Origin of the sequence: Streptomyces sp. NPDC087787 (assembly GCF_044743035.1) — a bacterium.
Classification (GTDB): Bacteria; Actinomycetota; Actinomycetes; order Streptomycetales; family Streptomycetaceae; genus Streptomyces.
In genome coordinates, this window is sequence record NZ_JBIUVQ010000013.1 from 1 (window position 1) to 55,629 (window position 55,629).

Annotated in this window: 55 protein-coding genes, 1 rRNA gene and 1 riboswitch (1 of these 57 only partly in view); of the genes, 35 read left to right on the plus strand and 21 right to left on the minus strand. The window is 71.8% G+C overall.

Annotated elements, in window-relative coordinates; translation table 11 throughout:
- The 11 genes from rrf to ACIOWN_RS20990 all read left to right on the plus strand — a co-directional run.
- Positions 1-95, plus strand: a 5S ribosomal RNA gene (gene rrf, locus ACIOWN_RS20940); the annotation flags it as partial.
- Positions 96-204: 109 nt separating this feature from the next.
- A complete protein-coding gene (locus ACIOWN_RS20945) occupies positions 205-813 on the plus strand; it encodes a CDP-alcohol phosphatidyltransferase family protein (RefSeq protein ID WP_100567216.1) in 609 nt (202 codons plus the stop codon).
- Between the two features lie 117 nt (positions 814-930).
- Positions 931-3,426: a mannose-1-phosphate guanyltransferase gene (locus ACIOWN_RS20950; RefSeq protein WP_362352451.1), complete on the plus strand. Its 2,496-nt coding sequence runs from the start codon at positions 931-933 to the stop codon at positions 3,424-3,426.
- 152 nt (positions 3,427-3,578) lie between these two features.
- Positions 3,579-4,475, plus strand: coding sequence for a DUF881 domain-containing protein (locus tag ACIOWN_RS20955; RefSeq protein WP_362352453.1), 897 nt, complete (start codon positions 3,579-3,581; stop codon positions 4,473-4,475).
- The gene (locus ACIOWN_RS20960; protein ID WP_003988855.1) at positions 4,472-4,804 is read left to right on the plus strand and encodes a small basic family protein; all 333 of its coding nucleotides are present in this window, start codon (positions 4,472-4,474) and stop codon (positions 4,802-4,804) included. The genes ACIOWN_RS20955 and ACIOWN_RS20960 overlap by 4 nt, the downstream gene beginning before the upstream one ends.
- 5 nt (positions 4,805-4,809) lie before the next feature.
- Positions 4,810-5,679, plus strand: a complete 870-nt coding sequence (locus ACIOWN_RS20965) for a DUF881 domain-containing protein (protein ID WP_401983086.1) — start codon at positions 4,810-4,812, stop codon at positions 5,677-5,679.
- Positions 5,680-5,809: 130 nt separating this feature from the next.
- On the plus strand, positions 5,810-6,670 hold the full coding sequence (locus ACIOWN_RS20970; protein ID WP_362352459.1) for an FHA domain-containing protein: 861 nt from the start codon (positions 5,810-5,812) through the stop codon (positions 6,668-6,670).
- A 17-nt stretch (positions 6,671-6,687) separates the two neighbouring features.
- Positions 6,688-7,425, plus strand: coding sequence for a MerR family transcriptional regulator (locus tag ACIOWN_RS20975; RefSeq protein WP_362352462.1), 738 nt, complete (start codon positions 6,688-6,690; stop codon positions 7,423-7,425).
- Between the two features lie 80 nt (positions 7,426-7,505).
- On the plus strand, positions 7,506-7,979 hold the full coding sequence (locus tag ACIOWN_RS20980) for a bifunctional nuclease family protein (protein WP_037684412.1): 474 nt from the start codon (positions 7,506-7,508) through the stop codon (positions 7,977-7,979).
- A 191-nt stretch (positions 7,980-8,170) separates the two neighbouring features.
- Positions 8,171-8,854, plus strand: a complete 684-nt coding sequence (locus ACIOWN_RS20985; RefSeq protein ID WP_326801598.1) for a MerR family transcriptional regulator — start codon at positions 8,171-8,173, stop codon at positions 8,852-8,854.
- Between the two features lie 101 nt (positions 8,855-8,955).
- A complete protein-coding gene (locus ACIOWN_RS20990; RefSeq protein WP_362352466.1) occupies positions 8,956-10,416 on the plus strand; it encodes a DNA polymerase IV in 1,461 nt (486 codons plus the stop codon).
- Here the strand turns inward: ACIOWN_RS20990 and ACIOWN_RS20995 are convergent.
- Positions 10,326-10,709, minus strand: coding sequence for a PRC-barrel domain-containing protein (locus ACIOWN_RS20995; protein ID WP_362352468.1), 384 nt, complete (start codon positions 10,707-10,709; stop codon positions 10,326-10,328). The two genes, ACIOWN_RS20990 and ACIOWN_RS20995, sit on opposite strands and share 91 nt — an antisense overlap.
- Positions 10,710-10,823: 114 nt before the next feature.
- A riboswitch (glycine riboswitch) is annotated at positions 10,824-10,918 on the plus strand.
- A gap of 175 nt (positions 10,919-11,093) precedes the next feature.
- Here ACIOWN_RS20995 and gcvP point away from each other — a divergent pair.
- On the plus strand, positions 11,094-13,979 hold the full coding sequence (gene gcvP, locus ACIOWN_RS21000; RefSeq protein ID WP_362352471.1) for an aminomethyl-transferring glycine dehydrogenase: 2,886 nt from the start codon (positions 11,094-11,096) through the stop codon (positions 13,977-13,979).
- Positions 13,980-14,033: 54 nt separating this feature from the next.
- Here the strand turns inward: gcvP and ACIOWN_RS21005 are convergent, their stop codons facing one another.
- From ACIOWN_RS21005 to ACIOWN_RS21035, 7 genes are all read right to left on the minus strand, one after another.
- Positions 14,034-14,453 carry a molybdopterin-binding protein gene (locus ACIOWN_RS21005; RefSeq protein ID WP_401983087.1) on the minus strand — a complete coding sequence of 140 codons (420 nt, stop codon included), beginning with the start codon at positions 14,451-14,453 and terminating at the stop codon, positions 14,034-14,036.
- A gap of 58 nt (positions 14,454-14,511) precedes the next feature.
- Positions 14,512-15,603, minus strand: a complete 1,092-nt coding sequence (locus ACIOWN_RS21010; protein WP_362352476.1) for an ABC transporter ATP-binding protein — start codon at positions 15,601-15,603, stop codon at positions 14,512-14,514.
- A 46-nt stretch (positions 15,604-15,649) separates the two neighbouring features.
- Entirely contained in the window at positions 15,650-16,492 is an 843-nt protein-coding gene (gene modB, locus ACIOWN_RS21015) for a molybdate ABC transporter permease subunit (RefSeq protein WP_401983088.1), read from the minus strand.
- The gene (gene modA / locus ACIOWN_RS21020; RefSeq protein WP_362352479.1) at positions 16,489-17,313 is read right to left on the minus strand and encodes a molybdate ABC transporter substrate-binding protein; all 825 of its coding nucleotides are present in this window, start codon (positions 17,311-17,313) and stop codon (positions 16,489-16,491) included. Before modA ends, modB begins: the two co-directional genes overlap by 4 nt.
- A gap of 380 nt (positions 17,314-17,693) precedes the next feature.
- Positions 17,694-18,089 (minus strand): helix-turn-helix transcriptional regulator, encoded by a 396-nt coding sequence (locus tag ACIOWN_RS21025; protein ID WP_362352482.1) that lies wholly within the window; start codon positions 18,087-18,089, stop codon positions 17,694-17,696.
- A 115-nt stretch (positions 18,090-18,204) separates the two neighbouring features.
- Positions 18,205-20,154, minus strand: coding sequence for an amino acid transporter (locus tag ACIOWN_RS21030; RefSeq protein WP_362352485.1), 1,950 nt, complete (start codon positions 20,152-20,154; stop codon positions 18,205-18,207).
- Between the two features lie 255 nt (positions 20,155-20,409).
- Positions 20,410-20,967: a hypothetical protein gene (locus tag ACIOWN_RS21035; RefSeq protein WP_362352488.1), complete on the minus strand. Its 558-nt coding sequence runs from the start codon at positions 20,965-20,967 to the stop codon at positions 20,410-20,412.
- Positions 20,968-21,283: 316 nt separating this feature from the next.
- Between ACIOWN_RS21035 and kdpF the strand changes: the two genes are divergently transcribed.
- Genes kdpF through ACIOWN_RS21060 form a run of 5 tightly spaced genes read left to right on the plus strand, consistent with a single transcriptional unit; the run spans position 21,284 to position 27,408 of the window.
- The gene (gene kdpF, locus ACIOWN_RS21040; RefSeq protein WP_016434100.1) at positions 21,284-21,373 is read left to right on the plus strand and encodes a K(+)-transporting ATPase subunit F; all 90 of its coding nucleotides are present in this window, start codon (positions 21,284-21,286) and stop codon (positions 21,371-21,373) included.
- An 8-nt stretch (positions 21,374-21,381) separates the two neighbouring features.
- On the plus strand, positions 21,382-23,043 hold the full coding sequence (gene kdpA / locus ACIOWN_RS21045; protein WP_362352490.1) for a potassium-transporting ATPase subunit KdpA: 1,662 nt from the start codon (positions 21,382-21,384) through the stop codon (positions 23,041-23,043).
- Positions 23,043-25,166, plus strand: a complete 2,124-nt coding sequence (gene kdpB, locus ACIOWN_RS21050; protein ID WP_362352493.1) for a potassium-transporting ATPase subunit KdpB — start codon at positions 23,043-23,045, stop codon at positions 25,164-25,166. The genes kdpA and kdpB overlap by 1 nt, the downstream gene beginning before the upstream one ends.
- Positions 25,167-25,171: 5 nt before the next feature.
- Complete coding sequence (gene kdpC, locus ACIOWN_RS21055; protein WP_401983089.1) at positions 25,172-25,804, plus strand: potassium-transporting ATPase subunit KdpC; 633 nt, start codon at positions 25,172-25,174, stop codon at positions 25,802-25,804.
- A 59-nt stretch (positions 25,805-25,863) separates the two neighbouring features.
- Positions 25,864-27,408: a glycoside hydrolase family 43 protein gene (locus tag ACIOWN_RS21060; RefSeq protein ID WP_362352859.1), complete on the plus strand. Its 1,545-nt coding sequence runs from the start codon at positions 25,864-25,866 to the stop codon at positions 27,406-27,408.
- Between the two features lie 164 nt (positions 27,409-27,572).
- Here ACIOWN_RS21060 and ACIOWN_RS21065 read toward each other — a convergent pair whose 3' ends face one another.
- Together ACIOWN_RS21065 and ACIOWN_RS21070 are read right to left on the minus strand one after the other, a co-directional pair.
- A complete protein-coding gene (locus ACIOWN_RS21065; RefSeq protein WP_281155090.1) occupies positions 27,573-27,779 on the minus strand; it encodes a DUF5999 family protein in 207 nt (68 codons plus the stop codon).
- Positions 27,780-28,171: 392 nt separating this feature from the next.
- On the minus strand, positions 28,172-28,756 hold the full coding sequence (locus ACIOWN_RS21070; protein ID WP_401983090.1) for a hypothetical protein: 585 nt from the start codon (positions 28,754-28,756) through the stop codon (positions 28,172-28,174).
- Between the two features lie 561 nt (positions 28,757-29,317).
- Between ACIOWN_RS21070 and ACIOWN_RS21075 the strand changes: the two genes are divergently transcribed.
- Positions 29,318-30,835, plus strand: a complete 1,518-nt coding sequence (locus tag ACIOWN_RS21075; RefSeq protein ID WP_401983091.1) for a glutamate--cysteine ligase — start codon at positions 29,318-29,320, stop codon at positions 30,833-30,835.
- A 241-nt stretch (positions 30,836-31,076) separates the two neighbouring features.
- Positions 31,077-31,874, plus strand: coding sequence for a CPBP family intramembrane glutamic endopeptidase (locus tag ACIOWN_RS21080; RefSeq protein ID WP_401983162.1), 798 nt, complete (start codon positions 31,077-31,079; stop codon positions 31,872-31,874).
- 58 nt (positions 31,875-31,932) lie between these two features.
- Here ACIOWN_RS21080 and ACIOWN_RS21085 read toward each other — a convergent pair whose 3' ends face one another.
- Positions 31,933-32,742 carry a PhzF family phenazine biosynthesis protein gene (locus ACIOWN_RS21085; RefSeq protein WP_362352504.1) on the minus strand — a complete coding sequence of 270 codons (810 nt, stop codon included), beginning with the start codon at positions 32,740-32,742 and terminating at the stop codon, positions 31,933-31,935.
- 162 nt (positions 32,743-32,904) lie between these two features.
- Here ACIOWN_RS21085 and ACIOWN_RS21090 point away from each other — a divergent pair, with 162 nt between their 5' ends.
- From ACIOWN_RS21090 to ACIOWN_RS21105, 4 genes are all read left to right on the plus strand, one after another.
- On the plus strand, positions 32,905-33,519 hold the full coding sequence (locus ACIOWN_RS21090) for a PadR family transcriptional regulator (protein ID WP_362352507.1): 615 nt from the start codon (positions 32,905-32,907) through the stop codon (positions 33,517-33,519).
- Positions 33,520-33,709: 190 nt separating this feature from the next.
- Entirely contained in the window at positions 33,710-34,309 is a 600-nt protein-coding gene (locus tag ACIOWN_RS21095; protein ID WP_401983092.1) for a peptidase, read from the plus strand.
- A 106-nt stretch (positions 34,310-34,415) separates the two neighbouring features.
- Positions 34,416-35,420, plus strand: a complete 1,005-nt coding sequence (locus ACIOWN_RS21100; RefSeq protein WP_362352511.1) for an EamA family transporter — start codon at positions 34,416-34,418, stop codon at positions 35,418-35,420.
- 181 nt (positions 35,421-35,601) lie between these two features.
- On the plus strand, positions 35,602-36,552 hold the full coding sequence (locus ACIOWN_RS21105; protein ID WP_401983093.1) for a DMT family transporter: 951 nt from the start codon (positions 35,602-35,604) through the stop codon (positions 36,550-36,552).
- A 117-nt stretch (positions 36,553-36,669) separates the two neighbouring features.
- On the opposite strand, the gene ACIOWN_RS21110 is transcribed toward ACIOWN_RS21105, so the two are convergent.
- Positions 36,670-37,353 carry a pyridoxamine 5'-phosphate oxidase family protein gene (locus tag ACIOWN_RS21110; RefSeq protein ID WP_362352516.1) on the minus strand — a complete coding sequence of 228 codons (684 nt, stop codon included), beginning with the start codon at positions 37,351-37,353 and terminating at the stop codon, positions 36,670-36,672.
- A gap of 36 nt (positions 37,354-37,389) precedes the next feature.
- Between ACIOWN_RS21110 and ACIOWN_RS21115 the strand changes: the two genes are divergently transcribed.
- On the plus strand, positions 37,390-38,721 hold the full coding sequence (locus ACIOWN_RS21115; protein ID WP_401983094.1) for an aminotransferase class I/II-fold pyridoxal phosphate-dependent enzyme: 1,332 nt from the start codon (positions 37,390-37,392) through the stop codon (positions 38,719-38,721).
- A gap of 332 nt (positions 38,722-39,053) precedes the next feature.
- On the opposite strand, the gene ACIOWN_RS21120 is transcribed toward ACIOWN_RS21115, so the two are convergent.
- A complete protein-coding gene (locus tag ACIOWN_RS21120) occupies positions 39,054-40,103 on the minus strand; it encodes a DMT family transporter (protein WP_401983095.1) in 1,050 nt (349 codons plus the stop codon).
- Positions 40,104-40,177: 74 nt separating this feature from the next.
- On the opposite strand from ACIOWN_RS21120, the gene ACIOWN_RS21125 reads away from it, so the two are divergent.
- Positions 40,178-41,080 carry a LysR family transcriptional regulator gene (locus ACIOWN_RS21125; RefSeq protein ID WP_362352525.1) on the plus strand — a complete coding sequence of 301 codons (903 nt, stop codon included), beginning with the start codon at positions 40,178-40,180 and terminating at the stop codon, positions 41,078-41,080.
- Here ACIOWN_RS21125 and ACIOWN_RS21130 read toward each other — a convergent pair.
- Both ACIOWN_RS21130 and ACIOWN_RS21135 read right to left on the minus strand, forming a co-directional pair.
- On the minus strand, positions 41,073-41,561 hold the full coding sequence (locus ACIOWN_RS21130; RefSeq protein WP_362352528.1) for a pyridoxamine 5'-phosphate oxidase family protein: 489 nt from the start codon (positions 41,559-41,561) through the stop codon (positions 41,073-41,075). The two genes, ACIOWN_RS21125 and ACIOWN_RS21130, sit on opposite strands and share 8 nt — an antisense overlap.
- Before the next feature lie 82 nt (positions 41,562-41,643).
- Positions 41,644-42,123 carry a Rieske (2Fe-2S) protein gene (locus ACIOWN_RS21135; protein ID WP_362352531.1) on the minus strand — a complete coding sequence of 160 codons (480 nt, stop codon included), beginning with the start codon at positions 42,121-42,123 and terminating at the stop codon, positions 41,644-41,646.
- A gap of 200 nt (positions 42,124-42,323) precedes the next feature.
- On the opposite strand from ACIOWN_RS21135, the gene ACIOWN_RS21140 reads away from it, so the two are divergent.
- The 7 genes from ACIOWN_RS21140 (at position 42,324) to ACIOWN_RS21170 (ending at position 48,407) form a co-directional block, all read left to right on the plus strand.
- The gene (locus ACIOWN_RS21140) at positions 42,324-43,088 is read left to right on the plus strand and encodes a HipA family kinase (RefSeq protein WP_362352534.1); all 765 of its coding nucleotides are present in this window, start codon (positions 42,324-42,326) and stop codon (positions 43,086-43,088) included.
- A complete protein-coding gene (locus ACIOWN_RS21145; protein ID WP_362352537.1) occupies positions 43,085-43,534 on the plus strand; it encodes a DUF3037 domain-containing protein in 450 nt (149 codons plus the stop codon). Before ACIOWN_RS21140 ends, ACIOWN_RS21145 begins: the two co-directional genes overlap by 4 nt.
- 125 nt (positions 43,535-43,659) lie before the next feature.
- Positions 43,660-44,421 (plus strand): 3-oxoacyl-ACP reductase FabG, encoded by a 762-nt coding sequence (fabG, locus tag ACIOWN_RS21150; protein WP_362352539.1) that lies wholly within the window; start codon positions 43,660-43,662, stop codon positions 44,419-44,421.
- 11 nt (positions 44,422-44,432) lie between these two features.
- The gene (locus ACIOWN_RS21155; RefSeq protein ID WP_362352542.1) at positions 44,433-45,185 is read left to right on the plus strand and encodes an SDR family oxidoreductase; all 753 of its coding nucleotides are present in this window, start codon (positions 44,433-44,435) and stop codon (positions 45,183-45,185) included.
- 261 nt (positions 45,186-45,446) lie between these two features.
- A complete protein-coding gene (locus tag ACIOWN_RS21160) occupies positions 45,447-47,024 on the plus strand; it encodes an ABC transporter substrate-binding protein (RefSeq protein WP_401983096.1) in 1,578 nt (525 codons plus the stop codon).
- 91 nt (positions 47,025-47,115) lie between these two features.
- Complete coding sequence (locus ACIOWN_RS21165; RefSeq protein WP_362352547.1) at positions 47,116-47,799, plus strand: uracil-DNA glycosylase; 684 nt, start codon at positions 47,116-47,118, stop codon at positions 47,797-47,799.
- Positions 47,800-47,888: 89 nt separating this feature from the next.
- Entirely contained in the window at positions 47,889-48,407 is a 519-nt protein-coding gene (locus tag ACIOWN_RS21170; protein WP_362352550.1) for a hypothetical protein, read from the plus strand.
- Positions 48,408-48,452: 45 nt separating this feature from the next.
- Here ACIOWN_RS21170 and ACIOWN_RS21175 read toward each other — a convergent pair whose 3' ends face one another.
- From ACIOWN_RS21175 to ACIOWN_RS21185, 3 genes are all read right to left on the minus strand, one after another.
- The gene (locus tag ACIOWN_RS21175; RefSeq protein ID WP_362352553.1) at positions 48,453-48,935 is read right to left on the minus strand and encodes a hypothetical protein; all 483 of its coding nucleotides are present in this window, start codon (positions 48,933-48,935) and stop codon (positions 48,453-48,455) included.
- 126 nt (positions 48,936-49,061) lie between these two features.
- Complete coding sequence (locus tag ACIOWN_RS21180) at positions 49,062-49,577, minus strand: DinB family protein (RefSeq protein ID WP_362352556.1); 516 nt, start codon at positions 49,575-49,577, stop codon at positions 49,062-49,064.
- 28 nt (positions 49,578-49,605) lie between these two features.
- Positions 49,606-50,214 (minus strand): TetR/AcrR family transcriptional regulator, encoded by a 609-nt coding sequence (locus ACIOWN_RS21185; RefSeq protein ID WP_362352559.1) that lies wholly within the window; start codon positions 50,212-50,214, stop codon positions 49,606-49,608.
- Positions 50,215-50,322: 108 nt separating this feature from the next.
- On the opposite strand from ACIOWN_RS21185, the gene ACIOWN_RS21190 reads away from it, so the two are divergent.
- Together ACIOWN_RS21190 and ACIOWN_RS21195 are read left to right on the plus strand one after the other, a co-directional pair.
- Positions 50,323-51,507: an FAD-dependent monooxygenase gene (locus tag ACIOWN_RS21190; protein WP_401983097.1), complete on the plus strand. Its 1,185-nt coding sequence runs from the start codon at positions 50,323-50,325 to the stop codon at positions 51,505-51,507.
- Between the two features lie 10 nt (positions 51,508-51,517).
- Positions 51,518-52,429, plus strand: a complete 912-nt coding sequence (locus ACIOWN_RS21195; protein ID WP_362352565.1) for a Gfo/Idh/MocA family oxidoreductase — start codon at positions 51,518-51,520, stop codon at positions 52,427-52,429.
- On the opposite strand, the gene lnt is transcribed toward ACIOWN_RS21195, so the two are convergent.
- Positions 52,347-53,936 (minus strand): apolipoprotein N-acyltransferase, encoded by a 1,590-nt coding sequence (gene lnt, locus ACIOWN_RS21200; protein ID WP_362352567.1) that lies wholly within the window; start codon positions 53,934-53,936, stop codon positions 52,347-52,349. The two genes, ACIOWN_RS21195 and lnt, sit on opposite strands and share 83 nt — an antisense overlap.
- A gap of 170 nt (positions 53,937-54,106) precedes the next feature.
- Here lnt and ACIOWN_RS21205 point away from each other — a divergent pair, with 170 nt between their 5' ends.
- Positions 54,107-54,847: a glucose 1-dehydrogenase gene (locus ACIOWN_RS21205; protein ID WP_362352570.1), complete on the plus strand. Its 741-nt coding sequence runs from the start codon at positions 54,107-54,109 to the stop codon at positions 54,845-54,847.
- A 67-nt stretch (positions 54,848-54,914) separates the two neighbouring features.
- On the opposite strand, the gene ACIOWN_RS21210 is transcribed toward ACIOWN_RS21205, so the two are convergent.
- Together ACIOWN_RS21210 and ACIOWN_RS21215 are read right to left on the minus strand one after the other, a co-directional pair.
- Entirely contained in the window at positions 54,915-55,094 is a 180-nt protein-coding gene (locus ACIOWN_RS21210) for a hypothetical protein (RefSeq protein ID WP_362352573.1), read from the minus strand.
- A 132-nt stretch (positions 55,095-55,226) separates the two neighbouring features.
- Positions 55,227-55,629, minus strand: partial view of a VTT domain-containing protein gene (locus tag ACIOWN_RS21215; RefSeq protein ID WP_362352576.1) — the 3' portion only. 401 nt of this gene lie beyond the right edge of the window; only the last 403 of its 804 coding nucleotides appear in the window; its start codon lies beyond the right edge, outside the window — the gene reads right to left on this strand; the stop codon is at positions 55,227-55,229.

Here is a 55,629-nt window from a genome sequence, read left to right on the forward strand (position 1 = left end):
AAACGCCCGGTTACATTCCGAACCCGGAAGCTAAGCCTCACAGCGCCGATGGTACTGCAGGGGGGACCCTGTGGGAGAGTAGGACGCCGCCGAACTCCTTTTAGAGCTCCGGCTCCTGGGCAAACAGCCCGGGAGCCGGAGCTTTTTTGCGTTGGGGTAAAGTCAGGAGGCATCGTCGGTATCTTTCCCACAGGAGGCCCCCGGGTGGAGGTCCAGGAGACCCGTGTCCAGACGGACCGAGTCCTCACCATCCCGAACATCCTCAGCATGGCACGGCTCGTCGGCGTACCCCTCTTCCTGTGGCTGATCCTGCGGCCGGAGTTCGGTGGCCCCAAGAGTGACGGCTGGGCCTTGCTGGTGCTTGCGTTGAGCGGCGTCAGCGACTACCTCGACGGCAAGCTCGCCCGACGGTGGAACCAGGTCAGCAGCCTCGGCCGGCTGCTCGATCCCGCAGCCGACCGGCTCTACGTCCTCTCCACGCTCCTCGGTCTCACCTGGCGCGAGATTCTGCCGCTGTGGCTGACGGCTCTGCTCGTGGCACGCGAATTGATGCTCCTGGTGGCCGTGGGTGTCCTCAGGAGGCACGGCTACCCGCCGCCGCAGGTGAACTTCCTGGGTAAGGCGGCGACGTTCAACCTGATGTATGCGTTCCCCTTGTTGCTGCTCAGTGACGGCAGCGGATGGATCGCGTCACTCGCGGCCATTTTCGGATGGGCGTTCGCCGGATGGGGTACAACGCTCTATTGGTGGGCAGGAGTCCTCTACGTGGTACAAGTCCGCCGACTGGTCCGTGCGGACGCCATGGCCGACTGAGTTCCCTCATCGAGGCAGCCGCGGGGGCTCCGATGGCCCGCCTGAGAAAAGTGCGGGACAATCAGAACGGGTGCAGTCGGCTAGATCGTCGTCTCTTTGGAGGAGGACGCTTCCGACATGAAGGCCGTCGTGATGGCCGGAGGCGAAGGCACGCGCCTTCGTCCGATGACCTCGAGCATGCCCAAGCCGCTCCTGCCGGTGGTCAACCGGCCGATCATGGAGCATGTGCTGAGGCTGCTCAAAAGGCATGGGCTGAATGAGACCGTCGTCACAGTCCAGTTCCTGGCCTCGTTGGTCAAGAACTACTTTGGAGATGGTGAAGAGCTCGGAATGGAGCTCACCTATGCCAATGAGGAGAAGCCACTCGGAACCGCCGGCAGCGTCAAGAACGCCGAGGAGGCGTTGAAAGACGACGCCTTCCTCGTCATCTCCGGCGATGCCCTGACCGACTTCGACCTCACTCGGCTGATCGATTTCCACAAGGAAAAGGGCGCGATGGTGACCGTGTGTCTCACGCGCGTGCCCAATCCGCTGGAATTCGGTATCACCATCGTCGACGAAGAGGGCAAGGTCGAGCGCTTTCTGGAGAAGCCGACCTGGGGCCAGGTCTTCTCCGACACCGTGAACACGGGCATCTACGTGATGGAGCCCGAGGTGTTCAACTACGTCGACCCCGATGTTCCGGTCGACTGGTCCGGCGACGTCTTCCCACAGCTGATGAAGGAAGGCAAGCCGATCTACGGCTATATCGCCGAGGGCTACTGGGAGGACGTCGGCACCCACGAGAGCTATGTGAAGGCGCAGGCGGACGTCCTGGAGGGCAAGGTCGACGTCGCGATCGACGGCTTCGAGATCTCCCCGGGAGTCTGGGTCGCCGAGGGCGCCGAGGTCCACCCGGACGCCGAGCTGCGCGGGCCGCTCTACATCGGCGACTACGCCAAGGTGGAGGCCGGCGCCGAGATCCGCGAGCACACCGTCGTCGGCTCCAACGTCGTCGTGAAGAGCGGCGCCTTCCTGCACAAGGCCGTCGTGCACGACAACGTGTACATCGGCCAGCACAGCAACCTGCGCGGCTGTGTCGTCGGCAAGAACACCGACATCATGCGCGCGGCGCGGATCGAGGACGGCGCGGTCATCGGAGACGAGTGCCTGATCGGTGAAGAATCGATCGTGCAGGGCAATGTCCGGGTGTACCCGTTCAAGACCATCGAGGCCGGCGCCTTCGTCAACACCTCGGTCATCTGGGAGTCGCGGGGCCAGGCGCACCTGTTCGGGGCGCGCGGAGTGTCCGGGATCCTGAACGTGGAGATCACCCCGGAGCTCGCCGTGCGGCTCGCCGGCGCCTACGCGACCACGCTCAAGAAGGGCTCCACGGTCACCACGGCCCGCGACCACTCCCGAGGTGCCCGCGCGCTCAAGCGGGCGGTGATCTCGGCCCTCCAGGCCAGCGCCATCGACGTACGGGACCTGGAGAACGTGCCGCTGCCGGTTGCCCGGCAGCAGACCGCGCGGGGCAGCGCCGGCGGCATCATGATCCGGACCACGCCCGGGGTGCCCGATTCGGTCGACATCATGTTCTTCGACGGACAGGGCGCCGACCTGTCGCAGGGCAGCCAGCGCAAGCTGGACCGGGTCTTCGCGCGCCAGGAGTACCGGCGTGCGTTCCCGGGCGAGATCGGTGACCTGTACTTCCCGTCCAGCGTCTTCGACTCGTACACCGGTTCGCTGCTGCGCAACGTCGACACCACCGGGATCGCCGAGTCGGGCCTCAAGGTCGTCGTGGACGCCTCGAACGGCAGCGCCGGGCTTGTGCTGCCCAGCCTGCTCGGCAAGCTCGGTGTGGACTCGCTCACGATCAACCCGGGGCTGAACGAGGCTCGTCCGACGGAGACCGCCGACATGCGGCGCGCGGGTCTGGTCCGGCTCGGGGAGATAGTGGCCTCCTCCGGCGCCGCGTTCGGTGTGCGGTTCGACCCGGTGGGCGAGCGGCTGTCGCTCGTCGACGAGCGGGGCCGCATCATCGAGGACGACCGGGCGTTGCTGGTGATGCTCGACCTCATCGCCGCCGAGCGGCGCAGCGGCCGGGTGGCGCTGCCCGTCACGACCACGCGGATCGCCGAGCAGGTGGCCGCCTACCACGGTACGCAGGTGGAGTGGACGACGACCTCTCCCGACGACCTCACCCGGGTCGGCGGCGAGGAGGGGACGATCTTCGGCGGCGACGGCAAGGGTGGATTCATCGTCCCGGAGTTCAGCAGTGTCTACGACGGGACGGCGGCGTTCGTACGGCTCATCGGGCTGGTCGCGCGCACCCAGCTCACCCTGAGCCAGATCGACGCCCGGATCCCGCGCGCCCACGTCCTCAAGCGCGATCTGGCGACGCCGTGGGCCGTGAAGGGCCTGGTGATGCGCCGGGTCGTCGAGGCGGCCGGAGACCGCTTCGTGGACACCACGGACGGGGTGCGGGTCGTGGAGACCGACGGCCGCTGGGTGATGGTCCTGCCCGACCCGGCCGAGGCCGTCACCCATCTGTGGGCCGAGGGGCCCGACGACGCCTCCGCCCAGGCGCTGCTGGACGAGTGGGCGGCGGTCGTGGACAGCGCCGGCCGGTAGAACAGCAGGTGGACCGGCCGCTGGAGCAGGGCCGCGGCCGGTAAAACGGACAGCACGCGCGCGTGCCGGACAAGTGACCTCCAAGGGCGCCTGTCCGGCACGCCGGTGGGTCCATTCGGAGGTCACGGCCACGTCGTGCGACGATGTGCGGCATGCCGCAGCATCCCCCCATTCGGAGCAACCCCGTGCGGCCCTCCCGACCGGACGCCTCCATGTCGTTGATCACCAACGTCATGGACCACAGCCTCGACGACGGTTACGCCGAGGCCGCCGCCCGGAAGAAGGCCGCGGGCGAGAGCGGCATGCCGAAAACCGTGCGGGCGAAGTTCGGCCTGGCGGGCGGGCTGGTGCTGGCCGCGCTCGTGGTGACCCTGGGAGCGGCCCAGGCGCGTGTGGCGGCCCCGGTCGTCGCCAAGGAGCGCCAGGAGCTGATCGACCGCATCGACAGGGAGACCGCGGCGGCCGACGCGCTCGAGGTGACCGTCGACAAGTTGCGCGACGACGTGGGCGCCCGGCAGCGCCAGGCGCTCCGCGACACCGGCGGCAACCCGCAGGCCGACCTGGTGAGCATGCTGGCGGGCGCCGGCGAGGTGCACGGCCCCGGTGTGCGGCTCGTGGTGGACGACGCCAAGGAGGCCGGCACGAGCGGCGGCGGTGGTCCGCGGGGGACGTCAGGGTTCTCCGACACGGGCCGGGTGCGTGACCGGGACATGCAGCGGGTGGTGAACGGGCTGTGGCAGTCGGGTGCCGAGGCCGTCTCCATCAACGGGCAGCGGCTGACGGCCCTGTCGGCGATCAGGGCCGCGGGTGCCGCGATACTGGTCGACAACAAGCCATTGGTGCCGCCGTACACGGTGCTCGCCGTGGGGGACGGGAAACGGCTGAGCGACCGGTTCCAGGACAGCCCCGACGGGCTGTACCTCCAGGCCCTGAAGGACAACTACGGCATCCGGGGCGGCATCTCCGTGGAGAGCGACCTCCGGCTGGCGGCCGCACCGAGTGTGATCGTACGTACAGCACAGCCGAGCACTGAGAAGGGCACATCGTGATCGCCGTACTGGGCCTCGTCGTGGGAGTGGTGGCCGGCCTGTTGGTCCGGCCGGAGGTTCCGGCGGTCGTCGAGCCTTATCTGCCGATCGCCGTCGTCGCGGCGCTGGACGCCGTCTTCGGCGGTCTGCGGGCCATGCTGGACGGCATCTTCGACGACAAGGTCTTCGTCGTGTCGTTCCTGTCCAATGTGGTCGTGGCGGCGCTGATCGTCTTCCTGGGCGACAAGCTGGGCGTGGGTGCCCAGCTGTCCACGGGTGTGGTGGTCGTCCTCGGTATCCGCATCTTCTCCAACGCCGCGGCGATCCGACGGCACGTGTTCCGGGCGTGAGAGTGATGAGCAACCAGGACGAACAGCCCGGGAACGGGCAGCACGACACCCTGCCCGAGCAGCAGCGGCTGCGCCAGGAGCTGCCCGAGGAAGTGCCGGCGCGGACGGCCGCCGGTGAGGACCCGGGCGCCGAGGAGAGTTCCGAGCCCGCGCTGACCGGTCGCCAGCGGCTGGCCCAGGGGCTGTGGCCGCCGCGCTTCACCCGGGCCCAACTCGTCGTCGCCCTGCTGCTGTTCGGCCTCGGCTTCGGACTCGCGGTCCAGGTCGCGTCCAACAGCAGCGGCGACAACGCGCTCCGCGGCGCCCGGCAGGAGGATCTCGTCCGCATCCTCGATGAACTGGACGACCGGACTCAGCGTCTTGAGGATGAGAAGCAGGGTCTGGAGAAGCAGCGCCAGGAGCTGGAGAACAGCTCGGACCAGGCCGAGGAGGCCCGCAGGCAGACGGCCGAGAAGGAGAAGCAACTCGGCATCCTCGCGGGCACGGTGGCCGCGCAGGGACCCGGCATCACGATCACGATCGAGGACACGAAGGGAACGGTCAGGCCGCACATGCTGCTCGACGCTATACAGGAGCTGCGCGCGGCCGGTGCGGAGGCGATCGAGGTGAACGGTGTACGGGTGGTCGCGAACACCTATCTGACCGATTCCGGCAAGGGTGTGGACGTCGACGGGAACAAGATCAACACTCCGTATCGTTTCAAGGTCATCGGCAAGCCGCAGGACCTCGAACCGGCGCTCAACATTCCTGGAGGCGTGGTGCAGACCCTGGAGAAGGAGCAGGCCACGGTGACCATCGACCGTTCGGACAAGATCGTCGTGGACGCCTTGCGGGCGGTGAAGGCGCCTGACTACGCTCGGTCGTCCTCGCGGTGAACCGGCGGTGCATGGCGGTCGTCCGGCAGGGGCATGAGGTTGCGGGGGGTCGGCGCACCGATTGGGTGGTGCGTGGTGGAAACTGTCTGGTGGATACGGACGTTGTGAGGATGTCCGGGTCGACCGGTGTATGCAGTCAGGGTTCGTCCTGCCCCACGGGCGGGTCTGTTTCGGTCAAGGGGAATCGCCCGTGAAGTTGTTTGCGAAGTTGTTCGGCAAGAGTGCGCGAGAGGGCGGCGAGAGCGCGACGGCCCGTCATCGCGCACAGCCCGACGCCGAGGGCCAGCGTCCGCTGTTCAGGGACCAGGTGGCCGGTCAGGGCGCGCCGTCGGTTGACCCTGCCCAGTCGGGCGGCATAGGTTTCGGGGAACCGTCAACCTCAGGTACGGCTGGAGGGTTTGCGGCCGGCCCGTACGCGTCCGATGCCCCTGCGGGGCAGCCGCGGCAGGAGGATCCGTCCATGTCCGTCCTGGTGTGCTCGAGGTGCGGTAACCGCAACGCGGAGAACAGCCGCTTCTGTTCGAACTGCGGCGCGCCGCTGCGGCCCGGCGCGACGCCGGAGCGCTCGTCGGAGACGACCTCGACGATCTCCATCTCCGGTCTTGAGGCCTACGACGCCGAGGCCACCGGCCAGACGCCGATGCTGTCTCCGGAGGCACAGGCGGCCGTCGACGCGCTCCCGCTGGGCTCGGCCCTGCTGGTGGTGCGCCGAGGACCGAACTCCGGCAGCCGCTTCCTCCTGGACGGCGAGCTGACCACGGCCGGGCGTCACCCGCAGAGTGACATCTTCCTGGACGACGTGACGGTCTCGCGTCGCCACGTCGAGTTCCGCCGCAGCCCGGACGGTTCGTTCACGGTGGCCGACGTCGGCAGTCTGAACGGCACGTACGTCAACCGGGAGCCGATCGACCAGGTCGCTCTGTCCAACGGCGACGAGGTGCAGATCGGCAAGTACCGGCTGGTCTTCTACTCGAGCCGGCAGGGCGTCTGACCTGTCAGGGAAGGTCCATGCGTCAATCACCGAGCGGCGGTGCCGGGAACGGCACCGCCGCCACGGACAGTGGGCTGAAGAGCATCGGCGCGGTGCTGAACGCGCTGCGCGGCGAGTTTCCCGAGGTCACCGTCTCCAAGATCCGCTTCCTGGAGTCGGAGGGCCTCGTCGAGCCGCGCCGCACCCCCTCGGGGTACCGCAAGTTCAGCACCGGCGACGTCGAGCGGCTGGCCCTGGTCCTGCGGATGCAGCGTGACCACTACCTGCCGTTGAAGGTGATCCGCGAGTACCTGGACGCGATGGAGCGCGGCGAGGCGGTCCATCTGCCGGCGGTCGGCCGGCAGCGGGAGGGCGGATCCGTGCCGCCGCCGGCCGAGGCGCCGGCTGGAGTCCGGATCGGGCGGGCCGAGCTGCTCGCCGCCGTGGGCATCGAGGAGGGGGAGCTCCAGGAGTGGGAGTCGTACGGGCTGCTCACTCCGCCCGCGGACGGTGCCTACGGCGCCGAGGCGGTGACCGTGGCCTCGCTCGTGTCCGAGCTGGGGCGTTTCGGGATCGAGCCCCGGCATCTGCGGGTGATGAAGGCGGCCGCCGACCGGGAGGCCGGGCTCGTCGACCAGGTGGTGGCGCCGCTCAAGCGGCACCGCAACCCGCAGACCAGGGCGCACGCGGAGGCCCGCGCCAAGGAGCTCGCCGAGCTCACGGTGCGGCTGCACGCGGTACTCGTCCAGACGGCGCTCGGGTTGCGGCTCCCGTGAGCGGGCCGGAGAGGGCCGGATCCTCCTCCCATGCCCGGCCCGACTACCCAAACGTCCCGGGCACCGCCTAGGGTTGCTGTGTGAACGAGCTCGATGTCGTAGGTGTCCGGGTCGAGATGCCCTCCAACCAACCGATCGTGCTCCTGCGTGAAGTGGGAGGCGACCGCTACCTCCCCATCTGGATCGGGCCGGGGGAGGCGACGGCGATCGCCTTCGCCCAGCAGGGCATGGCTCCCGCGCGACCGCTGACCCACGACCTGTTCAAGGACGTGCTGGAGGCGGTCGGCCAGGAACTCACGGAAGTGCGCATCACGGACCTGCGTGAAGGCGTCTTCTACGCCGAGCTGGTGTTCGCCAGCGGTGTCGAGGTGAGCGCCCGGCCGTCCGACGCCATAGCGCTGGCCCTGCGCACCGGGACGCCGATCTTCGGCAGTGACACGGTGCTGGACGACGCGGGGATCGCGATCCCGGACGAGCAGGAGGACGAGGTGGAGAAGTTCCGCGAGTTCCTCGACCAGATCTCGCCGGAGGACTTCGGAACCAGCAGCCAGTGAAGCGTCCGAATGAGCCACGGGAGACCGCCCCGCGCCCTCCCTCCGGAGCATTCGGATAGCCTTTCCCGGCGACGGGGTACGCGAAACCACTCTTAGGGTGATTATCACTCGGCGTGCCGAGTGTGGCGATCGTTGACGCACCCCTGGTGACTGCCTACCGTCGAGGAGGCAGGTCAAGGACGGAGGTCGGCGTGAGAAGCAGCGGCGACGGTACGGCTGGGGGTGCCCCCGGACGCAACGCCGGGGGAAGCGGTCCGTACCCTCCCCCGGGCTCTCGGATCCGACCGAGCGGGGGGTATCCCCCTCTCGATGGCGTGGCCGGTCGTGCTCCGCAGCGACCGACGGCGGTGCCGAGCAGCGGAGGGGCGGCGGTCATGGCGACCGAGCAGATCGGCTACCGCGGTCCGACGGCCTGCGCGGCCGCCGGTATCACGTACCGGCAACTGGACTACTGGGCGCGCACCGGGCTGGTCGAGCCCAGCGTGCGGCCCGCTCACGGATCAGGCACCCAGCGCCTCTACAGCTTCCGCGACGTCGTCGTCCTGAAGATCGTCAAGCGGTTCCTCGACACGGGAGTGTCGCTGCAGAACATCCGTACCGCCGTCCAGCACCTGCGCGAGTGCGGGTTCCGTGACCTGGAGCGGATGACGCTGATGAGCGACGGTGCCACGGTCTACGAGTGCACGTCGCCCGACGAGGTGCACGCCCTGCTCCAGGGCGGCCAGGGAATCTTCGGCATCGCCATCGGCGTGGTGTGGCGCGATGTGGAGAGCGCGCTGTCGCAGCTGCACGGTGAGCGGATCGACACCGGGGAGACGCTCGTGGGGCCGAACCCGCGCGACGAGCTGGCACGGCGGCGCAATCGGGCCGTCTGAGCCGTCCCTCGGGCCGACGCGGGCGATCTGGCCACTGAACCGCCGCTGACCCGGCCCGACCCACCGGGGCGTTGTCAGTGGCGTGGTGCAGCATCGTAGATGTGAGAACCGCACCCACGATCCTCCATCTCGACATGGACGCCTTCTTCGCCTCCGCGGAGCAGGCGTCCAAGCCGAGCCTGCGCGGGAAGGCCGTGGTCGTGGGCGGGCTGGGACCGCGCGGGGTGGTGGCCACCGCGTCGTACGAGGCGCGGGTCCTCGGTGTCCACTCCGCGATGCCGATGGCCCAGGCGCGGCGGCTGGCACCGAACGCCGCGTACCTCGTGCCGCGCTTCGCGTTCTACCGCTCCATCAGCGAGCGGGTGATGGGCCTGCTGCGGACGCTGTCGCCGCTGGTGGAGCCGCTGAGCCTGGACGAGGCGTTCGTGGACCTGGAGGCCGGGGGAGCCGCCTGGGACGCGGAATCCGCCCGCCTGGCGGGGACGAGGCTGCGCGCAGACATCCGGGCGGTCACGGGGCTCACGGGATCCGTGGGGCTGGCCGCCTCCAAGATGCTCGCCAAGATCGGCTCCGAGCTGGCCAAGCCCGACGGGCTGGTGCTCATCGAGCCCGGCACCGAGCGGGCCCTGCTCGGTCCGCTGTCCGTGCGGACCCTGCCGGGCGTCGGCCCGGCCACCGGCGACCATCTGCGGCGCGCCGGGATCCACACCGTCGAGGAGATCGCCGAGGCTGGGGAGGACGAGCTCGTACGGCTGCTCGGCAAAGCGCACGGGCACGCGCTGTACGCGATGGCGCTGGCCCACGACGAGCGTCCCGTCGTCGCCGAGCGCGAGGCGAAGTCGGTGTCCGTCGAGGACACCTACGACGTGGACATCCACGACCGCGTCCGGGTCGCCCTGGAGGTGCAGCGGCTCGCCGACCGCTGCGTGGGGCGGCTGCGCGGGGCCGGTCTGTCGGGGCGCACCATCGTGCTGAAGGTACGCCGCTACGACTTCTCCACCCTGACCCGCTCCGAGACCCTGCGCGGGCCCACCGACGACCCCGCGGTGATACGGGAGGCGGCCGCCCGGCTGCTGGACTCCGTGGACACCACCGGCGGCGTGCGGCTGCTCGGCGTGGGTGTGTCCGGACTCGCCGACTACACCCAGGAGGACCTGTTCGCGCAGGCGGCGGGCGCGCAGGCGGCGGGCGCGCAGGCCGAGGGGGCGGCGGGTCGCGGCCCGGCCGAGGAGCGGCCCGAGGAACCCGTCGAGCAGCAGCCGGCGCCCACCGAGCGGCGGTTGCCGGCGGGCCACGACGTGCGGCACGCCGAGTACGGACACGGATGGGTGCAGGGCAGCGGTCTCGGCCGCGTCACCGTCCGCTTCGAGACCCCCGGCTCCGCGCCGGGCCGGGTCCGCACGTTCCCTCTGGACGACCCGGACCTGGAACCGGCCGAACCCCTGCCTCTGGTGCCCGCGGTTCCTCCGGCTCAGCTCTCGTCCGGGCCCGAGCCGGAGCCCGCCAGCTTGCCGAAGTGGTGGTCCGGGACGGCCGGGGGAGGGGCCACGTCGAGGCCGTAGTGGTGGTAGAGCTGCAGTTCCTGCTCGGGGGACAGATGGCGGCCCACGCCGAAGTCGGGTGCCTCCTTGATCAGTGTGCGGTCGAAGGGGACGCGCAGGGTGCCCTCGACCAGTTCGCTGGGTTCCAGGGGGACGAAGGCGTCCCGGGAGAACAGGCCGGTGCGTATCGCCGCCCACTCCGGTACTCCGGTGGCGTCATCGAGGTAGACCTCGTCCACCGTGCCGATCTTGTGGCCGTTGCGGTCGAGCGCCTTGCGGCCGATCAGGTTGCGCGGATCGATCTCCGTCTGCACTGTCCCTCCACGTGGTCGCAACTCATCCGTAAGCACTACAAAAGAGCACATTCGGCGGGGCGGCCACTCGAAGGCCCGTGCGGCTGCCCCGCTGGTACGCTGGGCAACGGCTGCTGACCCCGTGCGGGAGAGCCCTCCGGCACCACCGGGGGCGCCGAAGGAGCAAATCCTCCCCGGAATCTCTCAGGCCCACGTACCGCACGGACGAGGTCACTCTGGAAAGCAGAGCGGATTTCGACGTCTTCCGCTCTCACCGACGGTGAAAACCGGGGCCCTCGGGCGGCCCGGTGAAACTCTCAGGTTGAGATGACAGAGGGGGAGGCCGTCGGGGCACCCGTGCCGTGGTGTCCCTCGAAGGTCGTGTCAGACCAGGAGGCCTCCGCAATGACCGCCCAGCGCATTCCGCTCTCCGAGCTCGAACAGGGCATCCCCTTCGAACAGCGCCACATCGGGCCCGACCCGGAGGCGCGGGCCAAGATGCTCGCGCAGGTCGGCTACGGCTCGCTCGACGAGCTCACCGCCGCCGCGGTGCCCGATGTGATCAAGAACGCCGACGCGCTCGACCTGCCCGGCGCGCGCACCGAGGCCGAGGTGCTGGCCGAGCTGCGCTCCCTCGCCGACCGCAACCAGGTCCTCGGCTCGATGATCGGACTCGGCTACTACGGGACCTTCACCCCGCCGGTCATCCTGCGCAACGTCATGGAGAACCCGGCCTGGTACACGGCCTACACGCCCTACCAGCCGGAGATCTCCCAGGGCCGCCTCGAGGCGCTGCTGAACTTCCAGACCGTGGTCGCCGACCTGACCGGTCTGCCGACCTCCGGCGCGTCCCTGCTCGACGAGGGCACCGCCGCCGCCGAGGCCATGTCGCTCTCCCGGCGCATGGGCAGGAACAAGAAGGGCCTGTTCCTCGTCGACGCGGACGCGCTGCCGCAGACCATCGCGGTCATCCGGACCCGCGCCGAGCCGACCGGTGTCGAGGTCGTCGTCGCCGACCTGGGCGCGGGCATCCCCGCCGAGATCGCCGAGCGCGAGATCAACGGCGTGCTCCTGCAGTACCCGGGCGCCTCCGGCGCCGTGCGCGACCTGAAGCCCGTCATCGACCAGGCGCACGAGCTGGGCGCTCTGGTCACCGTCGCCGCCGACCTGCTCGCGCTCACCCTGCTGAAGTCGCCCGGCGAGCTCGGCGCGGACATCGCCGTCGGCACCACTCAGCGCTTCGGTGTGCCGATGGGCTTCGGCGGCCCGCACGCCGGCTACATGGCGGTGCGCGAGAAGTTCGCGCGCAGCCTGCCCGGCCGCCTGGTCGGCGTCTCCGTCGACGCGGACGGCAACAAGGCCTACCGCCTCGCCCTGCAGACCCGCGAGCAGCACATCCGCCGCGAGAAGGCCACCAGCAACATCTGCACCGCCCAGGTGCTGCTCGCCGTCATGGCCGGCATGTACGCGGTCTACCACGGCCCCGAGGGCCTGCGGGACATCGCGCTGCGCACCCACCGCTACGCCACGGTCCTCGCCGAGGGCCTCAGGGCCGGCGGCTTCGAGGTCGTGCACGGCGCGTACTTCGACACGCTGACCGTCAAGGCCGAGGGGCGTGCCGCCGAGGTCGTCGCCGCGGCCCGCGAGGGCGGCGTGAACCTGCGCCTCGTCGACGCCGACCACGTCTCGGTCGCCTGCGACGAGACCACCGTCCGGGACCGGCTGCGCACCGTGTGGGCCGCCTTCGGAGTCGGAGGCGACATCGAGGCGCTGGACGCGGCCGCCGGGGACGCGCTGCCCGAGGCGCTGCTGCGCACCGACGGCTACCTCACCCACCCCGTCTTCCACCAGTACCGGTCCGAGACCGCGATGCTGCGCTACCTGCGCCGGCTGGCCGACCGCGACTACGCGCTCGACCGCGGCATGATCCCGCTGGGCTCGTGCACCATGAAGCTCAACGCGACGACCGAGATGGAGCCGGTCACCTGGCCGGAGTTCGGGCAGATGCACCCGTTCGTGCCCGCCGAGCAGGCGGACGGCTACCTCACCCTCATCCGTGAGCTGGAGGAGCGTCTCGCCGAGGTCACCGGCTACGACAAGGTCTCCCTCCAGCCGAACGCCGGGTCCCAGGGCGAGCTGGCCGGTCTGCTCGCGGTGCGCGGTTACCACCGGGCCAACGGCGACGATCAGCGCACCATCTGCCTCATCCCGTCCTCCGCGCACGGCACCAACGCCGCCAGCGCCGTGATGGCCGGCATGAAGGTCGTCGTCGTCAAGACCGCCGAGGACGGCGAGATCGACGTCGACGACCTGCGGGCGAAGATCGAGCAGCACCGCGAGCAGCTGGCCGTGCTGATGATCACCTACCCGTCCACGCACGGCGTGTTCGAAGAGCACGTCGCCGACATCTGCGCGCAGGTCCACGAGGCCGGCGGCCAGGTGTACGTCGACGGCGCGAACCTCAACGCACTGGTGGGCCTCGCCAAGCCGGGCCACTTCGGCGGCGACGTCTCCCACCTGAACCTGCACAAGACGTTCTGCATCCCGCACGGCGGCGGCGGTCCCGGCGTTGGCCCGGTCGGTGTGCGCTCCCACCTGGCGCCGTACCTGCCCAACCACCCGCTGCAGCCCGGCGCCGGCCCGGAGACCGGGGTCGGCCCGATCTCGGCCGCGCCGTGGGGCTCGGCCGGCATCCTGCCGATCTCCTGGGCCTACGTCCGCCTGATGGGCGGCGAGGGCCTCAAGCGGGCCACGCAGGTCGCCGTGCTCAGCGCCAACTACGTCGCCAAGCGCCTCGAGCCGCACTACCCGGTGCTCTACACCGGCCCCGGCGGCCTGGTCGCCCACGAGTGCATCATCGACCTGCGCCCGCTGACCAAGGCGACCGGCGTGACCGTGGACGACGTGGCCAAGCGGCTGATCGACTACGGCTTCCACGCGCCGACGATGTCGTTCCCGGTGGCCGGCACGCTGATGATCGAGCCGACCGAGTCGGAGGACCTGGCCGAGCTGGACCGGTTCTGCGATGCGATGATCGCGATCCGCGCCGAGATCGAGAAGGTCGGTGCCGGACAGTGGGCCGAGGACGACAACCCGCTGCGCGGCGCCCCGCACACCGCCGCCGCGCTCGGCGGGGAGTGGGAGCACGGCTACACCCGTGAGGAGGCCGTCTTCCCGGCCGGGGTCTCGGTGGCCGACAAGTACTGGCCGCCGGTGCGCCGCATCGACCAGGCCTTCGGCGACCGCAACCTCGTCTGCTCCTGCCCGCCGCTGGACGCGTACGAGGACTGAGCGAGCGGCTCACAGGGCTCCCGTCCGACCCGGGCGGGAGCCCTCGCCGTGCCGTCACACGGTGGCCAGGGCGACCTCGGTCGACTTGATCAGGGCGGTGACGTGCGTGCCCTGCGCCAGGCCGAGGTCCGCAACGGCGTCCCTGGTGATCGCGGCGGTCAGCTCGCCGCCGGCCACGCCGACCTGGACGGACGCCATGGCCGCGCCGAGGGTGATCCGGCTGACGGTGCCCGGCAGCCGGTTGCGGATGGACAGGCCCTCCACCGGCCCGGTGGCCAGGGACACCTCCGTCGACTTCACCAGGGCGAGCACGGTGGTGCCCTCGCTCAGCCGCAGGTCCTCGACGGCGTCACGGGTGATCGCGGACGTGAGCCGGCCGCCTCCGTCCAGGCGTACGTGTACGAGGGCCATCGCCTCGTCGGGGGTGACCGAGGTGACCGTTCCGGGCAACTGGTTGCGCATGCTCAGGCTCATGGGGGTGCCTCGCGGGGTGGGGGACGTGCTGATCACCCACCGTAGGGCGGCCGGTGCCTCAAGCCGGGTAGGCGTGGGTCTGCGTCGCCTTGACGGTCGCCCAGACCGTCGCGCCCGGGTGCAGATCCAGTTCGGCGGCCGCGACCGTGGTCAGGTCCGCGGTGAGGGCGAGTCCGCCGGTCAGGTCGGCGCGGATCTGGTCGCCGTGGGTCTCCAGGCCGGCGACCTCGCACTGCCACAGGTTGCGCGCGCTGGAGCCCGAGGGGCGGTCCCGGTGGAGAGTGACCGCACTCGGCGGGAAAGCCACGAAGACCGCTCCCGACAGCGTCTCCATGATGGAGACGGCGGGCCCGGACGCCAGACGGACGGTGTGGCCCTCCGCCTCACCGCGGTAGAGGTTCAGGCCCACCAGTTGTGCGACGTAGTCGGTGCGCGGACGGCGGGCGATCTCCGGCGGGGTGCCCTCCTGGACGACACGGCCGTGCTCGACGACGACCAGCCGGTCGGCCAGCACCATCGCGTCCAGCGGGTCATGGGTGACCAGGACGGCGACGGCCTCGAACTCGGCGAGGTGCCGGCGGAGCTGGGCGCGGACCTCCAAGCGGGTGCGGGCGTCGAGCGCGGCGAGCGGTTCGTCGAGCAGCAGCAGCCGGGGCCCGGTGGCCAGGGCGCGGGCCAGGGCCACGCGCTGTGCCTGGCCGCCGGAGAGACGGCGGGGCTTGGCCCCGGCGTGGCCGGCCAGTCCCATCCGGTCCAGCCACCGCGAGGCGTGCGCGCGGGCCTCGGCCTTGGACGCGCCCCGGCAGCGCGGCCCGAAGGCCACGTTGTCCAGGGCCGACAGGTGCGGGAACAGCAGGTAGTCCTGGAAGACCACACCGACCGGGCGTGACTCGGGCGGCGTGCGGTCCAGCCCGGCGCCGTCCAGCCGCAGATGGCCGCCGGTGAGCGGCACCAGGCCCGCCAGGGCGCGCAGCGCCGTCGTCTTCCCGGCGCCGTTCGGGCCGAGCAGCGCCACCACGTCGCCCGGGGCGGCGGTGAGCGCGACGTCGAGGCGGAAGGCGCCGCGCTCGACGACGAGGCGGGCGTCCAGGCCCTCGCCCCTCGCGCCCCCGGCACGCACGCCGGCCGGAGTCCGGTCGATGTCGGTCATGAGATGAACGTCCTGGATACGGGGTGGGCCGGGAGCGGCGGCGTCATCACGAGGCCGTCATCCAACGGTCCCGCAGACCCGCCAGTACGGTGATCGACACCGCGAGCAGCACCAGGCTCAGGGAGATCGCCGCCGCCGGATCGTTCTGCAGGGCCAGGTAGACGGCCAGCGGCATGGTCTGCGTACGGCCGGGAAAGTTGCCGGCGAAGGTGATCGTCGCGCCGAACTCGCCGAGCGCCCGCGCCCAGGCGAGCACGGCACCCGCGGCGATGCCCGGCGCGATCAGCGGCAGGGTGACCCGGCGGAACGCGGTGAAGCGTGAGGCGCCCAGCGTGGTGGCCGCCTCCTCGTAGCGCGGGTCGGCGGCCCGCAGTGTGCCCTCGACGCTGATCACGAGGAACGGCATGGCCACGAACGCCTCCGCGACCACCACCCCGGCCGTGGTGAACGGCAGTGTGATCCCGAACCAGGAGTCCAGCCACTGCCCGACGACGCCGTTGCGCCCCAGGGCCAGCAGCAGGGCCACACCGCCCACGACCGGCGGCAGCACGAGCGGCAGCGTGACCAGGGCCCGGACGAATCCGCGTCCGGGGAAGTCCGTACGGGCCAGCAGCCAGGCCAGCGGAACGCCGAGCACCAGGCTCACGGCGGTGGCGGCGGTGGCGCTGACCAGGGACAACTGGAGCGCCTGCCACACCTCGGCGCTGGTCAGCTGGTCCGGCAGGCTGCGCCAGGGCGCCCGGATCAGCAGCGCGAGCAGCGGCAGCAGCAGGAAGGCCAGGCCGACCAGGGCGGGGACAAGCAGAGGCAGCGGCGCGCCACCGAGCGCGCGGCCGCGCCGCGACCCGCTCTTCCGGGGCGCGACGCGGGCCTCGTCGATCCCGGTCACGGCTTCAGGAACCCGGCCCCGGCCAGGACCTTCTGGCCGTCGGCCGACGTCACCAGCTCGATGAACGCCTTGGCCGCGGCGGCGTTCGGCGCGTTCTTGAGCAGGGCGATCGGGTAGTCGTTGACGGCCTCGGCCGACTCCGGGAACTCCACGCCCCGGACCCGGTCGGCGGCGGCCTTCACATCGGTCTTGTAGACGAGGGCGGCGTCGGCCTCCTTCAGCTCGACCTTCGTCAGGGCGCCCTTGACGTCCTGCTCGTAGGAGACCGGGGTCAGCTTGAGGTTGCTCGCCTCCAGCACCTTCTGGGCGGCGGAGCCGCAGGGCACGGTCCTGTCGCACAGGACGACCTTCAGGCCGGACCTGGTGAGGTCCTTCAGCGAGGAGATCCTGTCCGGGTTGCCCGGGGCGGTCGCGATCTCCAGCTGGTTGCGGACGAAGGTGACCGGTGTTCCGTCCGCGTCGTTCTTGTCGGTCACGATCGCCATGGTCCTGGGACTGGCGGCGGCGAACACGTCGGCGGGGGCACCGGAGGTGATGCTCGCGGCGAGGCTGTCGCTGCCGCCGAAGTTGAAGCTGACCTTGGTGCCCGGATGCTGCTGCTCGAACTGCTTGCCGAGCGCGGTGAAGCTCTCCTTCAGCGAGGCGGCGGCGAAGACGGTCACGGTGCCGGACAGCTTCGGCGCGGCGGACGCCGACGTGTCGGATCCGGCCGCGGACGAACCGTCGGAGGACGAGGAGGAGCAGGCGCCGAGGACGAGCAACGCCGCGGCCCCCGCCACTCCCGACCGCAGCATCCTGGTCCGTCGCGTGGAACGGGTCATCACGGTTCTACTCCTCTGGCTCTGCACGGAAGAAGCCGTCGCGCCCTGCCACGACCGTTCGATGGCCGTGAAGCGATCATACTGCCGCAATTGCCAGGTGTAAGGCCCCTGTCGCATCGCATGAGCCGGTGCTGCGCGCGACATGCCTCGCATGTGCGTTTGTGCGGTGCGGCCGGTCGGGTACGGACGCTCAGGAGGTGGCGCCCGTGACGCTCGCGGAGCTCGACCTGACCGGCGACCTCGCCCGCCCGGCCCCGACGGCGCCGGCCCCCAGTCGGTCCTGACGCGGGACCGTTGCGGCGCGCGGTACGTCAGCGGCGTAGGGGCGATCCGCGTGGACGGCGGCTATCGCGCGCGTGACCGGGTGTGAGCCGGTTCGCTCATGCCCGGTCGATGTGCACGTTCGTCGACTTCACACGGGCGGTGGCCTCCATGCCGACCTCCAGGCCCAGTTCCTCCACGGCCTCCCGGGTCAGCAGGGAGACGAGCCGGTGCGGGCCGGCCTGGATCTCCACCTGGGCGGCGACGTCGCCGAGCTTGATGGCGGTCACGATGCCGGCGAAGGCGTTGCGGACCGACGTGTACGAGGGGCCCTCCTCGCCGCCGCCGCTCCGGGCCAGTTCGACCGAGAACGCGGCGAGGTCGCGGCCGTCGATGAGCCGGCGTCCGCTGTCGTCGCGGTGGGTGGCCATCCGGCCGGCGTCCGCCCAGCGGCGCGCGGTGTCCGGGCTGACGCCGAGCAGCCGGGCCGCCTGCCCGATCGTGTAGGACTGCATGCCGGTCACGATAGAGCCGCAGGTGGTGTGAGGCTGACCTGGGGGTGGGCCGTTCGCGGGCGCGGCTCAGCCGGTGGAGGCCGGCCGGTGTACGCCCGTCTTCGCCCGGCGCGGTTCAGCCGGTGTGCACCCGCGGGCGCTTGGCACGGTCCGGCTCCGCCTCGCGCAGCACCTCGCGCGTGACCGGCGCGACCTCGCCCTGGCCGAAGAGGAAGAAGCGCAGGAAGTTGGCGAACGGGTTGCCCTCGGTCCACTCGAAGTAGATGTGCGGGGTGCGGGCGGTCATCTCCCGGACGTGGAGGAGGAGCGCGGCCAGGGCGTTCGGGACGGACGCGGACTCCATGGCCAGCACCCGGTAGCGGTCGTGCCTGACCTCCCCGCGCACGGTCAGTCCGGCCTCGAACTCCGAGGGGTCGGTGACCGTCACCTCGACGAAGACGAAGTCCTCCGTGGGCGGGATGTCGCTGTCGCTGCGGATCTGCTCGATCTTGTCGCGGTACTCGGCCTTGTCCTGCCGCTCCGGTTCCTTGGCGATGAACCGGATCTTGCGGCTGGCGATGTCCCTGACGAACCGCTCCGCCATGCCGTCCAGCGTCACGCTCGTCACCCGCAGCTCGAACGAACGGGCGAGCCGGGACAGCAGCGAGACCAGGACGATCCCGGTGATGAAGCAGGCGCCGATCTTCACACCGTCGGGACGCTCGATGATGTTGACGACGGTCGTGTAGAGGAACACGGCCGAGATGACCCCGAACGCGATGGTCCACTTGTGCTGGCCGGCCCTGCGGGCGGCGATGGTCACCGCGATGGCCGCGGAGCTGATCAGCACGAGCACGCCCGTGGCGTACGCGCCGCCCTGCTTGTCGACGTTGGCGTCGAAGATCCAGGTGACCAGGAAGCCGATCAGGGTGAACACGAGGACCATCGGGCGGACCGCCCGCGCCCAGTGCGGGGCCATCCCGTAGCGGGGCAGGTACCGCGGCATCAGGTTGAGCAGCCCGGCCATCGCGGAGGCGCCCGCGAACCACAGGATCAGGATGGTCGAGACGTCGTAGACCGTGCCGAAGGTGTTGCCGAGGTACTCGTGCGCCAGATAGGCCAGGGCACGGCCGTTGGCCTGGCCGCCGGCCTTGAACTCCGGCGCCGGGATCAACAGCGTGGTGATGAAGCTGGTGGCGATCAGGAAGCAGCTCATGATCAGCGCGGCCGTGGTGAGCAGCTTCCTGGTGTCCCGGATCCGGCCGGTGGGCCGCTCCTCGGTGTCGTCCGGGTCGCCCCGCACGTGCGGCATGACGGCGACGCCGGTCTCGAAGCCGGACAGGCCGAGCGCGAGTTTGGGGAAGACGAGCAGGGCCACGCCGACCATGAGGAAGACGTTGCCGTGCTGGGCGGTCAGCGCGCTGGTCCAGTCGCTGACCACATGGCCGGCGGTGAGGACGTGCCACAGACCGACGGTCACCACCACGGCGTTCAGCGCGAGATAGACCCCGACCAGGACGAAGGCGACGCCGATCGCCTCCACGAAGCCCTTGAGGAAGACCGCGCCGAGCAGCGCGATGAGCAGGAGCGTGATCAGCATCTGGTGGCTGTGCAGCGCGGACGTCAGATGCGGGTTCTCCACCAGGTGGGTCGAGGCGTCCGCGGCCGACAGCGTCATGGTGATCAGGAAGTCGGTGGCGGCGAAGCCGAGCAGGGCCAGCACGAACAGCTTGCCCTGCCAGAACGACAGCAGCCGCTCCAGCATGGCGATCGAGCCCGCGCCGTGCGGGCTCTCCGACGCCACCCTGCGATACACCGGCAGGGCGCCCGCGAGGGTGACCAGGACCAGCACGAGGGTGGCGATCGGCGACAGGAGCCCGGCCGCGAGCGCCGCGATGCCCGGCTGGTAGCCGAGCGTCGAGAAGTAGTCCACGCCGGTCAGGCACATCACCCTCCACCACCGCTGCCCCTTGTGCGGGGGCTCCGGCAGGGCGTGCGGGGCCTGCTGGATGCCCTTGCCCATGTCGGACAGGCCCTCCAGCATCCAGGCGCGCAGACGACTGGGAGGGTGCTCGGTGGTCGCCATTGCCCCTGCTCCTGAGGTGTGGCTCGCGTGCGGACCGGCCGTAACGGACCGGGCCGTCATGCGGACGGGTCACCAGCGTATGCGGAGAGTAACGCAAGGGCTCACGAGTACCCGGGTGAGCGGGCGTCAACCTTTCGGCAAGGGCGGGCGTGGCGATCCCGATATCACCTCACGACCAGCGGACACGCAGGTTTTACCGCGCATTGGGCCGTCCGGGGGAGTGACGGCAGCCGACCCGGCGGCGAACACCCAGCGTCATGACTCCAGTCCCGAGACCCGGAACACCGCCAGCGCGGTCTCCCGGTCGACCTGCTCGGAGATGTCGCGCAGCTCGTCCGTCCCGCACCGGAGCCTGCCCGCGGCCACACAGTGCCGGGCGTCCTCGTCGAGGCGGTACCAGACGTCGGGGTGGTCCACCAGGACCTCGGGATCCAGCTCCACCCGCCCGCCGAGGGAGTCCCGCAGCACCAGCCGGCGGCAGACACCGTCGACCGCGCGCACCGACACCAGCAGGTCGGTACGGACCAGGCGGCTGCGCAGCAGCGACCGGGAGGCGATCCAGCCCCGGCCGGCGCGGACGCGCGGCGGACACAGCACCACGAAGAGCAGCACCGCGAGCGTGAACCAGAGCACGCCGCGCCACCAGGTGAGGCTGCCCGTGCCCCAGTCGATCAGGAACAGCAGGGCGAGCAGTGCCACGGAGCAGCAGACCGAGGTCCGCAGTTCCCGCGCCCACGGATGGGTCCGGGCCGTGCGGCCGGGTTCCCGCGGCACCGGGTCGGTGCCGGCTCGCTCGTCGTCGCGGAGTCCCATGTGTCCGACGTTAGGCCCCCCGGAGCGCTTCGGCACCCGCCCTTGACACGCCCCTGACGCGGCCGGACCGGTTCCTGACGCCACCCCGCCGCCGCGGCCGGGTGGCGCGTCGTCAGGGGGCCGTCAAGGGTGGGTGTGCCGCCGTATGGGAGCCGTCAACAGCGCTCGGAATCGGGCAGAGGAGGTCGTTTCCTCGAATCGTCGATGTCCGTTCGTCCTCACTCCAGGAGTTCGCGATGGCCGATGTGGCCTTCGTCGTCGTCACGGTCGCGGTGTTCGCGCTCGTGGCCCTCGCCGTCAAGGGGGTGACGAAGCTGTGACCGCCGAGAACATCGTCGGCCTGGTCGTGGCCGTCGCCCTGCTGGGCTATCTCGTCCTCGCCCTGATCTTCCCGGAGAGGTTCTGAGCCGCGCCATGAGTCCCGTACTCGCCGGAGTGCTCCAGCTGCTCGCTCTCATGGCCGCACTGGCACTCGCCTACGTTCCGCTCGGCACCTGCATGGCCGGCGTCTACCGCGGGCAGCGCCACCTGCGGCTCGAGAGATGGATCTACCGGGCCACCGGCGCCGATCCGGACGCGGAGATGCGCTGGCCCGCGTACATCCGCGCCGTGCTGGCCTTCTCCCTGGCCGGTGTCCTCCTCCTCTACCTGCTCCAGCGGATCCAGGGCGTGCTGCCGCTCTCGCTCGGCTTCCGCTCCGTCGCCCCCGCCCAGGCCTTCAACACCGCCGCGTCCTTCGTCACCAACACCGACTGGCAGTCCTACGCCGGCGAGCAGACCATGGGCCACGTCGTGCAGACCGCCGGTCTCGCCGTGCAGAACTTCGCCTCGGCGGCCGTCGGCATGGCCGTGGCCGTCGCCCTGGTCCGCGGCTTCGCCAGGTCCCGCACCGGTGAACTGGGCAACTTCTGGGCCGATCTGGTGCGCGGGACCGTGCGCGTCCTCCTCCCGCTGGCCGCGGTCGCCGCGATCGTGCTGGTGGCCTGCGGGGTGATCCAGAACTTCTCCGGGATCCACGAGGTCGGCCAGTTCTTCGGCGGCGCACAGCAGTGGAACGGCGGGGCGGTGGCGTCCCAGGAGGCCATCAAGGAACTGGGTACCAACGGCGGCGGCTACTTCAACGCCAACAGTGCCCACCCCTTCGAGAACCCGACCCCGTTCTCCAACCTCTTCGAGATCTTCCTGATCCTGGTCATCCCCTTCGCGCTGACCCGGACGTTCGGCGTCATGGTCGGCTCGGTCCGGCAGGGCTACGCGATCCTCGCGGCGATGGCCACCATCTGGCTCGCCTTCGTCGCCCTGCTGATGTGGACCGAGTTCGCCCACCACGAGGGCGCGCTGCGGATCGCGGGCGGCGCGATGGAGGGCAAGGAGGTCCGTTTCGGCATCGGCGCCTCCTCGATCTTCGCGGCGTCGACCACGCTCACCTCGACCGGCGCCGTCGACGCCGCGCACTCCTCGCTCACCGGGTTCGGCGGCGGGATCGCGATGCTCGGCATGATGCTCGGCGAGATCGCGCCCGGCGGTGTCGGCTCGGGCCTGTACGGCATCCTGATCATGGCCGTCATCGCGGTCTTCATCGCCGGTCTGATGGTCGGGCGTACCCCCGAGTACCTGGGCAAGAAGATCGGCTCCCGGGAGATCAAGCTGGCCGCCGTCTACATCCTGATCACCCCGGCGCTGGTGCTGGTGTTCAGCGCCTTGTCGATGGCCCTGCCGACCCCGCCGCACTCGGCGCTCAACCCCGGCGCGCACGGGTTCTCCGAAGTGCTCTACGCCTACACCTCGGCCGCGAACAACAACGGCTCCGCCTTCGCCGGCCTGAACGCGAACACCGACTGGTTCAACACCACGACCGGGCTGGCCATGCTGCTCGGCCGCTTCCTGCCGATGGTGTTCGTCCTCGCCCTGGCCGGCTCCCTGGGCGCTCAGCAGCCGGTGCCGGTCACCGCGGGCACCCTGCGCACCGAGAAGCCGCTGTTCACCGGCATGTTGGTGGGCGCCGTCCTGATCGTCGTCGGTCTGACGTACTTCCCGGCCCTCGCCCTGGGCCCGCTCGCCGAGGGGCTGGCGTGATGACCACCTCCACACAGAACCACGAGGACTCCATGTCCGCACTCACCAGGGCCCGGGCACCCCACAGCGACGTGCCCACCGGGCACCCGTCCGGCAGGAGCCGGGTCGGTGCCGGTCTCTTCGACGCCCGGCAACTGGTCAGGTCGCTGCCCGACGCCCTCCGCAAGCTCGATCCGCGGGTGATGGTCAAGTCACCGGTGATGTTCGTGGTGTGGATCGGCTCGCTGCTGACCACCGCCTTCTCCCTCACCCGGCCGGGCGACTGGTTCGGCTGGGCGATCAGCGCCTGGCTGTGGCTGACCGTCGTCTTCGCCAACCTCGCGGAGGCGGTCGCCGAGGGCCGGGGCAAGGCACAGGCGGAGACCCTGCGCCGGGCCAAGACCGACACGGTCGCGCACCGGGTGGACGGTACCGAGGTCCCCGGCACCGAGCTGCACGTCGGCGACCTCGTCGTGTGCGAGGCGGGCGACGTCATCCCCGGCGACGGGGACGTCGTCGAAGGCGTCGCCTCGGTCGACGAGTCCGCCATCACCGGGGAGTCGGCGCCGGTGATCCGTGAGTCCGGCGGCGACCGGTCCGCCGTGACCGGCGGGACCAAGGTCCTGTCCGACCGTATCGTCGTCAAGATCACCACCAAGCCGGGCGAGACCTTCATCGACCGGATGATCGGCCTCGTCGAGGGCGCCGCACGGCAGAAGACGCCCAACGAGATCGCGCTGAACATCCTGCTCGCCTCGCTGACGATCGTCTTCCTCCTCGCCTGCGCCACACTGCCGCCGTTCGCCGACCACGCGGGCACGCACCTGACCATGGTCGTGCTCGTCGCACTGCTGGTCTGCCTCATCCCGACGACGATCGGCGCCCTGCTGTCGGCCATCGGCATCGCCGGCATGGACCGGCTGGTCCAGCGCAACGTGCTGGCGATGTCGGGGCGGGCGGTGGAGGCCGCCGGCGACGTGTCCACGCTGCTGCTGGACAAGACCGGCACCATCACCCTCGGCAACCGCCGGGCCTCGGAGTTCGTCCCCGTGCGCGGTACCACCGCCGCCGAACTGGCGGACGCCGCCCAGCTCTCCTCGTTGGCCGACGAGACCCCCGAGGGCCGTTCCGTGGTGGTGCTGGCCAAGGAGAGGTACGGGCTGCGCGAGCGGCACCAGGGCGAGCTCGCCGGGGCCGAGTGGATCGCGTTCACCGCCCAGACCCGGATGTCCGGCGTGGACGTGGACGGCCGCAGGATCCGCAAGGGCGCGACGGGCTCCGTCATCGCCTGGGTCCAGGAGCGGGACGGGCGGATCGCCGAGGACACCGACCGCCTCTCGAAGGAGATCTCCGCGGCCGGCGGCACACCGCTGCTGGTCGCCGCCGAGGACCAGGACGGCGCCCGGGTCCTGGGCGTCATCCACCTCAAGGACGTGGTCAAGGACGGTATGCGCGAACGCTTCGCCGAACTGCGCCGGATGGGCATCAAGACCGTCATGATCACGGGCGACAACCCGCTGACCGCCCGGGTGATCGCGGACGAGGCCGGTGTCGACGACTTCCTCGCCGAGGCCACGCCCGAGGACAAGATGGCGCTGATCAGGCGCGAGCAGAGCGGCGGCAAGCTGGTCGCGATGACCGGTGACGGCACCAACGACGCGCCCGCGCTGGCCCAGGCCGACGTCGGTGTGGCCATGAACACCGGTACGTCGGCCGCCAAGGAGGCCGGCAACATGGTCGACCTCGACTCCGACCCGACCAAGCTGATCGAGATCGTCGAGATCGGCAAGCAGCTCCTGATCACCCGCGGCGCGCTCACGACGTTCTCCATCGCCAACGACGTGGCAAAGTACTTCGCGATCATCCCGGCCCTGTTCGCCGCGGTCTATCCGGGCCTGGACAAGCTGAACATCATGCGGCTGTCCTCGCCCGACTCGGCGATCCTGTCCGCGGTCGTCTTCAACGCGCTGGTCATCATCGCGCTGGTGCCGCTCGCCCTGCGGGGTGTGCGCTACCGGCCGACGAGCGCGGACCGGATGCTCCGCCGCAACCTCGCCGTCTACGGCCTCGGCGGGCTGATCGCGCCCTTCGTCGGCATCAAGCTCATCGACCTGCTCATCTCCCTTATTCCCGGGATCGGCTGACGCACATGAACCAGTCCCTTGTGAACACCGGCCGTCAACTGGCGGCGGGCCTGCGGGCGCTGCTCGCGCTGACCCTGCTCACCGGTGTCGTCTACCCGCTTGTCGTCACGGGCGTGGCCCAGGCCTTTCTCGGGCACCGGGCGAACGGCTCGGAGGTCAGGGAGAGCGGCAGGGTCGTGGGCTCCTCCCTGATCGGGCAACAGCACTACGGCCTCGACTGCTTCCAGCCGCGCCCGGCCGCCGGGCTGAGCGCGAACACCGTGAACACGCAGTACAAGCTGCTCGTCTCCGGCGCCACCAACCTCGCCGCGGACAACCCGAAGCTCGTCCAGGCGGTCGAGCGGGCACGGGCCCAGGTCGTCAGGGTCAACTCCACGTCCGACTACCAGGTGAAGCCCTCCCAGGTTCCGGCCGACGCCGTGACCTCCTCGGGTTCGGGCCTGGACCCGGACATCTCCCCGGCCTACGCGCTGCTCCAGGCGCACCGGGTGGCGGAACGCAACCACCTGCCCGTCGCGCGGGTCGAGCACCTGGTGCGGGAGCACACCGAGAGCCGCACCCTCGGCTTCATCGGCGAGCCGCGGGTGAACGTCCTCCAACTCAACGTCGCCCTCAGGGAGCTGACCACAAGTCACTGACATTGCGTCCGCGTCCTCTTGTCCGCTTCCGGAGCCGCACCTACAGTGCGGCCGTGCGGATGTACGAGAACCCCGTCATCGGAGGCTTCCACCCCGATCCCAGCGTGTGCCGGGTCGGCGAGGACCACTACCTGGTGTGCTCCAGCTTCGAGTACTTCCCAGGGGTCCCGCTGTTCCACAGCCGCGACCTGGTGCACTGGCGGCAGATCGGCAACGTGCTGGACCGGCCGGGCCAGCTGGAGCTGCCGGACGGCCTCCCGGCGTCCGCCGGCATCTACGCCCCGACCATCCGCCACCACGACGGCCGCTTCCACGTGATCACCACCAATGTCGCGGCCGGGGGCACCTTCCTGGTCAGCGCCGAGGATCCTCGGGGACCCTGGTCGGACCCGGTCTGGATCGACCTGCCCGGGATCGACCCCGACCTCGCCTGGGACGAGGACGGCTCCTGCTGGTGCGCCGTCGCGGGGGTGTCGGTGGCCCGGATCGACCCGGTGACCGGCAAGGTCCTGGAGGGTCCGCTGCCCGCGTGGTCGGGTACGGGGCTTCAGCATCCGGAGGCGCCGCACCTGTACCGGATCGGTGCCTGGTGGTACCTCCTGCTGGCCGAGGGCGGCACCGGGCACGGCCACGGCGTCTCGATCGCCCGCGCCCGCTCCCCGCGCGGGCCCTGGGAGCCCGCGCCGGACAACCCGGTCCTCTCCCACCGCGGCACCGACCTGCCCGTCCAGTGCACGGGCCACGCCGACCTGGTGCAGGCGGCCGACGGCACCTGGTGGATGGTGCTGCTCGGCACCCGGCCCGGTGGCTGGTTCCCGGAGTTCCACGTGCTCGGCCGGGAGACCTTCCTGACCCCGGTGGAGTGGGTGGACGGCTGGCCGCGGGTCGGCCCGGTGCGCGAGCGGCATCCGGCGCCCGCGGCCTGGCACCCCCTGCCGCCGCAGCCCGAGCGGGACGACTTCGACGCGGCGTCGCTGGCGCCGGTCTGGATCTCCCCGCGCAGCAGGCCGGACGGCTCCTGGTCGCTGAGCGAACATCCTGGCCGGCTGACCCTCCACGCGACCGGCGACAGCCTCGACCGGCCCGGCCACACCTTCGTGGGACGCCGGCAGCAGCATCCGGACTGCCGGGTGGCGGCGCGTGTCGAGGCGGTCTCCGGCCGGGCCGGCCTGTCCGTCCGGCTGGACGAGGCGCACCACTACGACGTGGAGATCGGCGGCGGAGTGGTGGGCGTGGTCGCCCGGATCGGGCCGCTGCGGCAGCGGATCGCGGAGTATCCGGTGCCGCCCGGCCCGCTCACCCTCGTCGTGGACATCCGCACGGACGACGTGCCCCCGCCCACGGTCACGGTCCCGGACCGGTCGGCGACCGGCGCCGCGGCGGCGACCGGGGTACGAGCGGCCGGCCCGGACGTGATCGCGTTCTCGATCGAGGGCCCGGAGGGCACGCGGGCGCTGGCCGAACTCGACGGGCGCTACCTGTCCACCCAGGTCGCGGCCGGCTTCACCGGGCGGGTGATCGGCATGTACGCCACCGAGGGCAACGCCGCCTTCGACTGGTTCGACTACCGGCCGCGGCACCCGCGCCGTGCTGCCGGGAGTTGACCGGCGTCGTGCGCGGTTGGTGACGGTGCGCTCCCGGACGGCGACCGTGTCACGGCGCGGACACCGGGAGTGGCCGTGCCCGGACACGCGTCGGGGCCGGTTCGCGCGGGTGCGCGCCGGCCCCTGGTGATCCGCGGGCGGTCCAGAGGATCCGCCCGGTGGTGCTAGGCGGCGGTCACCACCCGGTCGGCGCCCAGCGGGCGGTGCGGGGCGATGATCTGGCCGTCCGGCAGGAGCTCACCGGTGTCCTCGAAGAACAGGACGCCGTTGCACAGCAGGCTCCAGCCCTGCTCCGGGTGGTGCGCCACGAGACGGGCGGATTCCCGGTCGGCGGAGTCGGCTGACGGGCACGGTGGCTGGTGCTGGCACATTGAGGGGATCTTTCGCTCTGTCGTGTGATCGCTGTCGGCTGTCGTGCGTGTCCCGCGGCTGATGGTGTTCTCCATGGCCGCCCCCCGTCGAGTCGGTCCGAAACCAGTGTTCCCCCACGGGCCTGATTCCGCAGGGATTTCGCAGCACCGCTTCTCACCGGTTGGAGACGCATCACACGCACGAGCGGTTCACCCCGGGCGCACCGCCTCTTGGGATGGTTCGCACTGGCCGGATGGGGCTAGTCCGATAGGACCCCCGGTCGCGAACGCGGTCGTGCGAGCGGGTTCAGCCCGCCACCAGCGCATGTGCGGCCGGATGGCTGAAACGGCGTCGTACCCCGCCGCCGGGGATCTCCGGCAGCGGGGTACGACGCCGATCGGCGGGCGGAAGGTCAGGCGGGGGAGCCCATGAGCCGGATCGGAGTCGCCCGGTGGGTGAGGACCGGGAGCAGGTCGGCGACCCGGTGCGGAAGGTGGGCCGCGATACCGGGCGGGGCCGGCGCGAGCGGCACGAGCAGGTCGGTGGCGGCCGGGTGGCCGGTGGTGCCGTCGTCGGAGAGGTCGCCGTGCAGCCACAAGGTGAGCATGTACAGGCTGGGTATGGACAGCAGACGCGGCTGGTAGGGCTGGCCCAGGGCCTCCGCCTGGCGCAGCGCGCGCTCGGTGGAGGTGACGTAGGGGCCCTCGAAGAAGTGCGAGAAGGTCCAGCCGTCGGGGGTCAGCACGGTCTCGGCCGCGGCCACCGCGTGGTCGCCGCAGCGGATGAGGAAGCGCCACCCGGCCAGCCTGGTCGCGGTGATGCCCTCGGGGGTGATCCGGTCCAGGACGTGCACCGGCAGGGGAAGCTCGGGGGTCACTGGTTCCTGGGCGGAGCGAAGCGCGGGGGATCCGGCCTCGCGGACCGCGGTGGGGGAATCGAGTGCCGTGAGAACGGAGCGCAGGGCGGGCGCGGGAGCCGGGGGGACATGCAGCGGCATGGTGGGTCGCCTCTCATTCGACAGGCACGGTGGCGCGAGGGCGGGCTGGGTGCGGACGGCGTTGTCAGCTCTCAGGGCAGGAGGAGGCTGGGGCCGGGCTCAGGTGAGCGAGGGGTGTGGGGCGTGGCCTGCCTCACGGGCTCCTGACAGGGTTCAGGGCTGTGGGTGCCAACTTCTGCCGTGGAGCAGAGTTTATACGACAAATGTTCAGGTGGTGTTTCGCCTAGCTGTTTTCGATGTGAACGGCAAGAGCCTATTCGGTCGGAGTCAATCGGGAATCATCCCTGCTCCGCGTGAGCCGTATCGCGATGACCTCGGGTTGTGCCCGCATGGCGGTCGGCCTGATCTTGTCGGCGTTTTTCACGAGTTTCATGGGGTACCCGCATCTGCTGGTTGCCGCATGCCCCGTGAATGTGCCTCCGGTCACACGGGCCAGAGTAGTCGGTGCAAGGCGGTGGCGGGACGTTATCGATCGCGTTGGCGGGGCATCATCCAACCTGACCACTGACCGGGACCCCGGCGGCCGGATCTTCGGCCCGCCCTGCGAGGAGGGACGCTGCGATGGGGGAGAAGGTCGTCGCCGGCCAGCTGGACCTGTCGGACCGCAACCGCTACCGCGAAAAACTGCGGCGGTGCCTGACCGGGCTGGAGCGGTTGCTGGAGGAGAGGAGGTTCGACCGGCCGAAGAACCTCATGGGGCTGGAGATCGAATTGAATCTCGTCGGCCCCGACGGCATGCCGAAAATGCTGAATGCGCAAGTTCTCGAGCGCATCGCGAGTCGTGACTTCCAAACAGAACTCGCCATGTTCAATCTGGAAGTCAACATCGCCCCACACCGCTTGGGCGACCGGGTATTCGACCAGCTCGCCGAGGAGCTGCGGACGTCACTGGCATATGCCGACCGAAAAGCCGGCGAGGTGGACGCCGGAATAGCGATGATCGGCATTCTGCCCACCCTCGGCCGGGACGACCTGGTCTCCTCCAATCTCTCCGACGTCGACCGTTACGTGCTGCTGAACGATCAGATCGTGGCGGCCCGGGGAGAGGAGTTCACCCTCGACATCGACGGCGTGGAGCATCTCACCTGCACCTCGAAGTCCATCGCGCCCGAAGCCGCCTGCACCTCCGTGCAACTGCACCTCCAGGTCACCCCGGGCCGCTTCGCGGACGTGTGGAACGCGGCTCAGGCGGCCTGCGCCGCGCAGATAGCCGTCGGCGCCAACTCGCCGTTCCTCTTCGGGCGCGAGCTGTGGCGGGAGTCGCGGCCGCCGCTGTTCCAGCAGTCCACCGACACCCGCCCGCCCGAGCTCCAGGCCCAGGGCGTGCGGCCGCGCACCTGGTTCGGCGAACGGTGGATCTCCTCGGCGTACGACCTCTTCGAGGAGAACCTGCGTTACTTCCCGGCCCTGCTGCCGATCTGCGACGGCGAGGACCCCCTCGACGTGCTGGACGCGGGCGGCGTGCCCAAGCTGGCCGAGCTGGTCCTGCACAACGGCACCATCTACCGCTGGAACCGCCCCGTCTACGACGTCGCGGACGGAGTGCCGCACCTGCGCGTGGAGAACCGGGTGCTGCCCGCCGGACCCACGGTCACCGACGTGATCGCCAACGCGGCCTTCTACTACGGGCTCGTGCGCGCCCTTGCCGAGGAGTCCCGGCCGGTGTGGACCCGGCTGCCCTTCGAGGCCGCGGCCGCCAACTTCGACGCCGCCTGCCGGCACGGCATCGACGCCCGGTTCACCTGGCCCCGGCGCGGGCGCCACTCCGGCACCGCCGAGGTCGACGCCGTCACGCTCGTCCGCGACGAACTGCTCCCGCTCGCCGAGGCCGGACTGAGCGCCTGGGGCGTGGAGCGCGCCGACCGGGACCTGTACCTGGGCGTGATCGAGGAGCGGTGCCGGCGCCGGACCAACGGCGCGGAGTGGCAGGCCGCCACCTTCCACCGGGCCCTGGAGCAGGGGCTGGACCGGGAGGCCGCCCTGGCCGCCACCACCCGGCGCTACCGCGAGCTGACAAAGCTCGGCGAGCCGGCCCACACCTGGCCGATCGGCCTGCCCGAACCGGTTCCGGCAGGCTAGGGCAGGGCCCGTCCCGCGGCGACCGCGGATCCCCTGTGCCGGGGATCGGCGGAGGGACCCGGCCTGCCGTGCCGCCTCGCCGTAGGCGGGGGGCACTCGTGCCCGCGCGGAAGGGATCGGGCAAGCTGTGACGTCCCACGACGGTGGCGCCGCGCGTGCGCACCCGTGCCGGCATCCGGCCGTACCCGTGCGGCGGGGTGGCGTGCCCCGTGGCGGGACGACCGAACTGGAGGCAGGTGTGCTGGCGGAGTCACAGCCGGTGGGCGACTCGCAACCACAGGAGCGGCCGTCGCGGCGGATCCTGCGCGACGAGACACTGCTCGTTCTCGGGCTCTCGCTCGGGGCGAGCGGGGTGTCCGCGCTGATCAGCTTCGTCGGTTCGGTCACCAAGCCCGGTGGGCTCAAGGACCAGGCCACCACCCTCAACGCCTCCGCCGCCCCGGGCCGCCCCTGGCTCGACCTCGCCTGGCAGTTGTTCGGGATCGCCACCGCCCTGATCCCCGTGGCCCTCGTCGCCCATTTCCTGCTGCGCGAGGGGCGCAGCCTGCGCACACTCGGCTTCGACCGCACCCGCCGCCGGCCGGACCTCGGCCGCGGGGCACTGGTCGCGGCGGTGATCGGCAGCACCGGGATCGCCTTCTACCTGGCCGCCCGCGCGTTCGGCTTCAACCTCACCGTGGTGCCCGAGGCCTTGCCCGCCGTGTGGTGGAAGTTCCCGGTGCTGATCCTGTCCGCGCTGCAGAACGCCGTCCTCGAAGAGGTCATCGTCGTCGGCTATCTGCTGCGCCGGCTCGGGCAGTTGGGCTGGACCCCGGGGACCGCGCTGGTGGCCAGTTCCGTACTGCGCGGCTCGTACCACCTCTACCAGGGCATCGGAGGCTTCGTCGGCAACCTGGTGATGGGCGTGGTCTTCGTCTGGCTGTACCGGCGGTGGGGCCGGATCGGCCCGCTCGTCGTGGCGCACTCCCTGCTCGACATCGGCGCGTTCGTGGGCTACGCCCTGCTGGCCGGAAAGGTGGGCTGGCTGCCGACGGCGTGAGCGGCCGGGGGAGATTGCCAGGGGGCGTACGACACGGTCGTACGCCCCCTCCGCATTCCTAGACGAGCAGGTCGCCCTCGATGACGGTGACGGCGTGGCCGGTGAGAAGGGTGCGGTCACCGCGTAGTTCCGTGCGTACGAGGCCGGAGCGGGCGGAGGCCTGGAGTCCGGTGAGACCGGTACGGCCGAGGCGTTCGGACCAGTAGGGGGCCAGGGCCGTGTGGGCGCTGCCGGTGACCGGGTCCTCGTCGATGCCGACGTTGGGGAAGAAGCAGCGGGAGACGAAGTCGTAGCCCCGGGAGGGGTCCTCGGCCCGGGCGGTGGCGATGATGCCGCGCGCCGAGTAGGCGGCGAGGGCCTTGTGGTCGGGGGCGAGGCCGCGCACGGTCTTCTCGTCGGCCAGCTCCACGATCAGGTCGCCGACATTCACTCCGGTGTCGTAGGCGGTGCGGGGTTCGGCGCCGAGGGCCCCGGCGACCCCGTCGGGGACGTCGACCTCGGTGAGCGGGGCGGTCGGGAAGTCCAGGGTGATCGCGCCGTCGCCGGCCGGGCTCGCGATGAGCACTCCGCTGCGGGTGGCGAAGCGCACCGGTCCCTCGTGGGCACCCGTCGTGCGCAGGACATGGGCGGTGGCCAGGGTGGCGTGACCGCACATCGCGACCTCGGTGGCGGGCGTGAACCAGCGCAGTGCCCAGTCGGCCTCGCCGCCCTCGGGCAGCCGGTGGGCGAACGCCGTCTCGGCGTGGTTGACCTCCAGCGCCACCTTCTGAAGCCAGTCGTCACCGGGAAAGGCATCCAGCAGCAGCACCCCCGCGGGGTTGCCGGCGAAGGGGCGGTCGGTGAACGCGTCGACGATTCGGATTCGCATGCCCCGACCGTACGGCCTCCGGTGAACGGCGGACCAAGGCCAATCCGGGGCCGGCGGCCTCGGGACAGGGAACGCCGCAGTTCGGAGGGGCTGGCCAAACGAACTGTCCCGATATATCGTTGAAGCATCGCGACGGATCGTCGATGGAATGGAGTGGTTGCGATGCGTACCCACGGATACGAGCACGGGCACCGGCAGGGCGGAGCTCGGCGTGACCGCGGCGGCTTCGAGGAGCGCCGGGCGGCCTTCGGGCCCTTCGGCCCGGGCGGGCCGGGGTTCGGTCCTGGTTTCGGCCCGGGGCACTGGGGTGGGCGAGGGCGCGGCGGACCGCGTGGCCGGGCCCGGCGCGGTGACGTACGGGCCTCGATCCTGGCCCTGCTGAAGGACCGGCCCATGCACGGTTACGAGATGATCCAGGAGATCGCCGAGCGCAGCGGCGGCGCGTGGAAGCCCAGCCCCGGCTCGGTCTACCCCACTCTCCAACTGCTGGAGGACGAGGGCCTGATCGTCAGCGAGAGCGAGGGCGGCAAGAAGCTGTTCTCGCTCACCGAGGCGGGCCGTGCCGCGGCCGACGAGGGGCCGGACGCGCCCTGGGAGGAGGCCTCGCGCGGTGTCGACTGGGAGGCCCTCGGTGAGATCCGGCAGGCCGGCTTCGGCCTGATGGAGGCCTTCGGCCAGGTGTGGAAGACCGGGAGCAAGGAGCAGCGCGACAAGGCGCTCGGTGTCATCAACGAGGCCCGCAAGAAGCTGTACCTCATCCTCGCGGACGAGGACTGACCGCCGACGAGGACCGGTGGTCGGCAACGGGACCCGGGAGCCCTCCGTATCGGGGGGTGACCGGGTCCCGCGTGTCCGTGCGCTCCCCGGGGAGCCGCTGTGGGGATGCGTCCTGATCTCATCCGTAAGGAGGAGATTTCATCCCCTCGGGTCCACTTTCCGTGGGACGCCGAAATGCTCCCCGCCGGGGATGACCGGAGCGGGAGAGGCTGGTGAGCTGGACGATGTGCAATCCAGTGTTCCCCGGCAGCCGCCCTTCGGGCAGGACGCCGTCCGTCCGGACGACGACGCCCGGCTCAGTGCCGAACTGGCGGCGGTGGTCGCCGGTGCCCGCAGGAGGGCGGTCCGGGACGGGGACCGGCAGACCGACACCGCCCACCTGCTGCACACGCTCCTGGAATCCGACCCCGAGGTGCGTGCCGTGTTCGACGGCGGACCGCGGATCGCCCGGCTGCTCGGCTATCTGGTGCAGCGCAGCATCGGATACGGCCTGCGCTGGCATGGCGCGGTCGAGGACTCGGGCGCCCTGCCCGTGGTGACGGAGGCCGGCGGCCTCTCGCCGACGGCCTCCGCCGCCCTGGAACACGCCTGCGAGCGCGCCGCCCGGCGCGGCGACGGCCTGGCGCGCGGCGTGGACCTGCTGGCGGGGATCGTCGCGGACCCGCGGGCGCGCGCCGTCGAGGTGCTCACCGGCGCCGCGATCGATGCGCGGGAGCTGGCCGCGCGGCTGGACAACGATGCCAAGGAGTGTCCGGGGGAGTACGCGACGGACGGCGGGCCCGCCCGCTGAGACGCGCGGTTCCAGGTCTTTCGCCCGGTGTGCCCGGTGATGTTGCCGTCCAGGCGATGAGACAGGTGCCATCGAAGGTGACGGTCATGTCATCGCCTGTCATCATGTGCCGGTGCGTACGTCTCAGATCAGTCAGTGCCGTTCCGGCAAGGGGGTCGGGCTCGGTCTCGCGCTCGTGTCCGCGGTCGCCTTCGGCGGCTCCGGCGTCGCGGCCAAACCGCTGATCGAGGCGGGGCTCGACCCGCTGCACGTGGTGTGGCTGCGCGCCACCGGCGCGGCCCTGGTCATGCTGCCGCTCGCCGTGCGCCACCGCGCGCTGCTGCGCACCCGCCCCGCCCTGCTCGCCGGGTTCGGCCTGCTCGCCGTCGCCGGCGTCCAGGCCTGCTACTTCGCCGCGCTCTCCCGGATCCCCGTCGGGGTCGCCCTGCTCATCGAGTACCTGGCGCCCGCCCTGGTGCTCGGCTGGGTCCGGTTCGTGCAGCGCCGGCCGGTCACCCGGGCCGCCGCCTTCGGCGTGATCCTCGCGGCGGGCGGACTCGCCTGTGTCGTCGAGGTGTGGTCCGGCCTGAGCTTCGACGTCCTCGGACTGTTGCTCGCGCTCGGCGCGGCCTGCTGCCAGGTCGGCTACTTCGTGCTCTCCGACCAGGGCGGAGACGCGGGCGACGAGGCCCCGAACCCGCTCGGCGTCATCGCCTACGGGCTGCTGATCGGCGCCGCGGTCCTGACCGTCGTCGCGCGTCCCTGGAGCATGGACTGGTCGGTGCTCGCGCACGGCGCGGACATGAACGGCACGTCCGTCCCGGCCATCGCCCTGCTGCTGTGGGTGGTGCTGGTCGCCACGGTCCTCGCCTACGTGACCGGGGTGCTCTCCGTACGGCGGCTCTCGCCGCAGGTCGCCGGGGTGGTGGCCTGCCTGGAGGCGGTCATCGCGACCGTGCTGGCCTGGGTGCTGCTCGGCGAGCGCCTCTCGGCCCCGCAGGTCGTCGGTGGCGCGGTCGTCCTGCTGGGCGCGTTCATCGCGCAGTCCTCCGCACCGTCGAAGGGCTCGGCGGACCCGGTGGCGAGCGGCGGGGCGGAAAGGGAGTTGTCGGCCCGGGGAACGGCCGCCTAGAGTGCGGATCATGCATTCGGACGCACTCGTTCTTCCGCCTCCGGCCGCCTGAGGCGGGCCTCCGGTGAGCGCGCCCGGCTGGTGAGCCGGGCCGAACGGTGCTGCCCGCAGAGGAAGTCCGCACGACCCCGGCCGACGGGGTCCTGCCTCCCGAACTTCTGCGCCTCTGCGGAGACGAATCATGTCCCATGCTTCTCCCGGCCTGCCCGTCGGGCGCGGCCTGCTCTACCTGATCGTCGCCGGTGCCGCCTGGGGCACCGCCGGCGCCGCGGCCTCGCTGGTCTACCGGACCAGTGACATCGGGCCGGTCACCCTGTCCTTCTGGCGCTGTGCCATCGGCTTCGTCCTGCTGCTGGCCGCGCGCCTGCTGCGGCCGCGCGTGCGGCCGGCCGAGCCCGTGCCGCCCGTCCGCCGGCTCATGCGGGCAGGTGCCACCGGCGTCGGTCTCGCAGTGTTCCAAACGGCGTACTTCGCCGCCGTGGCGGCCACCGGACTGGCGGTGGCGACCGTCGTGACCCTCGGTGCCGGGCCCGTCCTCATCGCGCTCGGCGCCCGGCTGACGATGGGCGAACGGCTCGGCCGGGCCGGCCTCGCCGCCGTGGCCGGGGCGCTGGCCGGTCTCGGGGTGCTGATGCTGGGCAGCGGCGGTGCCGCCGTACGGCCCTGGGGCGTGCTGCCGGCCCTGATCTCGGCGGCCGGCTACTGCGCGATGACGCTGCTGACGCGCTGGTGGGGCCGCGACGGCGGAGCCGGCCACTCCGGCTCGACCCTCGGCGCGTTCGCGGTCACCAGCCTGTGCCTGCTGCCGTTCGCGCTGCGGGAAGGGCTGGTGCCGCACACCGGCGACCCCGCACAGGTGCTGTGGCTGCTGGCGTACATCGCCTCGGTGCCCACGGCCCTGGCCTACGCCCTCTACTTCGCGGGCGCGGCCGTCGTGCGGTCGGCCACGGTCTCGGTGATCATGCTCGTCGAGCCGGTCGCGGCGGCGGTGCTGGCCGTCGCCCTGCTCGGCGAACACCTGACGCCGGCCACCCTCCTCGGCACCGCCCTGATGCTCGGCTCGGTCGCGGGCCTCGCCCTGACGGAGGCGCGGGGAGCACGGACGCCGGCGAAGGCACCGGCCCTCGTCTGACACCGGAGGGCCCCGCGTCGCGGACCCGCCACCGGGAGGGCCCCGCCGGGTCGCCATCGGGGCGGGTCCGCCCGGCCGCCTCCGGGATTGCGGACGCGTCTCACGCGTGAACCGGCGTCACAGCGCCGTGAGATAGCCGGGAAGCTCCGTACCGGGAGTCAGGTCGGGGGCCGGGAGCGGGGCGCCGTACTGCCTGTCGACAGGGATCACGCCGGCCCAGTGCGGGAGGGAGAGGTCCTCGGGCTCGTCGTTCACGCCGCCGGTGCGCAGCTTGGCGGAGACCTCGTCCAGGTCGAGGCGGAGCGCGGCGGTCGCGGCCAGTTCCTTGGTGTTGGCGGGGCGGGAGTCGGCGGAGCGGCCCGGCACCACGTGGTCGACCAGCGCGTCCAGCGCGGCGCGCTTCTCCTCGGGGTCGGTGACCTGGTGGGCGGTGCCGTGCACCACCACGGAACGGTAGTTGATCGAGTGGTGGAAGGCGGAGCGGGCCAGGACCAGGCCGTCGACATGGGTGACCGTCAGGCAGACCGGCAGCCCGGGGTCGGTCCTGCCGGCCATCCGCAGCGGGCGCGAGCCCGTCGAACCGTGCACGTAGAGCCGCTCGCCGACCCGGGCGTACAGCGTCGGCAGCACCACGGGCGCGCCGTCGCGGACGAAACCGAGGTGGCAGACGTAGCCCTCGTCGAGTATCGCGTGCACCAATTCCTTGTCGTACGACGCCCGGTCGGCGGAGCGGGTGGGAACGGTCCGGTCGGTCGGGGCGTAGGCGGCGGACGGCGACGCCGGCGGCTGGGTCTCCCCCATTTGTGCTCTCCATTGCACTAGTGCATAATCTGCTTTGTGCTAGGAGAATACCGGATCGAGGGGCGGCGCGCAGCAGAGATCGCGGCGAGCGTCGAGCGCGCGGTGGGCTCGGGAGACCTGGAACCGGGCCAACCACTGCCGCCCATGCGGGAGTTGGCCGTCGAGCTCGGGGTGAACCCCAATACCGTCGCCGCCGCGTACCGCACCCTGCGCGAGCGCGGGGTCATCGAGACCGCCGGGCGCCGCGGCAGCCGGGTGCGGCCCGCACCCGCCACGACCGGACGGGACAGCGTCCGCGTGGACGTGCCCGAGGGTGTGCGCGACATGTCGAGCGGCAACCCGGACCCGGCGCTGCTGCCGCCGTTGGCACCCGCGTTCGCGGCGGCCGCCGCGCTGGGCGACCGTGAGCCGGTGCTCTACGGGGACGTGGCCGTGGAGCCGGAGCTGGCCCGCATGGCCCGTGCCGCGCTGGACGCCGACGGGGTGCCGGACGGTCCGCTCGCCGTCCTGTCCGGTTCGCTGGACGGGGTGGAGCGCGTCCTCGCCGCCCACCTCAAGCCCGGTGACACCGTCGCCGTCGAGGACCCCGGATGGGGCCGCACCCTCGACCTCGTCCCGGCGCTGGGACTGCGCACGGCGCCGGTGGGTGTCGACGACGAGGGCCCGCGCGCCGACGACGTCCGCCGTGCCCTCGCGGACGGTGCCCGCGCGCTGATCGTCACGGCCCGGGCGCAGAATCCGACCGGCGCCGCGGTGAGCGCCACGCGCGCGCGTGCCCTGCGGGCCGTCCTCCGGGAGCATCCGGAGACGCTGCTGATCGAGGACGACCACGGCCACGGCATCGTGGACCTGCCCCTGCATCCGCTCGCCGGCGCCACCCGGCACTGGGCCCTCCTGCGCTCGGTCGCCAAGGCGTACGGCCCCGACCTGCGGCTCGCCGTGCTCACCGGGGACGGGACCACGGTCGACCGGACGCGCGGCCGGCAGCGCCTCGGGCCCGGGTGGGTGAGCCGCCTGCTCCAGCGCGCCGTGGTGCGGCTGTGGACGGACGACGCCCTGGACTCGCACGTGGTGGCCGCGGCCTACCGGCGGCGCCGCGACCTGCTGACCGGCGCGCTGGCCGACCGCGGCATTGCGGCCCACGGGCGCAGCGGCATGAACGTGTGGGTGCCCGTGCCGGACGAGACCGGCGTCGTCGCGAGCCTGCTGCACGCCGGCTGGGCCGTCGCCCCCGGCGCCCGCTACCGGCTCGCCGCCCCGCCCGCCGTCCGGATCACGGTCTCCACCCTGCGGGACGAGGAGACCGAGCGGCTCGCGGACGCGGTGGCGACGGCCCTGCGCCCGGCGCCCGCGCGGAGTTACGTCTAGTGCTGCGACCGGAAAGGTTCACCGGCTCGCGACGCCCGGCACGGCACCTCGCCGCGTTGTCGCATCACCCGAGTACATCCAGTACACGGGCGATGCTCCGCCTTGCGATGCACCGCACCGGACGCCGCGAGCTTTCCGGCAAACCTTTCCGGTCACAGCACTAGGGAGCACGGGGGCGTCGGGCCTTCGCGGTCCTGCGGTGGGGCCGGGCGTCGGGCCTTCGTGCTTCTGCGACGGAGCCGGGCGTCGCCCTTCTCGGCTCGGCGGCGGATCCTCGTCCGGCCCTCCGGGTCCCACGCCCGGATCCGAGGCGACCACTCCTCTTGCGGACCCTAGGCTGTCGTGGCCGGCTCCGGGCGGGAGGGTGACTCGGGAGTCGTCGGGACGGGGGCGGGTGCCTGGTCCGGCCGGGGTGTGCCGGGCCGGGCCGAGGTGCCGCCGCTCTTCGGGCGGGCCTGTGTCAGCGCCGCGCCCGCCAGGACGATCACCGCGCCGACCGGGGTCGACCAGGTGAGGGTCTCGCCGAGCACGGCGACGCCGGCAGCGGTGGCGATCACCGGGACGAAGTACGTGACCATCTGGGCCGTCGTCGGCCCGACCTCCGCGACCAGCCCGTACTGGACGAGCATCGCGAAGCCGGTGCCCAGGGCGCCCAGGGCGGCGATCGCGAGCAGCGGCATGACAGGCAGATGGTCCGGAGCGCTGGTGAACAGCGGTGTGACGACGGCCAGTTGCGCCGTGGCCAGCAGCAACTGCCCGCCGGTCAGCGACAGGTGGGACTCGGTGGAACCCGCCAGGGTGCGGCGGACGTAGATCCAGCCGACCGGGTAGCTCAGCGAGGCCAGCAGCGCCATCGCCGTGCCGCCCGCGTCCAGTCCGTGGAAGCCCTGCCAGGCGCCGAGCACCGTCAGCACACCGAGGAAGCCCAGCCCGAGGCCCGCGACCCGGAGCCGCGTCGGGCGGTCCTCGGAGAGGGCGACGAGGGACAGCGCCATGCCCCACAGTGGCGAGGTCGCGTTGCAGATCCCGGCGAGGGTGGAGGGGATCGTCAGCTCCGAGTACGCGAAGAGCGAGAACGGCAGCGCGTTGAGGAAGAACGCCGCGACCGCCAGATGCCCCCAGGTGCGTCCGCCGCGCGGCAGCCGCTCCCGCTTCACCGCCATCGCCACCGCGAGCACCGCCGTGCCGAACACCAGTCGCCCGAGGGTCACTTGGAAGGGGGCGAAGCCGTTCGTGCCCACCTTCATGAACAGGAAGCTGAAGCCCCAGACCAGCGACAGGAAAGCGAAACGGACCCGCCAGTGCACGGGGCGGCGGGCCGGTCCCACCGGGCCGGGCGGGGACTGCGGGGCCTGCGGGGAGGCCGACGAGGTGCTGCTCATGGTCGTACCATGCACGCCCAGGACCTCGTAGCACAATCGAGAATTCGCGTGGGATATCTCGTAGCATCGCTTATATGTTGAATCTGGAGCGCCTGCGTACCCTTGACGCCCTCGCGCGGCACGGCTCGGTCAGCGGCGCCGCGGAGGGACTGCACGTCACGACGTCGGCCGTCTCCCAGCAGATGGCGAAGCTGGAGCGGGAGGTGGGCCAGCAGCTCCTGGCCAAGAACGGCCGGGGAGTCCGGCTCACGGACGCCGGCCGGCTGCTCGCCGAGCACGCCACGCGCATCCTGTCCCAGGTCGAGCTCGCCCAGGCCGATCTGGAGGCACAGCGCGGACAGGTGGTCGGCGAGCTGCGCCTCGGCGCGTTCCCGACCGCCGCGCGCGGCCTGTTCCCGGCCGCCCTGTCCCATCTGCGCGACCGGCATCCCGGCCTGCGGGTCCGCACCGCGGAGATGGAGCCTGCCGCCGCCGTGCGCGCCGTGCTGCGCGGCGACGTGGACCTGTCCGTCGTCCTCGACTGGTACAACAAGCCGCTGCCCGTGCCGGACGGGCTCACCCGGGCCGCGATCCTCGACGACCCCGCCGACGTGGCACTGCCCGTCGCGCACCCGCACGCCGACCGCGCCGAGGTCGACCTGGAGGACTTCGCGGGCGACGACTGGGTCACCTGGGGCGAGGCCGAGTTCTGCGACGAGTGGCTGCTGGACACCCTGCGCTCCAAGGGCGTCGAGCCGCGCATCGCCCACCGGGCCGAGGAGCACGCCACCCAGCTCGCCCTGGTCGCCGCCGGTCTGGGGGTGTGCGTGGCACCCCGGCTCGGGCGCGGGCCGCTGCCCGCGGGGGTGCGGACCGTCCCGGTGCGGCAGGCGGTGCGACGGCACATCTACGCCGTCTGGCGCGCCGACGCCGACCGCCGGCCCTCCATCCGCGCGGCCGTCGACGCCCTGCGGACGGTGGGCGCGCGGATCACCTGAGACCCGGCCCGTCCTGCACCGGTCCCAGCTTGCGGAAGTCCCAGGAGACGATCTTCTCCGGGGTCAGTCGCAGCCACGCGTGCCGGCCGTCGTACGGCATCTCCTCCAGGCCGAAGTTCTTGCGGGCGAACAGCGTCTCGGGCAGGTCGAGTTCGGCGCACAGCTCCCCGGTACGGGGTGCCTCGCCCACGACCTCCGCCCTGCCGGACAGCTCCGCGCCCCGCAGTTGTTCGTACTCCTCGCCCGTGTCGACGATCACGGCCACCCGCGGATCGCGGCGCAGGTCGGCCCAACGCCTGCTGCGCACCACGGAGTAGAGCCACAACGAGGTGCCGTCCCAGACGAACCACAGCGCGCTCACGTGCGGAGCGCCGCCGGGTGACACGGTGGCGACCCGGCAGGTGCGCTGGGTGGTCAGGAACTCGTCCAGCTCGCCCGGCGTCATCATGATCTTCCGGCCCCGGCGCTGAGTGACGGTCATGCGGCTCTCTCTTCTCCTCTCCCATGCGCGGGGGCACCCTCCGACGGCCCCCCCGCTACGACTCGCCCCACCCCCGCGGGTGTCAGGCGAGCCTGATCTCCCCGTCCGCGACCGTGATGTCCTTGGCGGGCAGCGGCTTCAGGGCCGGGCCCTTCTTGACACTGCCGTCGGCGGCGGAGAACTCGCTCTGGTGGCACGGGCAGACGATCACGCCGTCGGCGATCCGGTTCACCGCGCAGCCCTGGTGGGTGCAGGCCGAGGAGAACGCCTTGAACTCGCCCTTCGCCGGCTGCGTGACCACCACGCTGCCGAAGACCTTGCCGCCGCCCTCCGGAATGTCGGAGGTCCGGGCGAGCGCGGCGCCACCGGAACCCGCCGCGGCGCCGTCACCGCCCGAACCGCCCGCCGTGCCGGAGCCGTTCTGGGTGGTGGACGTACTGGAACCGGACGTGTCCTTCGATCCGCACGCGGTCAGCGCGGCGGCGAGCCCCGCCGCGCCCACCGCCGCCACCACCGTGCGGCGGGCCGGTGCCCCCTGGGGGCGAAGCGATTCACTGGTCATGCCGACGTTCCCCTCTCCATGTGGTTCCGAATGGTTCCGAGCGGATTCCGCGCAGGTCCACGCGGGTTCCGCGCGGAGCGTCCTGGCGCGTCCAGGGGTACGGGCGGCGGGCATCCGGTGTTCAGATGGGGCCGGACCCCGGCCGGCGGTGAATCCGTCGGCCGCCGAACGCACCGGCGCCGCACCGGTAAAGTGGGGCGGTGCTCAAGGACGTCATCGCGACCCGCTACATCACCCCGCTGCGTGAGGGCGGCTCGCTGCCCGGGCTCGTCGAGGCCGACGACTTCGGGACGTACGTCCTGAAGTTCACCGGAGCCGGACAGGGCCGCAAGACACTCGTCGCCGAGGTCGTCTGCGGGGAACTCGCCCGCCGGCTGGGGCTGCGGGTGCCCGGCCTGGTGACGGTCGACCTGGACCCGGTGCTGGGGCTCGGCGAACCCGACGAACAGGTGCAGGAACTGCTCAGGTCCAGCGGCGGCACCAACCTCGGCATGGACTTCCTCTCCGGAGCGCTCGGCTTCGACCCGCTCGCCTTCCCGGTGGACTCCGAGGAGGCGGGCCGGATCGTCTGGTTCGACGCGCTGGTGAACAACGTCGACCGCTCCTGGCGCAACCCCAACCTGCTCAGATGGCGCGGTGAGCTGTGGCTCATCGACCACGGCGCCACGATGATCTGGCACCACAACTGGCCCGGCGCGCAGGCCTCGGCCGGCCGGCCGTACGACGCCTCGGAGCACGTCCTCGCGCCCTTCGCGCCGGACGTCGCCGCCGCCGCGGAGCGGCTTGCGCCCCTGATCACCGAGGACCTGCTCGCCGAGGTGACCGCGGAGGTCCCGGACGCCTGGCTGACCGGTGAGCCCGGCTTCGACACGCCCGACGACCTGCGGCGGGCCTACGCACGACCGCTGCTCGCACGGGCCGCCGTGATCCACGAGCGCATCCACGGCATCGAGGAGGCACGGTGAACGAGCGTCACCTCGCCGGAGGCGGCCGCGCGGGCGACCGCCACATCGTCCGGGCCGGCCGGACGGACGACCGCGACGTCTACGAGTACGCCCTGCTGCGCGTCGTCCCGCGCGTCGAGCGCGGCGAGTGCGTCAACGCGGGCGTGCTCGTCTACAGCCGCGCCCGCGCCTACGTCGGCGCGCGCACCCACCTGGACGAGTCACGGCTGCTCGCCCTGGATCCGGACGCGGACGTCGCGGGTGTGCGCGCCGCGCTCGCCGCGATCGAGAGCGTGTGCGCCGGGGGAGCGGCGGCCGGGCAGGCCGCGGGCGACGACGCCGGGCGGCGCTTCCGCTGGCTGGTCGCGCCCCGCTCCACCGTCGTCCAGCCCGGTCCGGTGCACAGCGGACTGACCACCGACCCGGCCGCGGAGGCCGAGCGGTTGCTGGACCTTCTGGTGAGGTAATGGATCACATGCACCCGGAGGGCCGTTGACACCGGGTGCCACGGCTTCTAGCGTCGCATGCACCGAAGGTACTAAGCGGTCGCTCACCATAGATCAGGTTCTCTCAAGGGCGAGGAGAAGCACCAATGTCCACCACTGAGCAGCGGGTCGCCGTCGTCACCGGTGCCGCGCGCGGCATCGGCGCCGCCACCGCCGTACGGCTGGCCGCCGAGGGACGCGCGGTCGCCGTGATCGACCTCGACGAGGCCGCCTGCAAGGACACCGTGGAGAAGATCACCGCGGCCGGCGGCAAGGCCGTCGCGATCGGCGCCGACGTCTCGGACGAGGCACAGGTCGAGGCGGCGGTCGCGCGCGTCGCCGAGGAACTCGGCGCGCCCACCATCCTGGTCAACAACGCGGGTGTGCTCCGCGACAACCTGCTGTTCAAGATGAGCGTCTCGGACTGGGACACCGTCATGAACGTCCATCTGCGCGGCTCCTTCCTGATGAGCCGCGCCTGCCAGAAGCACATGGTGGACGCCGGCTTCGGCCGGATCGTCAACCTCTCGTCGTCCTCGGCGCTCGGCAACCGCGGCCAGGTCAACTACTCGGCGGCCAAGGCAGGTCTGCAGGGCTTCACCAAGACCCTCGCCAAGGAGCTGGGCAAGTTCGGCATCACCGCCAACTCCGTCGCGCCCGGCTTCATCGCCACCGAGATGACCAAGGCCACCGCGGAGCGCGTCGGCATGGGCTTCGAGGACTTCAAGGCCGTGGCCGCCACCCAGATCCCGGTGCAGCGCGTCGGCGAGCCTGAGGACATCGCCAACGCCATCGCCTTCTTCACCGGCGACGCGGCCGGCTTCGTCTCCGGCCAGGTGCTGTACGTGGCCGGCGGGCCGCTCGACTAGGGATCAGGGACATGACTGAACTTTCCGGCAAGGTCGCCCTCGTCACCGGCGCGAGCCGCGGCATCGGATACGGCATCGCCGAGGCGCTGGTCGCCCGGGGCGACCGGGTGTGCATCACCGGCCGCAACGAGGACGCCCTGAAGGAGGCCGTGGAGAGGCTCGGCTCCGACCGGGCCGTCGCGGTCGCGGGCAAGGCCCACGACGAGGCCCACCAGGCCGAGGTGGTCGAGCGCGTCATGGAGGCGTTCGGCCGCGTCGACTTCCTGATCAACAACGCCGGCACCAACCCGGTGTTCGGACCGATCGCCGACCTCGATCTGAACGTGGCGCGCAAGGTCTTCGAGACCAACGTCGTCTCCGCGCTCGGCTTCGCCCAGCGCACCTGGCACGCCTGGCAGAAGGACAACGGCGGCGCGATCGTGAACATCGCCTCGGTCGCGGGCCTGTCGGCCTCGCCGTTCGTCGGCGCCTACGGCGTCAGCAAGGCGGCGATGATCAACCTGACCCAGCAGCTGGCGCACGAGTTCGCGCCGAGGGTGCGGGTCAACGCGATCGCGCCGGCCGTGGTGAAGACCAGGTTCGCCAAGGCGCTGTACGAGGGCCGGGAGGAGGAGGCGGCCGCCTCCTACCCGCTGGGCCGGCTCGGCGTGCCCTCCGACGTCGGCGGCGCGGCCGCGTTCCTCACCTCCGCGCAGTCCGACTGGGTCACGGGCCAGACGCTCGTCGTCGACGGCGGCATCTTCCTCAACGCGGGGGTGGGCTGACCCGCCGGCGGACCCGGGTGCGTGCGGCGCGCAGGGCACCGATCCCGTCTCTTCGTCCTTTCGTCGACATACGGTTTCGTCGATGTTCCGGCGGCGGAATCGGCGCCCGCGCCGACGGCCGGCACGCGTCCGCCGGAATGACAACGTCGTCATGTTTCGAACCGATCAAGAGCTCCCTCCGAAGCAGGTTCAGCGGGTGGGGCTCTGCGGTATGGTCTGCCGACCCCGACCCCTTGGCATGGCAGATCGAGGAGCGTGCGCGTGTCCAACCGGAACCGATGCCTGCGGCCGGCGGCGGTGACCGCGGCCATGTCCCTGGTGGCCGGCTGCGGCGTCTTCTCCCACGGCGACCCGGAGGGCAAGGGACCCATCGTCGTCGGGACCACGAGCGCCCCCAGCACCCTGGACCCGGCCGCTTCCTGGGACGGCTCCTGGGAGCTCTTCCGGAACATCTACCAGACCCTGCTGGCCTACCCGAACGGCGCGACCACGCCCCAGCCGGACGCCGCCGAGCGCTGCGAGTTCACCGACAGCGGCTACCAGACCTACCGCTGCCGACTGCGTCCGGACATGAAGTTCGCCGACGGGCACCCGCTGGACGCGCGAGCCGTCAAGTACTCCATCGACCGGATCAGGACCATCAACGTGGCCGGCGGCCCGGCGGGGCTGCTCGGCAGCCTGGACCAGGTGCAGGTGGCCGGCGACCGGGACGTGGTCTTCAAGCTGAACAAGCCCGACGCCACCTTCCCCTTCGTGCTCGCCACACCCGCCATGTCGATCGTGGACCCCGGCGACTACCCCGAGCACTCGCTGCGCAAGGACAACGAGGTCGACGGTTCCGGACCGTACTCCCTGAAGGCGTACGACGAGGGCAAGAAGGCGGAGCTGGTCAGGAACGACCACTACCAGGGGTTCGCCGACCGAAGAAACGACGCGGTGACCATCCGCTACTTCCAGGACTCCGCCGCCATGGTCAAGGCGCTGCGGGACAAGCAGATCGACGTCACCTACCGGGGTCTGGGCGCCGACGACATCATCTCCCTGCAGCGCAAGGACACCAAGGACCTCCAGCTCGTCGAGGGCGCCGGCACCGACATCAGCTACCTGGTGTTCAACCCGAAGGACCGCTGGTCCGCCAGGCCGGCCGTACGCAAGGCCGTCGCCCAGGTCGTCGACCGCGCCGCCATCGCGCATCACGTCTACGACGACACGGTCGACCCGCTGTACTCCATGGTCCCCAAGGGCCTCACCGGCCACACCACGGCGTTCTTCGACGACTTCGGCGACCCCAGCGTCGCCAAGGCCCGCAAGATCCTCACCGAAGCGGGCATCACCGATAAGGTCCCGCTGACCTTCTGGTACACCACCGACCGCTACGGCTCGGAGACGGCCAAGGAGTTCGAGGAGCTCAAGCGGCAGCTCGACGGCTCCGGCCTGTTCACGATCACGCTGAAGAGCCGGCCATGGAAGACGTACGTCGTGGGCTACCAGAAGGGCGAGTACCCGGTGTTCGGGCGCGGCTGGTTCCCGGACTTCCCCGACGCCGACAACTTCATCGCCCCGTTCGTGGGCGAGCAGAACGCGCTCGGCACGCCCTACCCGGCGCCGCAGATCACCAAGGAACTGCTGCCCGAGTCGCGCCGCGAGGCCGACCGCGCGAACGTGGTCGATCAGTTCCAGCAGGCGCAGCAGATCCTGGTGAACGACGCACGGCTGCTGCCGCTGTGGCAGGGCAAGGTGTACGTCGGCGCCAGCGAGGACATCTCCGGCGGTGAGCGGGCGCTCGACCCGTCGACGATCATGATGATGTGGGAGCTGTCCCGGAAGACCAGCTGGTAGGCGGGGCGTTCTCCCGGGCGGGAGCCCGTTGTCAGTGGTCGCCTGTACGTTCGGAGAACTGGAAGTGACCGCACATCGTGAGGACGTTGACGTGACCGACACCGCCATGCTGCCCGAGTCCTGGCGCGGGGTTCTGGGCGACGAACTGCAGCAGCCCTACTTCAAGGAGCTGACCGAGTTCGTCGAGGAGGAGCGGGCGAAGGGCCCCGTCCACCCGCCGCGCGAGGAGGTCTTCGCCGCGCTGGACGCCACGCCGTACGACAAGGTGAAGGTCCTGATCCTCGGTCAGGACCCCTACCACGGCGAGGGCCAGGGTCATGGTCTGTGTTTCTCGGTGCGCCCCGGGGTGAAGGTCCCGCCGTCGCTGCGCAACATCTACAAGGAGATGCACGAGGAGCTGGGCACGCCGATCCCGGACAACGGATACCTGATGCCGTGGGCGCGGCAGGGCGTGCTGCTGCTGAACGCGGTGCTCACGGTGCGCGGTGGCGAGGCCAACTCCCACAAGGGCCGCGGCTGGGAGCGGTTCACCGACGCGGTGATCCGCTCGGTGGCCGGCCGGCCCGACCCTGCGGTCTTCGTCCTGTGGGGCAACTACGCGCAGAAGAAGCTTCCGCTGATCGACGAGTCCCGGCATGTGGTGATCAAGGGTGCGCACCCGTCGCCGCTGTCCGCGAAGAAGTTCTTCGGCTCCCGTCCCTTCACGCAGATCAACGAGGCGGTGGCAGGGCAGGGGCACGAGCCGATCGACTGGCGGATCCCGAACCTGGGGTGACGTGGGCGCGGGGGCGCCCTGATCGGCGGGGGTCGCGATTAGCGTCGTGGGCGGAGGCGTGGGCCGGGGCCAGATCTGGAGGGCGTGCGGTGGTGGAGCGACAGGAGCAGGCGTCGTCGGACGCCGTGCTGACACGGATCGGGCAGGCCGTCCTGCTGCATCACGCCGGGGACCGCGAGGAGGCCCGGGGTCGCTTCCTGGCCCTGTGGGCGGAGATCGGGGAGGACGGCGATCCGCTGCACCGCTGCACGCTGGCCCACTACATGGCCGACACCCAGGACGACCCCGCGGACGAGCTGGCCTGGGATCTCAGGGCGCTCTTGGCGGCCCAGGAGCTCACGGGGGACCGGCGCGCCGAGCGCGAGGGCGCGCCCGCGGCCCGCGCCCTGTACCCGTCCCTGCACCTCAACCTCGCCGCCGACTACGCGAAACTCGACCACCGCGAGGCCGCCCGCGACCATCTCCACCACGCCCGCACCGCGGCGGGCGCGCTCGGCCGCGACAGCTACGGCGACGGCGTCCGCTCGGCCATCCAGCGCCTCGCACTGCGACTGGGCGAGGACGGACCTGGCCCGTCCGCGGGGGGCCCACCGCGGCAGCGCTCGTAGGCCGGACCCGGGGCCCCGGCGGCTCAGGATCCGGCAGCTCCGGGGTCAGCGGTCGTACGTCTGGTGGCAGATTCTGGTCTCCGGGCTGTCCGGTTTCCAGCCGCCGTACTGCCTGCCGAGGGCGCAGAGGTCCGTGTTCGGAGGCAGGGCGTGCTTGGCGCCGGGGTGGTGGGCGCGCGGCGGGGGCGCGGGCCGTGGGTGCCGGGGGGTCGCGTGCGCCGGGGGCCGGGCGGGGGAGTGGGCCGGTGCCGGGGGCTGCCGCTTGCCGGGCGGCGCCGCCTCGGACGGCGCCCGGGGCGGTGTGGCCGGGGTGGAGGAGCCGCGCGGGTCGCCGACGCGTTCCAGGGCCTCGCGGGCGGGCGCCTGCACGGCCGGGTGCCCGGCCTTGCCGTCCGGGCTCGGGACGGAGAACGGGGTGGTGGCCGCCGCCGGGCCGGGCGCCGGCGGCCGCTGGACCGTGACACAGCCGGAGAGGGCCGAGACGGCCACGGAGACCAGGAGCGTTGCGGTGGTCGTCGTACGATGCACCCGCGCAACTCTGCTGGGTCCGGAGCGTGATCGGAACGCGGCCGGGCGGAGGATGCCACGGACGGGTGATCCTGGGCCCCGTAAGGGGTGTGCCACCGCGCCCGCGGCTGACGCCGAGTGCCGGGTTCAGTCCCCGGTCGCTCCGTCGATCCGCTCGCGGAGCAGGTCGGCGTGCCCGTTGTGCCGGGCGTACTCCTCGATCATGTGGGTGTAGATCCACCGCAGGTTGAACGGTTCGCCGGTGCGCCTGCTCTTGCCCTGCGACAGCTCGTCCAGGCCGAGGTCCGCGGCGTTCCGGCGGGCGGTCTCGATCTCGGACTGCCAGGTGGCGTACGCCTCCGCCCAGGTGTCCGCGTCGGTGACGTGGAAGTCGCCGTCCGGGTCCTGCTCGCTGCAGTAGACCGGTCCGGGGGCGTCCATCAGGAGCACATTGCGGAACCAGTGCCTCTCCACCTCGGCCATGTGCCGCACCAGACCCAGCAGGGTCATTTCGGAGGGCTCCACGGACGCGGTGCGCAACTGCTCGTCGGTCAGGCCCTCGCACTTCCACGCCAGCGTCTGCCGGTGGTAGTCCAACCAGCCTTCCAGCATGGCGCGTTCGGAGGCGTTCGTGGCAGGCTCTTGTCGTCGCTCGGTCGTCATGCCCTGATCTTGGCCCGCACCCGGGCCGTTACACCACGGTTTTTCCGGCGCCGAACATCCCCTCCAGCAACTCCCGCAGCCCCGCGCGCAGTTCGTCCAGCTCCGGTACCCGGTCGTGGAAGGACCCCGCCACGCAGGAGTACATGAGCCCGTCCGCCCAGGCGACCAGGGACAGTACGTGCCGCTCCGGGGTGGTCGAGCCCATCGCCGAGACCAGCGCACCGAGTTGGTCGCGGAAACGGGCACCCGCCGCGTCGAAGTGGGAGCGCAGCTCCGGGCGGCGGGTGGCCTCCAGGGAGAGTTCGTAGCGGGCGAGGGTCAGGGCCCGGTTGAGGGTCAGGGCGCGGTGGGTGGCCAGTGCCACCCCGTCCACCAGCGAGTCGAGACCTCCGGTGCGCGGGTCGGGCATCTCGTGCAGCGCCAGCACTCGCGCCTCACGTTCGGCCAGCCGCCGCACCGCCAGTTCCAGCAGGGCCTGCCGGGTGCGGGCGAGGTTCGACGTCGAGCCCTGCGGCAACCCGGCCCTCTCGTCGACCGCCCGGTGCGTCAGACCACGCATCCCGCGCTCGGCGAGCAGGGCGAGCGCGGTGTCGGCGACGAGATCGGCGCGCTGAGCGCTCTCGGGACGTGCGGACATGGGGATCAACCTACCCGGCGACTACACCCGTAGTGCGACGCACTACATCCGTAGTATCGTCGAGCCGCCGGTCCACTACAGATGTAGTCTCCCTGTGCAGGAGGAGCCATGCCCGAGCAGCCACGCGCCGTCGTCATCGGCGGCGGTATCGCAGGACTCACCGCCGCCGCGGCCCTGCACCTCGGTGGGCGGCAGGTCACCGTGCTGGAACGGGCACCGTCCCTGGAGCCCGTCGGCGCCGCCATCTCGCTCTCCCCGAACGCCCTGCGCGCCCTGGACGTCCTCCGCGTCGGCGACCGGATCCGTGATCTCGCCGCCTGGCAGGGCGAGGGCGGACTGCGCAGCCCGTCCGGCCGCTGGATCGCCAGGACGGACGCCGCCGCGGCGGCCGAGCGGTTCGGCGGCCCTCTCGTTCTGCTGCACCGGGCCACCCTGATCGACACCCTGGCCGCCCTCCTTCCGCCCGGCACCGTCCGTACGGCCGCCGAGGCCCGCCTCGCCGACCCCGGGGACGACCACCGCCCGGCCCGCGTGAGCACCCCCGACGGCGACCTGGAAGCCGGCCTGGTGGTGGCCGCCGACGGCGTCCACTCCGCCGTGCGCCGCACGCTGTTCCCCGGTCATCCCGGTGCCGTCTACGCCGGATTCACCACCTGGCGGCTCGTGGTCCCCCTGCCCGGCGCCGAGTTCCCCTCCCATGAGACCTGGGGCAGGGGATGTCTCTGGGGCACGCACCCGCTCAAGGACGGCAGGGTCTACGCGTACGCCGCCGCCGTCACGCCCGCCGGACAGCGCGCGGCCGACGACGAGCAGGCCGAACTCCTGCGCCGCTTCGGGCACTGGCACGACCCGGTCCCCGCCGTTCTCGCCGCCGCCCGCCCCGAGGATGTGCTGCGTCACGACGTCCACCACATCGCCCGGCCGCTGCCCGCCCACCACCGCGGCCGGACCGTGCTGATCGGCGACGCCGCCCACGCCATGCCGCCGACCCTCGGGCAGGGCGGCAACCAGGCCATCGAGGACGCCGTCGTCCTGGCCCACCACGCCGACGACCTCGCCGCCCACACCGCGGCCCGGCTGCCCCGCACGACCGCGGTCGCCCGCAGGGCCGTCAGGGCCGCGCGGCTGGACCTGATGCGCAACCGCGCCGGGATCGCCCTGCGCGACGGCGCGATCGCCGCGCTGTCCAGGATCAGCCCGGACCTGCTCCTGCGCGGCTTCGACGGCATCGCCGACTGGCGTCCGCCGCGGTCCCCGTATGCTGCCGTGCAGTCAGGCACGGCGGAGCGGTGAAGGAGCCCAGGTGAAGGTCGGCTGCATCGGACTCGGCGACATCGCGCAGAAGGCGTATCTGCCGGTGCTCGGCGTCCAGCCCGGGATCGACCTGCACCTGCAGACCCGGACGCCCGAGACGCTCCAGCGGGTCGCCGACAGCCTGCACCTGCCCGCGGAGCGGCGCCACGCCGACCTGGACTCCCTGCTCTCCCAGGGCCTCGACGCCGCCTTCGTGCACGCCCCCACCGCCGTCCACCCGCAGATCGTCACCCGGCTCCTGGAGGCGGGCGTGCCGACGTATGTGGACAAGCCGCTCGCGTACGAACTCGCCGACTCCGCGCGCCTGGTCGGGCTCGCCGAGGAGCGGGGCGTCCCGCTCATGGTCGGATTCAACCGGCGTCACGCGCCCGGCTACACGCAGTGCGCCGACCATCCCCGCGAGCTGATCCTGATGCAGAAGAACCGCGTCGGACTGCCCGAGGAACCGCGCACGATGATCCTCGACGACTTCATCCACGTCGTGGACACCCTGCGGTTCCTGGTGCCGGGCCAGATCGACGACGTCACCGTACGCGCGCGTGTGCGTGACGGCCTGCTGCATCACGTCGTGCTGCAGCTCGCCGGGGACGGATTCACCGCGCTCGGCGTGATGAACCGGCTCAGCGGTTCCGCGGAGGAGATCCTCGAGGTCTCCGGGCAGGACACCAAACGGCAGGTGGTGAACCTCGCCGAGACCGTCGACCACAAGGGGCAGCCGACCGTGCGCCGGCGCGGCGACTGGGTGCCCGTCGCCCGGCAGCGCGGCATCGAGCAGGCCGTGCTGTTCTTCCTCGACGCCGTACGCGCCGGGAAGGTGCTCAGCGCCCGGGACGCGCTGGAGACCCACGAACTGTGCGAACGGGTGGTGCGGACGGTTCTGGAGCGCTCCGGCGCCGCCTGAGCGCCCGCACGCTCTCCGCCGCGCCCAGCACGGCCAGTACCAGCAGCGCGCCGTGCGCCGGCCAGTCGCCGAAGCGGACGTACAGGGTGACGCCGTGCGCGGTCGGCACGTCGTACACGCGCGCGGTGCCCTCGTCCGTGCCCAGCCAGGAGCCGACGCGCTCCCCGCGCGGGCCGTACGCGGCGGACACGCCCGTCAGCGTCGCGTGCACCATCGGCCGCCCGGTCTCGGCGGCGCGCAGCGCGGCCAGCGAGGCATGCTGCTCGGGAGCCCAGCTCTGCTGGAAGGTCGACGTCGAGGACTGCGCGAGCAGCACCCGCGCGCCGTCCTGCGCGAGGTGCCGGCTCATGTCGGGGAAGGCCGTCTCGAAGCAGATCATCGGGCCGACGCGCAGGCCGTGGCCGACGCTCATCACCACCTGCCGGGTGCCCCGCCCGCGGTCCTCGCCCGCGGCCCGGCCGACGGAGGTCGCCCAGCCGAGCACCGAGCGGGCCGGGACGTACTCGCCGAACGGGACGAGCCGCATCTTGTCGTAGCGCTCGCCGGTCGTGCCGTCCGGTCCGACGAGGACCGAGCTCTTGTATATGCCCGGCCGGTCGGAGCGCCTGGCGTCCACGTTGACCAGCACGTCGGCGCCGGTCTCGCGGGACAGCGCCGCTATGCGCCGCGCCAGGTCCGGCCGGTGGCCCAGGTCGAAGCCGACACTGCTCTCGCCCCAGACGACCAGGTCGGGGTGCTGCCCCACCAGCCGGCGGGTCAGCTGCTCCTCCAGGTCGAACCGCCGCTGCCCGCTCTCGATGCCGGCCACGACGCCCGGCTGCACGACGGCGATCCGGGCGTGGCCGTCGACGTCGGGGCGCGGTGCCCACACCCACGCCGCGGAGGTCGCCGCGGCCATGACCGCGAGACCGGTCACCGCGGTCAGCCGGGGCGCGCGGACCGCGACCGTCCGCCGGGGGACCAGCAGCGCGACGGCGACATTGACGGCCACCACCAGGAAGCTCAGCAGCCACACTCCGCCCACCGAGGCCAGCCGCAGCGCCGGGGCCACCTGCCACTGGCTGGAGCCCAGCATGCCCCAAGGCCCGCCCAGCGCCTGCCAGGACCGCACGAGCTCGACCGCCAGCCAGGCCGACGGCAGCACGACCAACGCGGCCGCGGCCCGCCCCGGTGAGGGCGTCCCCGCCAGGAACCGCCGCACCAGCCGGCCCCAGGGTGCCCACAGCAGGCCCATCAGCGCGGAGAGCACGACGGTGAACACGTTCAGGTTCGGCAGCAGCCAGTGGAAGGCGGCCAGCATGAACCCCAGCCCGCCGAACCAGCCGTCGTACGCCGCCCGCTTCCCGGTCGGAGCGGAGCGGGCCAGCAGGATCCACGGAACCAGCGCGACGTAGGCGAACCACCACAGCGAGGGGGCGGGGAAGGCGAACACGAACAGGGCACCCGCGAGCGCGGCGAGCAGCGAGCGCCGCCACGGGGAGGTGAGCCACCGGTCGAACGTTTTCATACGGTGCCCTCCTACCCCCCGGATGGCTTCAGTGTGCGCGTCCCGCGGGCACCCCGGAAGATCGCGCCCGGAGGGCCGGGGAGGAACTCGGATCCTTGCCTCCGCGCACGGGCGGCAGCGGTCCTAGGATGATCACATGGGTGTGGTCGCTCGGTGCTGCGGAGGTCCCAATGAAACGTCTCGTGACAGTCGTCACCGGCGGTGGCCGGGGCATCGGGGCCGCGATCTGCCGGCGGCTGGCGGCCGACGGGCACGACGTGGTCGTGGGGTACGTCGACGACACCGCGGCCGCCGAGGCGGTGGCCGACGAGGTGCTCGAGGCCGGGGCGCGCGGGGTGACCGTGCGCATGGACACCTCCGTGGAGGCGGACGTCGAGCGGCTCTTCGCGACGGCGGAGGAGCGGCTCGGGCCGGTGACGGGACTGGTGAACAACGCCGGGGTGAGCGGACCACTGGGCCGGCTCGCTGATACCGACACCGCCGACCTGCGGCGCGTCGTGGACGTCAATCTCCTGGGCACACTGCTGTGTTCGCGCCGCGCGGCCCAGCTGATGGTGCCCCGGAAGAACGGCGTGATCGTGAACGTGTCGTCCGCGGCCGCCACCCTCGGCAGCCCCGGGGAGTTCGTCCACTACGCCGCGACCAAGGCCGCCGTGGACGCCTTCACCGTCGGTCTGGCCAAGGAGCTCGGCCCGGACGGCATCCGCGTCAACGCGGTCGCGCCCGGCATGATCGACACCCAGATGCACACGGCGATGGGCGACCCGGACCGGGTGCGGCGCGCGGCCGGAAACATCCCGCTGGGCCGGGCGGGCCGGGCGGAGGAGATCGCCGCGGCTGTCGCATGGCTGATGTCACCTGACGCCTCCTACACGACGGGAGCGGTACTGCGGGTGTCGGGCGGACGCTGAGCCGGAACCGGGCCACGGGGACCGGTCGGCCCGGCTCGGTGCGGTGACCGCCCGTGGACCGGGGACGTCAGGCTGCCGCGATGAGCTCGTCCCTCATCGCGGCGGCCCACTCGATCACCAGCAACTCGTACTCCGCGCGCTCCTGGGCCGACAGGGACCCGCCTGAGCGCAGCCACAGCGACCGGATCCGCTCATTCAGCTCGGCGGCGGACCGCACGGAACCAGGGGCCACTGAATCGGGGAACATGGCCACAGCCTAGGGGCAAGGACTGACACTGCGCTACCGGGCGGCTACAGCGGCCGTATGGACTCGGTCACGCGTACGCGTCCCGCATGCCGCAGCGAACGGTCGTCGGGCACGCGTACGCGTGCGGTGCCCTCAGCGGCGCCGCAGGTGGTGGCGCTTGCGCCACGCGACCGCCGTGCCGAGCACGGCCGGCACCACGATGGAGGCCATCGCCAGGAGGAAGGCCGGAGAGGTCGGTGCGGAGGCGCGCGCACCGGCGACGGCGTACGCGGCGGTGTTGGGGATCGAGCCGAGGGCCGTGGCGAGCAGGAACGCCGTCCAGCCCATGCGGGAGACCGCGGCGCAGTAGTTGGCGGCCCAGAACGGGACGCCCGGGAAGAGCCGGGCCGCCATCATCGAACGGAATCCGTGCCGGCTGAGCTGCCCGTCCGCCGCCGTCAGGAGCCGGCCGCGCAGCAGCGGGCGCAGCGCGTCCTGGCCCAGCAGGCGGCCGAGGCCGAAGGCCGCCCCGGCGCCCAGGACCGTGCCGGCCAGT

What these genes read in the sequence shown, in the direction of transcription:
- ACIOWN_RS20950 (WP_362352451.1), top strand. Translation starts at nt 931, where the DNA reads ATGAAGGCCGTCGTGATGGCCGGAGGCGAAGGCACGCGCCTTCGTCCG.
- ACIOWN_RS20955 (WP_362352453.1), top strand. Translation starts at nt 3,579, where the DNA reads ATGCCGCAGCATCCCCCCATTCGGAGCAACCCCGTGCGGCCCTCCCGA.
- ACIOWN_RS20965 (WP_401983086.1), top strand. Translation starts at nt 4,810, where the DNA reads ATGAGCAACCAGGACGAACAGCCCGGGAACGGGCAGCACGACACCCTG.
- ACIOWN_RS20970 (WP_362352459.1), top strand. Translation starts at nt 5,810, where the DNA reads ATGCAGTCAGGGTTCGTCCTGCCCCACGGGCGGGTCTGTTTCGGTCAA.
- ACIOWN_RS20975 (WP_362352462.1), top strand. Translation starts at nt 6,688, where the DNA reads ATGCGTCAATCACCGAGCGGCGGTGCCGGGAACGGCACCGCCGCCACG.
- gcvP (WP_362352471.1), top strand. Translation starts at nt 11,094, where the DNA reads ATGACCGCCCAGCGCATTCCGCTCTCCGAGCTCGAACAGGGCATCCCC.
- ACIOWN_RS21005 (WP_401983087.1), bottom strand. Translation starts at nt 14,453, where the DNA reads ATGAGCCTGAGCATGCGCAACCAGTTGCCCGGAACGGTCACCTCGGTC.
- ACIOWN_RS21010 (WP_362352476.1), bottom strand. Translation starts at nt 15,603, where the DNA reads ATGACCGACATCGACCGGACTCCGGCCGGCGTGCGTGCCGGGGGCGCG.
- modA (WP_362352479.1), bottom strand. Translation starts at nt 17,313, where the DNA reads ATGACCCGTTCCACGCGACGGACCAGGATGCTGCGGTCGGGAGTGGCG.
- ACIOWN_RS21025 (WP_362352482.1), bottom strand. Translation starts at nt 18,089, where the DNA reads ATGCAGTCCTACACGATCGGGCAGGCGGCCCGGCTGCTCGGCGTCAGC.
- ACIOWN_RS21030 (WP_362352485.1), bottom strand. Translation starts at nt 20,154, where the DNA reads ATGGCGACCACCGAGCACCCTCCCAGTCGTCTGCGCGCCTGGATGCTG.
- ACIOWN_RS21035 (WP_362352488.1), bottom strand. Translation starts at nt 20,967, where the DNA reads ATGGGACTCCGCGACGACGAGCGAGCCGGCACCGACCCGGTGCCGCGG.
- kdpA (WP_362352490.1), top strand. Translation starts at nt 21,382, where the DNA reads ATGAGTCCCGTACTCGCCGGAGTGCTCCAGCTGCTCGCTCTCATGGCC.
- kdpB (WP_362352493.1), top strand. Translation starts at nt 23,043, where the DNA reads ATGACCACCTCCACACAGAACCACGAGGACTCCATGTCCGCACTCACC.
- kdpC (WP_401983089.1), top strand. Translation starts at nt 25,172, where the DNA reads ATGAACCAGTCCCTTGTGAACACCGGCCGTCAACTGGCGGCGGGCCTG.
- ACIOWN_RS21060 (WP_362352859.1), top strand. Translation starts at nt 25,864, where the DNA reads ATGTACGAGAACCCCGTCATCGGAGGCTTCCACCCCGATCCCAGCGTG.
- ACIOWN_RS21065 (WP_281155090.1), bottom strand. Translation starts at nt 27,779, where the DNA reads ATGTGCCAGCACCAGCCACCGTGCCCGTCAGCCGACTCCGCCGACCGG.
- ACIOWN_RS21070 (WP_401983090.1), bottom strand. Translation starts at nt 28,756, where the DNA reads ATGCCGCTGCATGTCCCCCCGGCTCCCGCGCCCGCCCTGCGCTCCGTT.
- ACIOWN_RS21075 (WP_401983091.1), top strand. Translation starts at nt 29,318, where the DNA reads ATGGGGGAGAAGGTCGTCGCCGGCCAGCTGGACCTGTCGGACCGCAAC.
- ACIOWN_RS21085 (WP_362352504.1), bottom strand. Translation starts at nt 32,742, where the DNA reads ATGCGAATCCGAATCGTCGACGCGTTCACCGACCGCCCCTTCGCCGGC.
- ACIOWN_RS21090 (WP_362352507.1), top strand. Translation starts at nt 32,905, where the DNA reads ATGCGTACCCACGGATACGAGCACGGGCACCGGCAGGGCGGAGCTCGG.
- ACIOWN_RS21095 (WP_401983092.1), top strand. Translation starts at nt 33,710, where the DNA reads ATGACCGGAGCGGGAGAGGCTGGTGAGCTGGACGATGTGCAATCCAGT.
- ACIOWN_RS21105 (WP_401983093.1), top strand. Translation starts at nt 35,602, where the DNA reads ATGTCCCATGCTTCTCCCGGCCTGCCCGTCGGGCGCGGCCTGCTCTAC.
- ACIOWN_RS21110 (WP_362352516.1), bottom strand. Translation starts at nt 37,353, where the DNA reads ATGGGGGAGACCCAGCCGCCGGCGTCGCCGTCCGCCGCCTACGCCCCG.
- ACIOWN_RS21120 (WP_401983095.1), bottom strand. Translation starts at nt 40,103, where the DNA reads ATGAGCAGCACCTCGTCGGCCTCCCCGCAGGCCCCGCAGTCCCCGCCC.
- ACIOWN_RS21125 (WP_362352525.1), top strand. Translation starts at nt 40,178, where the DNA reads ATGTTGAATCTGGAGCGCCTGCGTACCCTTGACGCCCTCGCGCGGCAC.
- ACIOWN_RS21130 (WP_362352528.1), bottom strand. Translation starts at nt 41,561, where the DNA reads ATGACCGTCACTCAGCGCCGGGGCCGGAAGATCATGATGACGCCGGGC.
- ACIOWN_RS21135 (WP_362352531.1), bottom strand. Translation starts at nt 42,123, where the DNA reads ATGACCAGTGAATCGCTTCGCCCCCAGGGGGCACCGGCCCGCCGCACG.
- fabG (WP_362352539.1), top strand. Translation starts at nt 43,660, where the DNA reads ATGTCCACCACTGAGCAGCGGGTCGCCGTCGTCACCGGTGCCGCGCGC.
- ACIOWN_RS21155 (WP_362352542.1), top strand. Translation starts at nt 44,433, where the DNA reads ATGACTGAACTTTCCGGCAAGGTCGCCCTCGTCACCGGCGCGAGCCGC.
- ACIOWN_RS21180 (WP_362352556.1), bottom strand. Translation starts at nt 49,577, where the DNA reads ATGACGACCGAGCGACGACAAGAGCCTGCCACGAACGCCTCCGAACGC.
- ACIOWN_RS21185 (WP_362352559.1), bottom strand. Translation starts at nt 50,214, where the DNA reads ATGTCCGCACGTCCCGAGAGCGCTCAGCGCGCCGATCTCGTCGCCGAC.
- ACIOWN_RS21190 (WP_401983097.1), top strand. Translation starts at nt 50,323, where the DNA reads ATGCCCGAGCAGCCACGCGCCGTCGTCATCGGCGGCGGTATCGCAGGA.
- lnt (WP_362352567.1), bottom strand. Translation starts at nt 53,936, where the DNA reads ATGAAAACGTTCGACCGGTGGCTCACCTCCCCGTGGCGGCGCTCGCTG.
- ACIOWN_RS21205 (WP_362352570.1), top strand. Translation starts at nt 54,107, where the DNA reads ATGAAACGTCTCGTGACAGTCGTCACCGGCGGTGGCCGGGGCATCGGG.
- ACIOWN_RS21210 (WP_362352573.1), bottom strand. Translation starts at nt 55,094, where the DNA reads ATGTTCCCCGATTCAGTGGCCCCTGGTTCCGTGCGGTCCGCCGCCGAG.